We start from the raw sequence: 45,906 nt of genomic DNA on the forward strand, positions 1-45,906 counted from the left end.
GGCGTCTGGGCATGAAAGTAGCCCAAAGTTGACTTGTGGTATTGGCGGCCAAACTCATTTCTTGATGTATACCTATGAGTCTTTTTTCTGGAAGGATTTCAATTCTAGGTGTCATGCTTGGATCAAAATAGCGGATGAATTATGATTTTTTTAACATGCTCTCATAGCATTTAATCCAATCTTCTACAGTTATTTTTTGAGCCAATTTTGCAATTAATGAGAAAGGGATATCATCCATTTTTTTGAATCTGACACAACTTTTTCCCATGTCCAATTTTGATTTGGCATGTTTCGGATATTCATCTTGAAACCATTGAAGTAGCTTTTCGTTGGCATACATGCCCATGTGGTACATTGCAATGAAGTTTTTTTGTGAGGCGATGCTCAAAAAGGGTAGGGGCTCATCGGTTTTACAATGGTATCCAGCAGGGTATATGGATTTGGGTACGACATAGCCAATCATCCCATAACTGATGGTTTCTTCAAATCCTGGAGGAAGATGATCCAATATCGTTTTTCTTAACCTAGCGATGATCACTTTCCGATCATCAGTTAAGAGGTTTTCATATTCATCTGGGCTTAGGGCTTGGTTGGACATGAGAGAGGAGATATAAGATGAATTAGGGTAAATCTAAGGTAATATGTTTTTAGATTGTTTTTATCCCACATGAGCTCAAAAATTGATATGTACTATCATAAAGATCTAACGGTCTTGTCTGATCTAATTGGTCGCCATTGGGAATGAAAATAATTAATCCTTGCCTAGCTCTTGTCATTAATACTCTGTACGAATTTCTTATATAGGATTTATTAATTTCATTTACAATTCCTTTCCATTTTGTTCCTTCGAAAGATTGGTAATTCCATTCACCATTTTTGAAGTAGAAATTAATATCCCAGGCTAAGCAAACGTAATCTATTTCCAACCCTTGTATATCAAATTCTGTGGCAACAAGTTCTAAATACTGGGAAGAACGTACGTCTCTTGCATCGTTCAAGAACCAATCCTCTGCCGTAATCTCATTTTTTACATCAATACCAAGTGGTCTTAATCTTCTTCCACCTGAGCTTCCAATTATTCCAATTCTTTCAGTACCTTTTGCATTTTTTCTTAGCCATCTTTTTGCGACAGAAATATCTCTAGTTAGAAGTATGGGGAATTGATTATTGATTTCAGTTAAAATTGATTTTGCATTATTAGCATTGCCTTCGATTAATTTATGAACAAAACTTGATATTTTTTCCGATCTAAATGAACGAACAGATACAGATAGATGGAGTTCTTTTTCAGAATTCCCAGTTTTATTTAACCAATCTTTCAAAGATTCATTTCCTAAATAGTCTTTATCATCGGTGATCATATTGGAATAATATATTATCCAATTGGGATAATGATTTTTTAAGGCTAAGATCCATTCGGATAAACCTGCTTCCCCAGTATTTATTTCTTGGCCTCCTCCAATGAGACATATAATTGTGCAATAATTTTCATGTCGATTCATTACTTCAATCAAGAATTCAGGTTCAGACATGTGAAAATCCGTACCTTTTGATTTCATGAATGAAGCCGCTTTTTCTCGCGTCCAAGCACGTTGGGCTTCATCAAAGACAACTACTTTTTCATCTGGAGCATGTAGAGATATTAAATTATCATCTCTGAAATGATGAATATTTTGTATGAAGGCATTGGCTTTTATTACGGAACTTTTTTTTGTCAATTTTTTGCCATTTTCTTTGGCTTGCAATACTTCATCTCGAACCAAAGCTTCTCTCAGTACATAAACCAAAGGGCCATTCCCAGAAAGAAAAACAGCATTTTCATCTTCATGAGCTTTTCTTCTTTCGTTTGCAATGTTTAATCCTGCAAGGGTTTTACCAGCTCCAGGTACTCCAGTCAAAAAACAAATTGATTTACTGTGTGATGTTTTTGATTTTTCAATAATACGATTTATACATTCTGTTGTTTTGGTTAGGTTAATTGCACCTGAATCACTTCGTGAAATTTCAGTAACAGAATGACCCCTATATAAGGCTTGTGAGGCTTCAATGATAGTAGGTGTTGGTTTATATGTCGATTTTTCCCACTTAATAGGATCTATTTTCGTGCTATTGCTCAATCGAAGTGTTTGATTAATATTTTCAGTAAGGTTAGATTGATTAGCAAATATTGGGTCTAATAATTGATTTTCAATTTCCCATTTATTTTGAATGTTGGGTGCTTTTGTTGATATCAATAAAGGAACAATTTTTTCATAATGACTTCCCTGATGAAAATTTTGTAAATCTAAACAGTAGTCAACAGTTTGTTCTATGGCATGTTTTTGATATTCAGATTCGCCAACTTTAAATTCCATGACAAATATAAAATCATCAAGAAGTAAAATGTTATCAACACGTTTTCCCATCCTAGGAATAGAAAACTCAAAGTATATAGTACCTCTTTTAAATGGAATTAGCGTAGCCTTGAGGATTTCAATTTGCCTCATCCATGCATTACGCTGTAAATTTTCGGTTGCAAATGAATGATTTCGAATTAATTGTCCAAGTATCTTGTCGTTATCGTCAATCAAGAAGTTGGTAACCGAATTTGAATAGTAGCTTCTTGTCATCTTAGGTTTAGATAATTAGTGAATATTGTAGAATTCTAATTGAATTAGGCAAGCTTGTTTCTAGAAATTATTGAACACTTTGGTTTGAATATTGTAAATGCAATTTAAGCCTTTTGATAATTTAAAATGCAAAACATTGAAAATGAATCCCATGTGAAAGATTTGTCAAATTTTCAAAATTTGACAAATCTAAACCACTTGGAATCCTTTTACACTTTATTTATTGTGGAGGAAAAACAAAGTTTGATAAGGTAGCTGTATCATTCAATGTACCCAATGAAATTTGGATGCTATTGTTACTGTTTGCAGAAATTGATGTGTTCCCATTATCTGAAGAAACAAAAACAAATAATCGGTCAATACCTTGACACAAGACTGAGCCATCTGGTGAAGCGGCTGCACTTTGCCATAATCCATTGTAAATCATAAGGGTATTTCCACCAGGAACGTTGTATGATGTAGACACTCCATCGACAACTGCCACAAAGGTTCCACTTACAATCGTCCAACCTATACAATTAGGATTGTCTATTGTACGTATTGGGTTCGTCAATGGTCCTGTTTGAACATGTAGAACATAGGTGTTTCCTGTTGTAGGAGAAACAAATGTGTATTTTGCTTTTAAATTTGACATTTTAAATAGATTAGTACTCCTACTCTTTGGCTTTTCGGTTTCCGCCTCTCATTGAATTGACTGAATGAGAACAGTCCGTTTTTGTGGTGGTATCTGCTCCACATGTTTGAATTTCTGTCACCCTGGATGGTCAATCCTTTTTGACCCGAATCAATAATTTTTTACCCATCTAAATTTGTTTTTATGGGCCGAGATTTTTTGCCTAATCTACTTTTTCTCTTTAAAAAGTTTAATCTCTTAATCCGCGTGTTACGTATTATTTTGTCAAGAGAAATTTAAATTTTTGAGATTCTATGTAAAATCGCCCTATTAGGTAGGATATAGGGATTATGTTCTGAATTTTAAATGAGGCTTTTGTTTGTCAACAAAAGTTTAAATTCTTCTGATTTACCAGATTTGATGTGATTTTGTCTGAATTATTGACGCTGGACTTGGGTTGAATCCTTAGATTTAGATAAGAGGAATGTCTTTCGAAATGGATTAAGCGAATCCTTGGTGCATCAGAATGATGCGAATTGATGAGGCAATGGTATTCAAGCTGTGTAATGCAGCATTTTATAAAAATTTAGCGTTATCAAATATTCAAAATTTGATAACGCTAAACGATTATGATCAAAACTGCTTGATCAAGGGGAAGTATTCAATGCTTTTTCTCAATGGGTATATGGGTAAGGTCGTCATAAGGATTTCTACTTGCTCTTGGTCTATATTTTTGAATACCAACACTGCTCCATTTTTGCTTTGACGTAGAAAAAAGTTTTCCAAAATACCCTCTTCTTTCCATTGAGCAATTTTGGCTTGCTCGTGTTGAATGATTTCTTGAAAATTGGTCGGGAGATTGTCGATGTCAATGGTCAAAATAGCTTGAATGCAATTCATGATATATATGTTTATTTATTTAAAAATGGATAATCAATATAGCCATAATCTTGACCACCATACATGGTTGCACGGTCAGCTTGGTTCAATTCGGCATTTAATTCAAATCGTTTGGGCAAGTCGGGATTCGCTAAAAAAAGTGTACCAAACGATATAAGTTTCGCAATGCCTTTTTGCAATTCCGCTTCTCCTGTTTCCCTTGTATAACCCAAATTGGCAATCACGGGATGTTGACTGATTTTTCCAAATGTTTCGATGGAATCACTTGGGTAATTGGGAAACTGCTCAAGTGAAAAGGGTACATGCATGATGTGGATGTAGGCCAATGGTAATTTGTTCAATTCTTGAATCAAAAGGCTAAATTGGCCCACTGGATTTTGGTGTGAAATACCATTATACGTGCTAGTTGGTGAGATACGTATGCCTACTTTATCCTCTCCAATGGCTTGGACCAATTCCTGCATGATTTCAACGACAAAACGATTCCTATTTTCATCATTACCTCCATATTCATCCGTTCTTTGATTGACACTGTCAGCTAAAAATTGATTAGGTAAGTATCCAAAGGCAGAATGCAATTCTACTCCATCAAAACCAGCTTCTAGGGCATTGATAGCAGCTTGCTTGTATTCTTGAATGATGTTTTTTACCTCTTCTGTGCTCAATGCTCTCGGCGTCTCATAATCTTTCATACCTTCCATCGTAAAATGTTGTTGACCCTCAATAGCCACCGCGGAGGCAGAAACTGGCAGTTCTCCATTTTTTACTAATGAATGTCCCACACGTCCTGTATGCCATAATTGAGCATAAATGACTCCACCATTTTCATGAACGGATTGAGTCACTTTTTTCCATGCGGCTATTTGTTCGATCGTGTAAATCCCTGGTGTCAAAGGACTTCCCAAGGCTTGCTTGGATATGTTAATCGCTTCAGTGATGATTAAACCAGCACTGGCACGTTGGGAATAATATACTTGTGTGGATTCACCGACAAGTCCATCGACAGTAGCCCGACTCCTAGTCATGGGAGCCATCACCATGCTATTTTTTAGGTCGTGTTGACCTAATTTTATTGCTTCGAGTAATTTCATTTTTTAGCTTTTTGATTATTTTCTTGTAAACATAAAGTCATTACTTTACTTTTGAAAGTAGTTACACGAATGTACAGTAGTAACCCAAGGTAAAGCAATGCTTATAATCAAATAGTTATGGGAGAAAATAATTTAAGTATTTCAGAAAAAACATGTTCCTTGAAGGAAGTGTTGGATATTATTGGCGGTAAATGGTCCATGCCAATCATTTATATTTTATCGAAAGGTAAAATGCGTTTCAAAGAATTAGAACGCTCAGTTGAGGGTATTAATACCCGAATGTTGGTCAAGGAATTGAAAAATATGGAAGTGAATGGCATAATCACTCGGGAGGTTTTTGCGACAGTTCCGCCGACAGTTGAATATACCCTAACCTCGAAAGGAGAAAAACTACTTCCCAGTATTGCTTCTTTGCATCAATGGGGCCAGGAGTTTGCTTCTGGAATGTAGAATGAAGAATATAGAATGAAGAATGTAGAATGGGAAATGTAGAATGAAGATTTAGTTTATAGTGAAGGGGCCTACAGGCATTTGCCATTACTAAATAATTTATAATCCAACATTCCTTCCCATTTCTTGTCGCAAATTTGTAAATTTACCTTTCGTTTCCACCTTTAAAATATTAGTATTTTGGCCTTAATTAAATCAATCTCTGGAATTCGTGGTACTATTGGAGGAAAGCCTGGTGAGGGCTTAAGTCCAATCGATGTAGTTACTTTTGCTGCTGCTTATGGCACTTGGCTGCGTCGCAATAATCATCCATCTAACTCCATTGTATTGGGTCGTGATGCACGTATTTCGGGTGAAATGGTTTCTTCTTTGGTAGCGAATACCTTAATTGGTTTGGGTTGGAATGTACTAGATATTGGTTTGTCAACTACTCCTACGGTTGAACTAGCCGTCCCTTGGACAAAAGCGGCAGGTGGTATCATCATTACTGCCAGTCATAATCCTGCTCAATGGAATGCATTGAAGCTCCTAAATTCAGATGGAGAATTTATTTCAGATGCTGATGGGAAGGCTTTATTGCAAATTGCAGAACAACAAGATTTTCAGTTTTCTGAAGTATTTCAATTGGGGAAAATCACTCAGGACGATACTTTCTTGGATCAACATATTCAACATGTGCTTGATCTTCCTTGGGTGGATGTCAATGCCATTGTTCAATCTAAATTCCGCATTTTAGTGGATGCTGTGAATTCCACAGGTGGCATCGTGGTGCCTCATTTATTAAAAGCCTTGGGTGCCGCCCATGTTGATGTAATTTTCGGTGAACCTACGGGTCATTTTGCCCATAACCCAGAACCTTTACCTGAAAACTTGACAGACATGATTGCCAAAATGAAGTCAGGTAATTATGACTTAGGTATCGTGGTGGACCCAGATGTGGATCGTCTTTGCTTCATTAATGAAGATGGAACACCATTTGGAGAAGAATATACCTTGGTGGCTGTAGCTGATTATGTTTTGTCCAAACAAATTGGAAACACGGTCTCTAACTTGTCGTCCACCCGTGCTTTACGTGATGTGACCGAGTCAAAAGGTGGGCATTATTTTGCGGCCGCTGTGGGTGAAGTGAATGTAGTCAACCAAATGAAGGCTCAAAAGGCCATTATTGGTGGAGAGGGAAATGGGGGAGTGATCTTCCCGGAATCACATTATGGACGTGATGCTTTAGTGGGTATCGGTTTATTTTTAACGCATTTGGCAAATTCTGGGATGAAGATTTCAGCATTGAGGGCATCTTATCCAGCCTATGTGATTTCAAAGAATAAAATTGAGCTTTCTGCCAAACTGAATGTGGATTTAATCCTTGATTCGATTGCCAAAGCCTATCAAGAATACAATGTTAATACGATTGATGGAGTCAAAATTGACTTCCCAGAGGGATGGGTGCATTTGCGCAAATCCAATACTGAACCTATCATTCGAATATATGCGGAAGCTTCTACGGAAGAACAAGCCAACACTTTTGCTCAACAAATTATGAATGCGATTGAAAAAATCGCACAGTCTTAAAATTTATGTCAAATTCTGTCACGCCCATCTATTTGGACAATGCAGCTACCACGCCCATTGACCCTTTAGTTTGGCAAGAAATGCAGCCGTATTTTGAAAATTTCACGGCTAATCCCTCATCGATTCACTCTCATGGCCGACAAGCCAAAGTGGCGATCGAGCGCGCTCGCAAGACCATTGCGACATTACTAAATGCCTCCCCATCCGAGATATTCTTTACTTCAGGTGGTACTGAAGCGGATAATACCGTGATTCAATCTACCGTGTTATACGGTGGGGTAAAGACCATCATTACTTCGCCATTAGAGCATCATGCTGTTTTGCATACGGCAGAGGCTTGGTTGAAACTTGGTTTGGTGAATCTTAAATTAGTTCAATTGCTTCCCGATGGCAGCATTGATTTAGCGGATTTAGAGCGTCTTTTGCAAGAAAATCCTCAGGCTTTAGTTAGTTTGATGCATGGTAATAATGAAATTGCTAACCTACTAGATTTGAATGCAGTAGGTGCTCTTTGTGAGCAATACGGAGCCATATTTCATTCTGATACTGTTCAAACTATGGGACATTATCGACATGATATGTCGCAATTACCCGTACATTTCATTGTAGGTGCAGCACATAAATTTCATGGTCCCAAGGGTGTCGGTTTTTTATATGCCAAAGCTGGTTCGAAATTCCATCCACTGTTACATGGTGGCGCGCAAGAGCGTAATCAACGAGGAGGTACAGAAAATGTCTATGGGGCTATAGGTCTAGCCAAAGCTTTGTCGATTGCCTATGAAGAAATGGATGCCCATGAGGCCTACATCAAAGGCTTAAAGGCTTATTTCATTGAAGGATTGAAACAAGCATTCCCGAATGTGGAATTCAATGGTAAATCAGGTGACGTAGAGAATAGCCTTTACACAGTTCTCAATGTACGATTTCCTCAGGTAGTGGATGGGGATATGCTTTTGTTTCAATTGGATATCGAGAAAATTTCCGCATCAGGAGGAAGTGCTTGTTCGAGTGGAACATCCGTTGGTTCTCACGTCCTTTCAGCTTTGAATCCAAATGCGACAGGTGCAGCCGTTCGATTTTCTTTCTCAAAAAACAATACCCAATCGGAGATCGATCGGGTATTGGAGGTATTAAAGAAATTGATTCCTGCGGCTTAGTAAGCGCGAGCAAAAATAACACGTTGTTTCGATGGGTTTCCAGTAAGGATGCATTTTCCTGCAACTTCCTGGGAATCCAAAGGAATACAACGAATGGTGGCTTTAGTCAATTCCTTGATCTTTTCTTCGGTCTCTGGACTTCCATCCCAATGGGCCGACAAGAATCCACCCTCCTCTATTTTTACCAGAAATTCATCCCAAGTATTCACATCAAAGGTATTGGAAGCTCTGAAATCCAATGCTTTTTGATAGATGCTAGTTTGGATATCGTCTAAGGTATCTACAATCACTTGCTCAATGTCTTCAAATGGCAAACTGGTTTTTACACGGGTATCACGACGAGCCAATTCAATGGTGCCATTTTCAATATCACGGTTACCAATCGCTAAGCGAACAGGTACTCCTTTTAATTCATATTCAGCAAACTTAAAGCCAGGGCTTTGGTTTTCAGATACATCAAATTTTACCGATATGCCTCTTTTCTTCAAAGCGGCAACCAATGGATCAATTTTGGATTTGATATTATTCAATTGCTCTTCACCCTTGTAAATTGGTACAATCACCACTTGGATAGGAGCTAATTTTGGAGGCAATACCAAACCTTGGTCATCTGAATGAGCCATGATTAAAGCTCCCATCAAACGGGTAGAAACACCCCAAGAGGTACCCCACACAAACTCTTGTTGGTTGGCTTTGTTCAAAAACTTCACATCAAATGCCTTAGCAAAATTTTGTCCCAAAAAGTGGGAAGTACCAGCCTGCAAGGCCTTTCCATCTTGCATCATAGCTTCGATGCAATAGGTGTCTTCAGCACCAGCAAAACGCTCATTAGCCGTTTTACGACCTTTAATTACGGGCATCGCCATGAAAGTCTCCGCAAATTCAGCATAGATGTTCAACATCTGTTCTGTTTCATCTACAGCTTCTTCTTTGGTAGCATGGGCCGTATGCCCTTCTTGCCAAAGGAATTCGGCAGTTCTCAAGAACAAACGAGTACGCATTTCCCAGCGCATAACATTAGCCCATTGATTCATCAAAATAGGCAAGTCGCGGTAAGATTGCACCCAGTTTTTATAGGTAGACCAAATTACGGTTTCTGAAGTCGGACGAATGATTAATTCTTCTTCCAATTTCGCATCTGGATCCACAATTACTCCGTGGCCGTTTGGGTCATTTTTTAGTCGGTAATGGGTCACTACAGCACATTCTTTAGCAAAGCCTTCTACGTGGGAAGCTTCTTTGGAAAGGAATGATTTGGGGATCAAAAGGGGAAAATAAGCGTTTACGTGCCCTGTTTCTTTGAACATATCATCCAAGGCTCTTTGCATTTTTTCCCAAATAGAATAGCCATAAGGTTTGATGATCATACAGCCACGAACTGCTGAGTTTTCAGCTAGGTCGGCACGCTTCACCAATTCGTTATACCATTCGGAATAATTTTCAGCTCTGCTGGGTAAGGATTTACTCATAAAAATAGCTTGTCGCGTAATTAATTAAATATTTATTCGTTTTATTTGTGTTAATATTATCACTCAACGAACGATTAGCGACAAAGATACGTTATTGTCCTTAGTTAAGCTTATACTTTTATCTCTAAGACCATGAAAAATCAACTAATTATCTTGTCTTTTCTGGGTATCGCGGCTTTATTTCAGGGCTGTGTGACCATTCAGGTCAGTCCATCAGGAGAAGTTGCCAAGAAGCAATTTGCTTCAGATGATTTGTATGATGCACCCCAGCGTGCGGTGGCTTCAACTAAAAAAGTAAAATCGGATTATTTGAATTTTGATGACAATACGGTTGTCATTGAGGAGGAAGAGGGAATTGCGGAGCAGTCGACATATTTGAATTCTAGAAGTGTTTATAATTACAACAATAGTGTGAATCCTAACACCTATAACCAAGTGTATAATAGTGGTTATAATGCAGGATTTAATACCGCTTCGGCTTGGAATAACTGGTATGTAAATCCCATGATTAGCTTTGGTTATGGCTTCGGATCTCGTTGGTATTCGCCTTTGAGTTCATATAACATGATGATGAACCCTGCTATGGCTGGCTATGGCATGATGTATGATCCATTTTTGTATGGTTCTTCTTTCGGCTTTGGATCCGTTTATGGATTTAATTCTTATCGCTATTATGATCCCTTCTATAATCCATGGTCATTCTACAACCCATACCGTAATTTTGGTGGGGTAGTGAATAATAATTACAATTACTACAACTCATTGGGTTCAAGTGGTTATAATTACAATAATACCACGGTAGATCCTCCACGTAAAGTGAATTATGGACCTCGCGATGCTGCTTCTTCCAATAGAGGTTCCTATGGAGATTCATTCTCCAATACGCCTAGAAGTGGCAATAATTACTACAACAATCAAGGTTCAAATCAGCCAAGTACTTATTCTAACCGTTCGGTAGGAACACAAAGTAGCGAGCGTTCAGCTGCGCCAAGAAGAAATAGTAATGTAGAATACCGCTATGCGGAACCATCTCAATCACGCCAGACGGAAACGTTTTCTAGACCTTCATATAATTCTGGAGGAGGATCTTATGGTGGAGGAGGAAGCACAGGTGGTGGAGGCGGTGGCGGAAGTTCACGTGGACCTAGGTAATTTTTGATCTTATGAAAAAGTATATTTTAACAATCGTCTTAGGATTGTGTTTACCTAGCTTTGTGTTTGGGCAGATTTACACATATGCCAATTTGGCCAAATACTTTTCTTCTAGCTATGGGACAGGTACTGCTCGTATGCAGGCTTTGGGAGGTACATACAGTGTTTTAGGAGCTGATATTAGTTCGATTGCTGGCAATCCTGCTGGTTTAGGATTTTACAATCGCTCAGAGGTACATGTGAGTATGGCCCAACAGAACTCCTCCACTAGTGCGGAGTATTTGGGGAGTACAGCCAAACAAACAGATGCATTATTTCATTTACCCAGTTTGGGTTTAGTCTTGGCAGGAGATCCAACTACCTATAATAAATGGCATGGAGCTTTTGGTATCAGTTTTTCTAGACATGTAGTCTTTACTCAACCAATATATGTGACTGGAACGAATAACCGAAGTTCATTATTGGATTCCTTTATTGAAAAGGCCAATGATAAAAAAGCTACAGGGGCTAGTTTAGATGATGAATATAGTCCAGCAAGCAATTATGCGGATAGTCCAGAAGCCGCAGCTTATCAAGCTTATCTGATTGATCCAAATGCAACTTCAGGAGGTGTTCCTTTTACTCGATATGAGCCAAATTTGCCAACCTCCCAAGTAGGAGAAGTCGTAAATTCAGGAGCTTTGAGCAGTTGGAATTTTAGTTATGGGGCATCCTATATGGACAAATTATACATTGGAGCAGGTTTGCAATTTTCTAAAATAACTTCAACAACTACCAGTAATTGGACAGAAGAATATGTAGGTGGACGCTATGTGGCGGGAATGAATTACCGTGAAAATTTGGTTACCAATGGTTCCGGAATTTCCTTGTCGCTAGGTATGATATATAAATGGACGCCCAATTTAAGGGTGGCATTTAATTTCCAAAGTCCAGCTTATTTTGATCAAATGACTGAGCGTTATGATGCACGCATTAGCCCAACAGTCAATGGAATTCCATCTTATGATTCCAATGGTGTTCCTATCATCATTACCAAGGTTAGACCTGTATATGTAACTCCGAATGAGTTTACTTACCAAATGACATCACCAATGACCTTATCTGGTGGCTTGGCTTATTTCTTTGGGAAAAGGGGCTTTTTGAGCATGGATTTGGCATATGTGAACTATCCTGGTATGCGCGTTTCTTCAGGCGAATTGTCCTCATTGGCCAACCAGCAGTTTCAAGATAAGCACAATGGACAGATCAAACGAAATTTTGATTCTGCATTGAACATTAAAATTGGCACGGAGATTCGGGTAACTTCGAATTGGAATGTGCGAGCAGGAGTTGCTCAGTTTGGAGGCGGATATGCTAGTACTTATGATAGTATTGATCGCAATAGCTTGCAAATTTCGGGTGGTATTGGATACCGCACTTCTTCCTTTTACATTGATTTAACAGCCGTTCAGCGTACTGCAAAGGATGGGTTTACTCCATATAGCTTAAAAAATGCTGCAGATTATTCTTCAGCCATGTTGACCAAAAATAACCTGCAGCTAGTTTTAGGAGCGGGAATTTTATTTTAATTACTGAACAGGTACGTAGGATTCAATCAACCACAATAATTGGTTGACACTAATTTCTCCATCCACTTGAATGTCGGCTTGCTTATAAAATGGAAGTCGCTCTTCAAAAGTTTTTTTGATGGTTGCTATAACGGCTTCCTCGCTTTGGCTTTTGTCCAATAATGGGCGGTTATTTCCTTGAGCCTTATACAATCTTTTGGCTAAGTCATCCAATTCAACATTCAAGAAAATACTGATACCATTCTTTTTCATGTATTCCATGTTATCAAAAAAGCAAGGTACCCCTCCACCTGTGGCGATGACCATGGATTGATCTGGTTGGAAGCCATGTAAAGTTTTGCGTTCTAATTCACGAAAATGCGCTTCTCCCTGGTTCGAAAAAATTTCTGAAATAGTTTTTTGTTCCCTTGTTTCAATCAGCTTGTCCATGTCCGTAAAACTAAATCCTAAGTTTTTCGCTAATTCTTTACCAAGAGTACTTTTACCCGATGAGGGCATACCTATTAAATAAATATTTTTCATTCTTAATCTGTTGTTAATAAACTTTGGTCTATGTCTTCGATACTAGGCAGGTGGTAGGCAGACCATTTACCACGTACAGTTCCTTGGTTGAGTAACCAAAGCCCTGGGCTAGAACGAATGATGGTTTTTAATACTTTAGTATCCACAGACATGGCTGGGAAATTCAATTGATACTCATGTCGGATGGCATTGACCTCTTCATCGGAGGAGGCACTCAATAGCCATACCGTAATTCCTTTTTTGCTGGCTTCGTTGGCCAGTATGCCAATTTGTTTTAAAGCTTCCAAATGAGAATGATGTACATTGGGAATGATGACCATGAGTTTCTTTCCTTTGAAACTCTCTGCGGTATAATCCACTGTATCGTTTTCTACCCAAATTCGGTAATCTGTAATTAAAGGTCTAGCTTCTTTTTCATTCAAGGCTTGCATGGAAACAAAAACGGCTTGGGTATCAGTTGGCATTTCAGTTAAGGTTTCCTCCTTACCATTGATTTTATACACATAGGAAAAGCGCAAAGCTTCTCTGGATTTCATGTTTTGGGGTATATTATCACCTATTGCATAGGGAAGCCCATCGTTTATAGGTAGGTAGAAATAGCAGTAAACACCTAATGTAACGCTGATGACAGCACTAATAATGACCGGACTGAGATTCTTGTTAAATGACTTTACCTTGTCGGTAAATAATAGACTAAGTGCCAAAACAAACAAGAATACATCTTTAAAGAAAGAGGTCCAAGGAGTTAATTTAATTGTTTCACCGAAGCATCCGCAATCAGTAACTTTATTGAAATAGGCTGAATAAAAAGTTAAGAAACCGAAGAAACCTAAAAGGCCTAAAAATGTCCAAAGTACTTGTTTAGTTCGATAATTTGCCCACAAAGCAATACCTAAAACAATTTCTAGACTACTTAATAGGATGGATAATGGTAGAGCAAAGGGAATCCAGAATTTCCAAAAACCTTCCATGGCTGGAAAATCTTGGGAGAACACATCGAAATATTCTTCCAATTTTAATTGGGTGCCAATCGGGTCGTTGAGTTTGATGAGACCTGAAAAGAGGAAGATAAAGACCAATAAAAAAGTAGCGATTCGACTGTATTGCCGCATGTTATTGGTGGATTATTGTTGTTGGATTTGCATTTGCTCTTCCTTGATTTTAATCAAACAGAAGACAGCGTAATTCAGCATGTCTTGGTAATTTGCTTCTACACCTTCTGAAACCAAGGTTACACCAAGGTTGTTTTCGATTTGTTTGGTGCGGAAAATTTTCATTAAAATGAGGTCTGTCATGCTACTCACGCGCATGTCGCGCCATGCCTCACCGTAATCATGGTTTTTATTGCGTAAAAGTTCTAAAGTAGTTTCTACTTGATGGTCGTAAAATTGACTTAATTCTTCAGCTGAAAACTCCATTTGTTCTGAATTTTCAAGCGACTTTTGAATTAAAGCAATAATGCAGTAATTGATGATTCCAATGAATTCACCCTCGATACCATCTTGGATTTTTTGTTCTCCTTTTTCTTGAATGCTGCGTATACGCTGCGCTTTAATAAAAATTTGATCTGTTAAACTGGGCAACCGTAGAATTCGCCAAGAAGTACCGTAATCTTTGTTTTTTTTATCAAACAAGGCTTTGCAGTGTGAAATTACTTGTCGATATTCGATTTCAGTTTGGGAAGGCGCATTGTCCCTGTTCATAGGAGAGGATTAGTTTACAAATCTCTTTTTTTTCAGACTACAAAAATATTTAAATTATCCTAAATTTCAGCTCATTTGGAAGCTCTTTTTCCATCTTTTCAAACAATTCGATATAAGTCGGGATTGATTGATCTTCAGATACCCCAAATCATGGGTATATTGAATGCTACGCCCGATTCTTTTTTCTCGGCAAGTCGAGTGGGCGTTATCGACGATTGTATAGCTTTGGCTGCTCAAATGATAGAGGAGGGAGCTAGTATTTTGGACGTAGGAGGACATTCTACTCGGCCAGATGCGCAAGCTGTTTCTGCTCAAGAGGAGCAGGACCGGGTTCTTCCTGTAATTGAAGAATTGCGCAAAGCCTTTCCAAACATATGTTTATCAGTAGACACCTATCGTTTATCTGTTGCACAAGCCGCCATTCAAACAGGAGCTGATTGGTTTAATGATGTTGGTGGTGGGCAAATGGATGAAGGTATATTTGAATGGGTAGCGGAAAATCAAGTTCCTTATATTTTAACGCATAGTGTTGGGGCTTTTTCTCAAGTACATCAGGTTCCTGATTATACACATGTAGTGGAAGATGTTTGGTTAGATATGGCAAAAAAAATCAATATTTTACACACTTTAGGTGCTAAGGATGTGATATTGGACCCGGGCTTTGGTTTTTCTAAATCTTTGGATCAAAATTATCAATTGATGGCACAGTTGCATCAATTTACTCGTTTAGGTGTGCCTCTTTTAGTGGGGATTTCAAGGAAATCCATGATTCAAAAAGTGCTAGGAACGAAAGCAGATGAGTCATTGAATGGAACAACAGTTTTGCATACGCTTGCATTGCAACAAGGTGCCCAAATCTTGCGGGTACATGATGTGAAAGAAGCTCGTCAAGTGATTCAAATAGTGAAGAAATTACAAGAAAATGGTTTACCCAATTTATCATAATCATCACTGGATAGATCCAGATCAGGTGTACGTTGGCATTCAAGATGTTGGCTTTTTAAGGGGATTTGGCATATTTGACTTTTTTAGAGTCATGCGAGGTAGACCTATTTTTCTATCCGATCACCTAGATCGTTTTTTAGCCTCGGCTGATAAAATGGGAATTGCCCATATTTATAGTAAAGAGCAACTTGCTGGCTTAATTCATGAGATTGCGGCGAAGTCAGAAGTAGAATGCTTAGGCATCAAAATGGTCTTAACGGGTGGTGATTCCTCCAATGGATTTGAACCCCAAGGGAAAAGTCAATTGTTCATCATTCCCAATGAGTTTCAATTCATGGATCCTATCCATGGTATGAAATTGGCTAGTAGGAATTATGTTAGAGAAATGGCAGATATTAAATCCTTGAACTACGCTTATGCCATCCGAAATTGGAGTATCATTAAATCGCAAGGTTTTGATGATTTGATTTACCACACCCAAGAATTTGGTGTTTCAGAATCATCCAGAAGTAATTTGTTTTGTGTGAAGGATGGGGTTTTATATACTCCAGCTCAACATATCTTGGAAGGAATTACTCGAAAACACGTAATCGATTTGGCTTCTTCCTTTATGGAAGTTAAGGTACAAGATGTGAGTTTAGATGCATTTAAGCAGGCAGATGAAGTCTTTACAACTGGGAGTACCAAACGAGTGGTACCTATTCTTCAAATTGATGATAGCATCATCTCCGATGGAAGGAGAGGAAGCCTGACAGCAAAATTGTATGACCTATTAATCCAACACGAAAATTAGGAAGAAGGAGGTCGGAAGGCTTTCATGTTGGCTTCATTGCACACTAAAAATGGGCCTCCAATCAAATCAATGCAATATGGAATTGCTGGGAACACCGCTTCAAGGCATTGACGAATGGCTTTGGGTTTTCCAGGTAAATTAACTATCAAAGATTTACCCCGAATACCAGCAGTTTGGCGACTTAATATAGCCGTAGGAACGTATTGTAAACTCACCTGTCGCATCAATTCTCCAAAACCAGGCATCATCTTTTGGCATACAGCTTCTGTAGCTTCAGGGGTAACATCACGCAGAGCTGGGCCTGTTCCGCCTGTAGTGACAATCAAACAAGCCTCTGCTTCATCGGCCATTTGGCACATGGTTTGTTCCAAAAGTGATTGCTCATCGGGAATGACCGCATAAACAACTTCAAAATCTGAAATCAAGTATTCCTTGAGTAATTCTACGACGGCCTTACCCGGAATATCCTCGTAGATACCCGCACTGGCACGGTCAGAAACATTGATAACTCCTATTTTGATCATTTCTTTTGTTTATTTTTTTGCTCCATTTTAATGAAGGCTTTGGGCTTTTTTTCCATGGGAATAGGCTCATTCAGTAAGTCACGTATCACAACGGATGCACAAACACCACCAAATGCCGCTGGCAAATAGGAAATGGTTCCATATGCCGATTTTTTGAAATTGGACCCATCTGTGAGGATTAGTGATTCATCTTTTACTTTTTCCTGAGAATAAACTGCTTTAATACCTCGAGAAACGCCCATTTTACGGATACGCTTTCTTACCAAAGATGCCAAATAACATTCCCGGGTATCCAACAAATCTGCTGTTTTGAGTTTGGTTGGATCTAATTTTCCTCCCGCTCCCATGGAACTAACGATGTTCAATCCTAAGTCATAGGCCGTTTTTAATAAGGTCAATTTTGGTGTGACCGAATCTATGCAATCCATGACGTAATCGTATTTTGTTTTTTCTAAGATGTCTTTTGCTGCTTCTGGACTTAAAAAAGTCTCATGCTCATGCAAAACTAAATCAGGGTTGATGGCCTTTAAGCGCTCCGCCATGATTTTCACTTTAGCTACACCATGGTTGGTGGCTAAAGCAGGCAATTGTCGGTTTCTATTGGTTGGATCTACCACATCACCATCCACGATGGTCATGGTTCCTACTCCCGCTCTAGCAATAAATTCAGCGGCAAAGGATCCAACTCCCCCTAGTCCTACAATTAATACATGGGCATTTTGTAATTGCTGAATGCCTTGTTCTCCAATGAGAAGTTCCGAGCGACTCAGCCAACGAAGGTCTTTTGTACTCATATTTAGGATATTTCTTCCTTGATTTGATAATCGGTTGTTTTGTCTGAATTGGTCACCATCAGCTCACCAATGAAGCCAGCTAAAAATAATTGAACTCCCAATATGATTGCCACCAATGCCAAAAAGAACAAAGGATTATCCGTCACATTGCGGTATTTTAAATGCTGGGTGATATTGTACAGTTTTTCGCCTATGAGCCACAAGGTGATAATACTTCCAGAAAAGAAGGAAAGAATTCCTAAGCTACCGAATAGGTGCATGGGTCTTTTGCCAAAAGTCTGAACAAATGTGATGGAAAGTAAATCCAAAAAGCCATATAAGAAACGCTCTAAGCCGAATTTGGTCACTCCGTATTTTCTGGCTTGATGCTGTACTACCTTTTCACCAATCTTTGAAAAACCGTTCCATTTGGCCTGAACGGGAATGTAGCGATGCATTTCACCATATAAGCGTAAAGTCTTAATGACTTCTAATTTATAAGCTTTCAATCCACAGTTGAAATCATGTAAATATACCCCTGAAAGCGCTCTGGTAGCGGCATTGTACAATTTGGTAGGGATGGTTTTAGACAAGGGATCAAAACGTTTTTGTTTCCAACCAGACACTAAATCATAACCATCTTGGGTAATCATTTGATATAAAGCAGGAATCTCGTCAGGGGAGTCTTGCATGTCGGCATCCATGGTTATTACAACAGATCCTTGTGCTTTGGAGAAACCTTCATGCAAAGCTGCCGATTTACCGTAATTACGGGCAAAAGAACTAGCTTTTAAACTGGGATATTGCACCGATAGGGATTTCAATACTTCCCAAGATTCATCCCGACTGCCATCGTTGACAAATATCATTTCATAGGAGAAATGATTGGCCCGCATAACCCGATCAACCCAAGCACATAGCTCAGGAAGCGATTCAGCCTCATTGTAGAGGGGGACGACGATGGAAATTTGTAGCGTAGAATCTTGCATGTTGACAAAAATACAAAAAGCTTGGTTATTATTTTAGGGGAAAATTAAATAGTAAGGTTTTAATAATTCTTGAAAATCAAGGTGGTAGTTGCCCATTTCATCCCGAATATGAATTTGCTCCGTAGAAACCACCATTTTTTGTCGAGACCCCAGAAGCATTTGTCGAAGTACCTTAGCCCCTGGTTTGGGAATAATATCAGCTATCTGATTGGCAAATAAACCTCTTTTTTCTAAGGCTTGTAAGAAAATACCCATTTCATAAGGTGGATAAAGTACTGCAAATTGACCAGAATCTGTTAGATGTTGTTGAATGGCAAATGCTAAGTCTTCGGGAGATAAATAATCTGCATGTATGGCAGCTTGCTTGGAGCTATCAGATGCAGCTAAATGTTTGGTAAAAAATGGAGGGTTACACAGAATAAGGTCATATGGATGGTTTGTAGTCCATGATTTAATATCCCCTAGAATTACCTTGATTTGTTTCTTGAAAGGGCCCTGTTCTGCATTTTGTTCAGCTAATTCAGTCACTTCAGGAATGATTTCTAGGGCTTCTATTTGTAAAATAGGTGATTTTTGACATAGCATGTGTGCCAATAATCCACAGCCTGTACCTATATCCAAGCCATGTTGCGCGTTTCCTGGGGATATCCAAGCACCAAAAAGACAGGCTTCCGTACTGATTTTAAGTCCTGGATTTCCGTGGGCTAGTTGAAATTGTTTGAATTGAAAAATGGACCTACTTTCTGCCATAATCCGCTGGATTTTCACCCCAATGTTCTGTTTCCCATTTCAATATTTTTGTTTGGTAGAAATTGCCTTTCAACCATGCAATGGCTTTATCTACTCTTTGGAACAACTCTTCCGTTTCCGCATTACGTTCCAAATTGGTTTTGATGGCCTTATTTCTAACCCAAGCAATGGCCGTTCTAGAATCAGAGTACAATGGAAAAGGGCAGTCGATTTTTTTCAAATATGCCAAACCGTGTACAATGGCTAAAAATTCACCAAGATTGACAGTTCCAATGGGATAAGGCCCTTGTGCAAAAAGTACTTCTTTGGTTTCTGTGTTAACACCTTGGTATTCTAAAACGCCGGGATTACCCGAACATGCTGCATCAACCGAGATACTTGGGGTAATGATGGCTTGGGAATGAATGCTCTTTTTAACACTAGTCTTTTTAGCCGTATCAATACTGGCCCAATAGTTTTTTTTGAAGGCTTCTTCAGCTGCTGCCTTTGTGTCAAATGATTTGTATTGAGCTCCCGGAAAATTCTTAATTAACTTTTCAGCCTTGCCCCAGGAATCAAAAATCCCTGTTTCATGTCCTGCCCAAATGACATAGTATTTTTGCTTTTTACTCATGCTTAGAACAATCGGGTCTTGATGATTTTAATGGCAATGGCAATTAAGATGACCCCAAAAACCTTGCGTAAGATTTGGGTTCCTACGTTACCTAATTTCTTTTCTATCCAAACGCTGCTACGTAATACGAGGTAGATGAAGATTAAGTTTATCAAGATACTGATGATGATATTTTCTTCTTCAAACTGCGATTTTAAGGAAATCAAGGTGGTCATGGTGCCTGCCCCTGCAATAACAGGAAATGCTAGAGGAACAATGGAATGGGTACCCCCTTGTATTTCTTCTGCTTTGAAAATGTTTCTCCCTAAAGTCATTTCTAAACCAATCAAAAAGATGATCAATGCCCCAGCTACAGCAAAGGAGTTGGTATCAACTCCTAACAAATGCAAGATGAATTTACCTGCAAAAAAGAATCCAATCATGATGGCCCCAGACACTAAGGTAGCTTGCTCAGCATGAATGCTTCCATTCTTTTTTCGTAGATCAATAATGATGGGAATGGAGCCCAAGATATCGATCACGGAGAACAGAATTAGGGAAGAAGAAATAATTTCTTTTAAGTTGAAGTGCATGTTAAGCTTGTATAAATTGTATGAGCGAGTGTATATCTTCTAGCGTATGGCTTGGGAAATTGGCAATACGAAAGGTATTATTTTTCCAAGTACCATATCCTTTTCCTAAATCAATTTGATGTTGTTCGGCTAATTGGAAAATACGATTTACCTCAGATGATTCCCCTTGTAAAGCGAGTACAGTGGGTAGTCGGAGTGCCTGATTTTCTACCAAAAAATCAAATTCGAAAGAGCTTTGATGCTTCCAGAAATCTTCCCAAATGGCCATTTTTTGTAAGGTATGTTGGTGTATTTCTTGAATCGGAGGAAGCGATTGGCTTAAGCGATTTAGTAAGTAAATACCCAAAACATTGGGGGTATAATGTGTTTGGAACAATTTTCTATTTTGCTCCATTAAAAGAATGCTATTGTAATGATCTTTTCTGTTCAGCTTTTCAGCTCTTTCCAAGGCTTTGGGAGAACAGATTAATACGCCTAAGCCCGCTGGAATGCCCATGCATTTTTGACAGGACGCTAACCATACATCAGCTTCAGACCATGGAAGTTCAATACCTCCCATAGAGGATGTAGCATCTACAGCAATCAAGCAATCGGATGAAAACCCCAATTCCTTTCGATGAATTACTTGTCCTGTTCCATTGGAGGTCTCACTTTGTACTAAACAAAGCGTGTCCACTTCAGATTTAAGAACAGCTGAAATACTTGTAGCAAACTCCGATAAAGACTCATTTAAGCCAAATTCTAAGCTACTTGAATCCGGTATAATTTGCTCCACATAATGAGCCCATTTTTTACCAAAAGCTCCATTGTACAAATGTAGACTTTTCTTCTCCATCAAAGATTGTGCCACGATTTCCCAGGCTTCTGTAGCAGAAGATATGAAGTAAATGGTGTATTCGGATGGGATATCCCACTTTTGGTGCAGGTTTTCAAGGGTTTCTTTCAACAAGCTTTCAAAGCGGGCACTGCGGTGGTTGATGCTCACAATTCCCTGCTCATACGCTTCTTGGATGAAGCCCAAAGTTTGAGGATAGACTTTGGAAGGACCAGGGTAAAAAGACAGCATGTTAAATAAAGGAGTATAGGCCTAAATCATAACTTCTCAATCCAAAACCAATGATGCTTCCTTTGCATTTTGGACTTAAGTAAGAATGTGCACGGAAAGATTCTCTGGCATGAACGTTGGAAATATGCACCTCTATTACGGGGGTAGAAATAGCTGAAACCGCATCTGCCAAGGCAATGGAAGTATGGGTGTATCCACCTGCATTCAATAAAATGCCATCATAAGAAAAACCTACTTCATGCAATTTGCTTATCATAGCACCCTCACTATTGGATTGAAAATATTCCAATTCCAATTCATTTCCGAATTTATCTTTCAGTACTTCTAGGTATTGTTCAAAGGTCTGATGACCATATATTTCTGGTTCTCTCGTTCCTAATAGGTTCAAATTGGGACCATTAAGAATCAATATTTTTTGTCGTACCATATCAATGGGTTTTGCTTACATCAACGGATTTTAAAACGTCCGTCAAGGTTTAAAATTACGTAATTCTTCTAAATTTACATGTTTGTTTCAATAAAAAGCCCATGTGGGAAAAGGAAATCCGTTCGTTTGGAAACTATTTAAAGATTGAGCGAGGCTTGTCGGGCCATTCGCATGAGGCATACTTACGGGATGTTAGCAAATTAGCCACCTATTTAGCCAGTAGCTTGGGGGAAGATTTGCCGATTGATGAAGTGAGAGAAGTACATTTGCTGGCTTTTTTGAAAGATTTACATGGATTAGGCATCGAAGCAAGTACACAGGCGAGGTGCTTGTCGGGCATCCGTTCTTTCTTTCATTTTCTTCAATTTGAAGGGAGCATACAACAAGATCCCACCTTACATATCAAGAGTCCCCAGCAAGGAAGGAAACTTCCTGATACGCTCTCTTTTGATGAAATCAACCAGATTTTGGAACAGAATGATATGTCGACTCCAGAGGGAGTGCGTAATCGAGCCATGTTAGAAATGTTGTATGGAGCAGGTATGCGGGTTTCGGAATTGACTAATTTAAAGTTGACGGATGTATATGAGGATATAGGTTTCTTAAAAGTGCGGGGAAAAGGAGATAAGGAAAGATTGGTGCCAGCGGGAAAAGATGCTTTCCGTTATTTGAGAATTTATTTGGAGTCGGTACGTTCACAAATTCCAGTCAAGAAAGAAGCCTTGAATGTTGTCTTTTTGAATAGGCGAGGAGGCTCTTTGAGTCGGGTGATGGTCTTTATTATTTGCAAGGATTTAGCTGCTAAAGCTGGGATTGAAAAATCCATTAGTCCTCATACATTCCGACATTCCTTTGCTACCCATTTAATAGAAGGAGGAGCGGATCTTCGTGCTGTGCAAGAAATGCTTGGTCATGAATCCATTCTGACTACAGAAATCTATACCCATTTAGATCGAGCATATTTAAGCCAGATGGTGAGGGATTTTCATCCGCTGAATAAAGAGTGGAGAATGTAGAATGTAGAATGAAGAATGTAGAATAGTTATTAGTTTTTAGTTATCTGTTACTTAGGTTTCTTAATCCCTAATCCCTTATAACAAATAACTAATTTCTACATTTCCTCCGGAAAAGGAATAAACACAAAATTTGTAAACTGGCCGTCGACCACGAATAGGCAGGCGAATTCTTCAATATCCTTATAATTTTGAACAAATAGCTCTTTGTTTTCTTCGGCGACTAAACCTCTTTGAAGAAATTCCTCCAAAGTAGAAGCATGGTAATTCCACTTGTTGCCATTCATTTCGTTCACACCGATCAATTTTTGACCAATTTCAATAGGTCTTTGTGAGGTCACAAAAACAGGAAAATCAGAAAAACCTCTCTTCTTAATTTGGTAGGAAGCCTCCTTCAAGAGTTCAGATACCAAGATGAAATCACTGGAAATTAACCCCAAGTACTTGCCATTCAAGTCAGGAGAGTTGGGTGCGTTGGACAGGGCTTGATAATCTTCAATCATAATGTTAACTCTTACTTAGTAATAATAATTGGATGTCTTTCACCGCTTTATGAAATAGTTTACCGATCATAGGATGCGTGATGTAACCTTTATAGGCATATACGCCCTTCATGAAGGATTTTCCTTGCCAGAGCATTTCTTCTACACCTCCCGTTTTACCTGCTTTCAATAAAAATGAAGTAATCAAATTGCTGATGGCCAAACTTGTGGTTTGACTTACCTGAGAAGGAATATTGGGGACACAATAATGAATTACTCCATGTTTGGTGAAGGTAGGATTTCCCAAATTGGTGGTAAATGATGTTTCGAAACAGCCACCTTGGTCGATGCACACATCCATGATCAAGGTTCCTTCTTTCAGCTTGCTCACCATTTCTTCCGTTACGATGCAGGGTGTAATGCCGTTATCTGAACGCAAGGCACCTACAATGACTTGTGCTTCTTGCAAAGCTTTGGGTAAGTTTTCCGAATCAATCACTTGGGTGATAAGCGGAAAGCCTAAACTTTGCTTCAATCGCTGTAATTTATAGATGTCTTTATCAAATACTTGAACTTGAATGCCAGCGTGCCAGGCTGCTCGAGCTGCTTGTTCCACCACTTGTCCTGATCCTAAAAGTACCATTTTGCATGGGGGTACACCGGTTACATTGCCCAATAAAATACCTGGCTGATGTTCCTTACGTAATATTTCAGAAGCGATAGGTAAAACGAGTTGCCCCGCTATTTCTGCCATGATTTTCACAAATGGGAAACCTCCGCCATTATCTTCGGCATATTCTAAACCTATAGCTAGGATTTTCTTTTGTATGATTTTATCGATGATTTCCACCGACAAATGATGGTAAGAGGCGCAGGAAATCAGGCAGTTACCTAATTTCATTAACTCAATTTCCTTTTCGCTAGGGGGACTTATTTTAATGACCAATGGTGATTGCCATACTTGGGCAATGTCTTCCGTTATTGATGCTCCAGCTAGTAAATAATCGGCATCAGAAAAGCCAGAACGCTCCCCGGCGGATTTTTCCAAGACTACCTCATGGCCATTGGCTACCAATAATTGGACCGCATGTGGGCTAAGTGCGATGCGGTTTTCGAATTTGGCATGTTCTTTGGGTATACCAATCAAAATACTTCGTGCATTTTGTTTGGTCCAAGCCATTGCCTCCATGGGCATGATGCCTTGTTGTGCTAATAATTCTTGAAAAGGATTAGATTCCATCATGCGTGCCAAATTGCTGTAAGATGACGGTGCTTCTCATCTTTTGTACTGATATTTAATTCTATGTGTGGAAAATCCCACAATTCTTCGGCTTGCTCTGGCCATTCAATTAAACAAAGATGACCAGAATCTAGGTATTCTTCAATACCTATGTCTAAAGCTTCTCGAACATTTTTCAATCGGTAGAGGTCAAAGTGATAGATGATATCACCAGCTGCATTTTGGTATTCATTGACCAAAGAAAAAGTAGGACTTTGAACTGACTGTAAAACACTCAATTGTCTACAAAATTCCTTAATCAATGTGGTTTTTCCTGCTCCCATTTGTCCACGAAATAGATAAACGGAAGGGAATTGGGTGCTAATGGCTATCCATTCTTTTACCACGGCGGGTAAATCTTCTAAGCTATAAGTCGCGCTAAATACTTGTTTCATTAGTCTAAGTCAATATCTCCTAATTGTGGACGAATCAATATTTCTTCTAACACGGTAGAAGGAGCCATTTGGTAAGCAGCCCAAATGGTGGAGGCAATATCTTCGGCGGGAATAAATCGACTTGCTGGTAAATTGACTCCATCCCAAGAAGGGGTTAAGGTGGCTCCCGGCAAGATTGCTGTCACTTTAATACCTTGGGTTTTCAATTCCTCTCGTAAAACTTTAGTAAAACCTAAGAGTGCAAATTTACTGATGCAATAAGAGCCTCCTTGAGTGTAGGCTGTGATGGAAGCAGTTGAACATATGGTGAAAATATGTCCTGATTGTTGGCTTTGAAAACTAGGTAATAAGGCCCTGGTTAAATGGTAGGCAGAATATAGATTGGTTTCAATTTGTCGCTCTAACACATTCTCATCCTCATTTTGAATTTGCCCAGGAAGGAAAAATCCAGCATTATTGATCAATACATCTACCTTCGGACTGTGTTCCAACACAAATTGAGCAAAAGCCTGTGTTTGATCTTTTTGACTAACATCGGCTACAAAAGTGTGTAGTAAAGGACTGTTGATTTCCTCACTCAGAGCAGCTAAACTGGCTGCCTTACGGGAACAAGTAAAGGTCTTAAATCCTTCCGAGATGAATTTTTTCACCAAAGCTTTGCCAATTCCCTGACTACCTCCGCTGATTACTACCGTTTTGTTCATTATATTTGAGTCTTATTGCGCTCAATTAATCCAACGCATGTCAAAATTAGGCAAATATTTAATCTTCCTTGGTAAGCTTTTTACAAATCCTGAGAAATTTAGGGTCTATGTATCATTAGTGATTCAGGAATGCATGGATATTGGAATCAACTCTTTGTTGATTGTCACCATCGTAGCTTCTTTTTTAGGGGCGGTTACTTGCGTTCAAACTGCCGCCAATATGGATAATCCTTTTGTTCCGCAGTACATCATCAGTTTGATCGTGCGTGATTCTACCTTATTGGAATTAGGTCCAACTATCACTTGCGTGGTATTGAGTGGAAAAGTGGGCTCTAGTATAGCTGGTCAATTAGGTACCATGCGCATAACAGAACAAATAGATGCCTTAGAAGTAATGGGTATTAACTCTCAGTCGTATTTGGTATTACCTAAAATTTTGGCCTCTGTTATTACTTTTCCTATGCTCGTTACACTTGCTTGTTTCTTGGGTATTTATGGTGGATATATTGCAGGATGGTTAACTGGTGCCATTTCTCCTCAAGAATACATTCATGGAATTCAGTTCCAATTCAAAGGAAATTACATGTTTTTTGCCTTAGTAAAATCTGTGGTTTTTGCCTTTTTAATTGCTTCAATCGCTTCATTTCAGGGTTTTTATACCAAAGGAGGAGCTTATGAAGTAGGAAAGGCAAGTACGGCCGCGGTCACTAATTCATGTATTGCGGTATTAATCGCCGATTATTTATTGGCCCAATTATTAGTCGGCTAGATTCTTTGCATCTTAACTTCCGTTTCCAAACTAGATATAGCGATACCTCGGTAAGTGCCATATACTGGTGTGATTTCTTCTGGAAGACAAGAGGCCGCTAATGGAATATGATTACCTGAGACTACTTCATGTTGGGTAGGGTCATAACCTCGCCAGCCGCCACCAGGTAAATAAACCTCAACCCAAGCATGCAAATGGTGGGTTTGATTTGGGACATCCACTGGTGCAATTCCAATGTAATAACCAGAAACAAAGCGCGTGGCTAGGCCCATGGCACGACATAATGCAGCAAAAAGGACGGCATAGTCTCGACAAGAGCCTCTTCTGTTTTGAAGGGTTATTTCTGGACTGTGCGGAGCACCTTCTTCTCGGATTTCGTAGGCAAAGTTTTGGAATATAAACTCGTTAACCGCTGAAAGAAAGGCGGAAGTGTCCCAAAGAACAGCCTTGGCTAATTGTTGAGCACAGGCATCAATATCAGGACTGATGGCATCTTGCGTCAAATACGGACTTAGAGTTCTTTGGTAACTAGGACTGTATTGAAGCGGGAGCTTTTGACTTTCAAAAGGGAAGTAGACAAAATCAAATGGATTGAATTCGGTCGTTTCCACTACCGCTTCCATGTATATGCTTAAATAATCAGTAGGCTGCTTGAAATATAAAATATTTTGAATGTTCCCTTCTGGATCCAGGTTTTTTGAAATCTGAACCGGCAAAGGTTGGATGTCTAAACTGATGGAGTTGACAGACAACATGGAACTTTTTCTTGGATGCAAATACAAGACATGCGGATCTAGTGTCACGAGTTCACTGTATCGATAATTCAAACGGTGTTGAATGTGCGCGATCATGCAGGCTTGGGGCTAAGAGAAATGAGGTTTTCCATCCATTTTTCATCAATTCCTTCCAAAGATTTTCGCAAGGCAATGTTCCAATCATCCGATATGTTTTGCATATCTTCTTTGCTTAATCGGATTTCTTTGGCATGAAAACTATTCTTTTCATAGACCACCACATCAATTGGATAATCTACGTCGTTGGAACTAACTTGGGTGGCATCAAAGGAAAGAAAACCCATTTTTAGGGCATCTTTTAAGGAGGTTTCTGCGGTCAAGTTACGATTTAGCAAAGGCTTTCCATAGTTAGAATTACCAATGATTTGATATTTCAATCCTTCATTGATTTCGATCCAATTTCCCTCAGGAAAAATCAAAAAGAGCTTATGTTCTTTATCTTGACTCATTTGTCCTCCCACTAAGGCATGAAGATTAAATTGGTAACCTTCTTTTTCTAAGGAGTCCCTATCTTCTGATGCTACTTTTTTCAGCATATTGCCAAAGGCTGTTGCTGCTTCAAACATAAAGTCATAGCTCGCTTCTTCTTTTTCAATCGCTTGATTAAAATAAGTTACCGCTTTATCGCGTACAGAGCGTAAACCGGCTGTCATGATAAATAAACTATGCTTTTGTACTTCGTGAATGGATATTTTTTTATTCGAGTAAACTTCGTTTCCGGCAGTAATACGTGTGTCGGCAATGGCTACTAAACCTTCTTTAACCTTAATTCCTAGGCAAAATGTCATGAGATGCAAATCAAAAATGTGCGCAAAAATACAAATTTTAAACTAAGCTATGGCTTAGTTGACCGGTTTTAGGTCAAAATAGGTATTGAAAATAGTTTCTCCAACCTCATTATTTTTGATTTGAAAATTATCTAAGTATTGGTGTAAACCGGTACTTAAAATATCATCAATTTCAGTGAATTCCACTTCTGAAAGGAGTTTGGATAGTTTCTTTTCGGCTGGATTGGAAAAGCCATTGTCGGATGAAGTACCTGAAATGTCATACAGGGAAGATTGAGCTTCTTTCAAACAATGCACGACTGATCGAGGAAAGTTTTTGTCTAAAATCAAAAACTCTACAATATGCGTTGGATTAACCACTTTATATTGCTGACGAAACATGTTGTATGCTGAAACGGACTTTAACACTGCTGACCAAAGCAATAAGTCCAATGGAGAACCAATCTCATTGACATCTGGTAAAAGCGTAAAGTACTTCACATCTAAAAATCGCGTGGTTTTGTCGGCCCGCTCCAACAACTTGCCTAATTGTCCAAAATGCCAAGCTTCACCTCGGGTAATAGTGGAGTCGACAATGCCATAAAACAATTGACTACCTGATTTGATTTCTTCTAAAAATCCTTGATAACGCGATATTTCCCAGTTTTTACTTCCTTCTACTTTGTCTTTAACTTTCCAATATATTTGATTGACATACTCCCACATCTCTTTAGATATACTTTCGCGGATGGTCCGAGCATTTTCACGGGCGCAATACAGGCAAGATATAATGGAGTTAGGGTTTTTAATGTCAAATGTCATGTAGTGCAATACGTTCTCCCGGCTTGCCTCTGAATAATGCTCAAAGAAATTAAAATGGTCAGCAGTAGCTACAATGAGCGGTTCCCATTGTTCGGGAACATTGGGAGGAAGATCTAAGGCAAGGTTGAAATTAACAGAGATAAAACGGGCATAATTATCCGCTCTTTCAATGTATCGATTCATCCAATAGATGGAATTAGCAACACGACTTAACATAGGCTTTTGTTTTTATTAAATGCTTGATTTTTCGAATGATATTTAAAATTAGCCTTTTTTTTAAGAGTAGCCATTGAGGCGGGCAGAAAATTGAATATGAAGACAAAATTTGGATTTTATGGGGAAGAGTTTCCTCTTTCCAGCCCAATTTTTGTATTTTTGAGGTAAATTAAATTTAATCTATGTTGTACCAATCCATCATTAAGCCCCTGCTATTTAAGTTGAGTCCAGAAAAAGCTCATTATGTAGTGGCAGACAGTTTACGCTGGATGATGAAGATTCCAGGAGTGAAATCCATTTTCAGCTCTTTGTTTCAGTTGGAAGATCCTCGCTTAACACGTACGGTGTTTGGTATACAATTTCCGAATCCTGTAGGTTTGGCAGCTGGATTTGATAAAAATGCTTCCTTGGTGGATGAGTTTTCCAATTTAGGTTTTGGGTTCATTGAAGTAGGAACGGTTACACCCAAGGCTCAGGATGGAAATCCACAACCAAGATTATTTCGTTTACCAGCTGATCATGCATTGATTAATCGCATGGGATTTAATAATGAAGGGTTGGATGCTATGAAAGCCCGATTGGCGAAGCGAACTTCCAAAGTGATAGTGGGAGGGAATTTGGGAAAGAATAAAGTGACGCCCAATGAATTGGCAGAAGAAGATTATTGCTTGGGTTTTGAAGCTTTGTTTGATGTAGTGGATTATTTTGTTGTCAATGTAAGTTCTCCCAATACGCCCAATTTGCGCGATTTACAAGAAAAAGAACCACTCAAGAAATTATTGAGTCGATTACAAGCTTTGAATGCACTTAAACCCAGTCCAAAACCCATCTTACTGAAAATTGCACCGGATTTGTCGAATGCGCAATTGGATGATGTATTGGAAATAGTACAGGAAACAAATTTGGCAGGAATCATAGCGACTAATACAACACTTTCTAGAGAAGGATTGCAGTCGGATGCAAGCCTATGCCAAGAAACAGGGGGCTTGAGTGGCAAGCCATTAACCCAGCGTTCCACAGAAGTGATTGCTTATTTATACCAACATTCCCAGGGTAAAATACCGATTATCGGAGTAGGAGGGATACATTCTGCTGAGGATGCTTTAGATAAGTTGAGAGCAGGAGCTAGCTTGGTTCAAGTATACACGGGTTTCGTTTATGAGGGCCCTTGTTTAATTAAAAAAATCAATCAGGGAATCATTCAATCCGGACTGTAAAAATGATTTTGTAAATCGAATCAAAAAAGCGAAATTTACACAAAGCATTCACCCTACACCTTTATGGCCAAAAAGATTACTAGTCCTAGCAATACCCTCCAACTGAATTTTGAGAAGGATAGCAATAAGGAATCTGTAAAGAGGAGTGAATTGTCGGGCCGTATTCGCCTTATTATCGCCAGCTTTTTATTTTTAACGGGTTTTTTATTAGCCGTAGCCTTTGCTTCTAGTTTCTTCATGGGAGTTGCAGATCAAAGTGAAGTTGAGCGTAGTACACTCGATGTCATTGAAGGTTCGGATATTCCGGTGAAAAATTTGGCAGGACTGTTAGGAGCAAAAATCGCCCATTTCTTCTTGTTTAGGACATTCGGTTGGTCATCAATTTTATTGATACCCTTATTCTTATTATCAGGTTTAAAAGTAGGTTTTAGAAAAGAAATATATTCTGTGGACCGCCTATCTTGGCAGGTTCTTTTTTATGTGATTTGGGGTAGTTTGGTGGCTGGATTTTTATCCTATCAATTGGATTTGCCGCATTCTTTAGGTGGAGGTGTTGGTTTTTTCTTGAATGAGAAATTGCATCAGTTGATTGGTTACATGTCCATTTTTGTCATCCTGTTTGCTGGCTTGGTTTTCATGATTTTATTCTATCAGTTAAACCCTAAGCCTAAGGCTCAATCCCTAGCTGATGTGCCAGGTGCAGATGATTCAGCTCAAATGCCTTTGGTTCCCAATGGTGAAGATGCTTTATTTGAAGAAGACTTGTTTGATGAAGATCCAAGCATTCATGTCGATAATGATGATTTAGAGAAATTCAGGCCGATAGTCCCTCCTTTAAAAGTGAATTCAGATGTAGAGGAATTGGATGAGGAGTTGTCCACTGAGGATGTTCCTGAGGTACCTGTGGAAGAAGATTTAACTTTTACCTACAAAGTAGCAGAAGTGGACCCAAATGCTCCTGTGGAGGAAGTGGAAGAACTCACTACTGAAACCAAAGCTAATGATCTAGTAGCTCAGTTTGGTTTATATGATCCTACGGCTGATTTACCAAAATACCAATATCCAACTTTGGATTTACTCAAGGAGTATGATGTAAAAAATCAGACGACCCAAGTAACCATGGATGAGCTAAAGGAGAACAAGGAGAAAATCGTGGAGACACTTCAGTATTATGGCATTGGAATATCCAAGATTGAGGCGACGATTGGACCAACGGTAACCTTGTATGAGATTGTTCCCAAAGCAGGAGTTCGTGTCAGTAAAATTACTTCTTTGGAAGATGATTTATCCCTTTCTTTAGCAGCTATGGGGGTTCGTATTATTGGTCAAATGCCAGGAAAGAATACCATTGGTATTGAGGTAGCGAATAAGAACCGAGAAATGGTTCCTGTACGTGCGGTGATTGGTTCAGAGAAATTCCAAAAGTCGAACTTCGACTTACCTGTCACCTTAGGTAAAACCATTTCTAACGAGATTTTTGTAGCTGATTTAGCCAAAATGCCTCACTTATTGATGGCCGGAGCTACAGGTCAGGGTAAGTCGGTGGGTTTAAATATGCTTTTGACTTCGCTTATTTATAAGAAGCATCCAGCTACTTTGAAGTTTGTGTTGGTTGATCCCAAAAAAGTGGAATTGTCTTTATTCAATAAGTTGGAAAGACACTTCTTAGCATGTCTGCCTGATTCTGAGGAGGCCATTATTACCGATACAAAAAAAGTGGTAAGTACTTTGAATTCCTTGTGTAAGGAAATGGACTTGCGGTATGATAAGTTGAAAGATGCGGGATGTCGTAATATCAAAGAATACAACCAAAAGTTTATCAATCGACGTTTGAACCCGAATGATCATGATTTCATGCCATACATCGTGTTGGTGATTGATGAGTTGGCCGACTTGATGTTGACCGCAGGAAAAGAGGTAGAGCATCCGATTGCCCGCTTGGCTCAATTAGCACGTGCCATTGGTATTCACTTGGTTGTTGCAACCCAGCGTCCATCGGTGAACGTTATTACAGGTACTATTAAGGCCAACTTCCCTGCACGTTTATCCTTTAAGGTAATGTCGAAAATCGACTCCAGAACGATTTTAGATGCAGGCGGAGCGGATCAATTGGTTGGACAAGGAGATATGTTGTTATCCATGGGTTCTGAAGTGATACGTTTGCAATGTGCCTTTGTGGATACACCTGAGGTGGAAGAGATATGTGAATTTATTGGAAATCAGCAAGGATATGCCTCGGCGTATTTATTGCCTGAACCGGATTCGGAGGAAACTGGTGGACAAGAAAGAGGTGATATGGATTTGAGTAATCGAGATTCCTTTTTTGATGAAGCTGCACGGTTGGTGGTGATGCATCAACAAGGGTCTACCTCTTTGATTCAACGAAAACTAAAATTGGGTTACAACCGGGCTGGAAGATTGATAGATCAATTGGAAGCTGCGGGAATAGTTGGTTCTTTTGGCGGTTCTAAGGCCCGCGATGTATTAGTGAAAAGTGAAACAGAATTGGAAGAGATTTTGAGAAATTTATAACATAACCATGAAGAAAATTATAGCTATTATTGCCGGAGTATGTATTAGTACCATCAGTTTTGCTCAGGCTTCTAAAGCCATCAGTTACATTGACGGGATGCAAAAAAAGTACAAAGCGATGTCCTCTTTTGCGGCGAGTTTTTCTTATGCCACTGAGGGCGGTGCTTCGATGAATGGATCTATTTCTGTGAAAGGAACCAAGTTTCGTTTAAAGACCGCTGGACAAGAGATTTTTAATAATGGTAAGGAAGTATCCACTTACATTAAAGAAATCAATGAGGTTAACGTTTCGGCCTTTGATCCGGCAGATAATGATTTGAATCCGGCTAAGATTTATTCATTTGATAAAAAAGCCTATAAAATTTCCTTGGCGAGTGATGCTGGTTCGATAGCAACTGTTGAAATGATGCCAACTTCCAAAACCGCACAAATGCAAAAAATTAGCATTAAAATAAACAAAGCCGATCATGCAGTAAAGGAATGGACGATTATCAATAAAGCAGGTAAGAAGCAGAATTTCAAAGTATTGAAAATAGAATCTAAATCCTTGGATGATAAGTTTTTTACATTTGATAAAAAGCAATACCCTGGTGTGGAGGTGAATGACCTCAGGTAAATTGTAAATTATGAATTATAAATGGAGGATGATTTCGAATAGATAATCCCCTATACCGTAAAGTAAAAAAGCCCTGAATTTCAGGGCTTTTCATTTATAATTTATCTTTTACCATTCACCATTTATAAGACCAATTGTTTCAAAATCTCCAAGCCATCAATATTCGCTAAATCTGGATCTGCCGCACGCTCCGGGTGAGGCATCATACCGATCACATTGCGGCCAGCATTGCAAATACCTGCGATATTGAATAAACTGCCGTTAGGGTTAGCCGCATCGTTTACTTGACCATTTTCATCACAATAGTAAAATAGGATTTGATCATTGGCTTTTAAATCTTCCAATGTCTTTTCATCTGCGAAATAACGTCCTTCCGCATGCGCGATAGGTATTTTATACGCGTTGTTTAAATCCAAAGACTGTGTAATCAAAGACTGATTTGTGGCTGCCTTTAGATAAATGTTCTTTGAGATGAATTTTTGAGAATTGTTTCTCAATAAAACTCCTGGCAACAAGTGTGCCTCTACTAATACTTGAAACCCGTTGCAAATACCCATCAAATATCCACCATCATTAGCATGTTTAATCACATTGTCCATGATGGGAGAAAAGCGGGCAATGGCACCCGAACGTAGGTAGTCGCCATACGAGAATCCACCCGGTAAAATGATGAAATCACAGTTCTGAAGACTAGTTTCTTTATGCCAAAGCTTCACAGCTTGATGACCTAAACTTTCAATGACCCCAACGGTATCATCATCGCAATTGGAACCAGGAAATACTACTACGCCAAATTTCATAAGATGCTATTAAATATTGACCGCAAAAATAGCGGTTTTTGTTCAGAATTCCCCGATTAAATTTGCTTTTCTACTTGGAATAAAAAATGCTCAAAGTCCCATTCGGGTGCTTCGGTCAACTTTATTTGTTGCCAGGTGTCAGTAGGATGTATTCTTTCTCCCAATCCCTCTTTATGTTTTATTTCAATGGGTAAGTCAATTTCTCCAGCTACATTTTTCCATTTGTAGCGCAATGTATACACTCCGTTAGCTTCTTTCAGTTGATATACCAACATAGGAATATCTGCCCGATTCAGGTATTGAGACATGATGGACTTTACGTTTCGTTTCAACTTCTTTTCAAAGAAATTAAGCACTTCCTCGGCATTCGTATTTTTATGGTAGAAGGTCAAACAAAAATCTTTGATGGTGCTGAACCAAAGCTTATCATCTGCCACGATGGACCGCAGCGTATGAAACATCCAAGTACCCTTGAAATACATATCAGAATCTGGACTTTGGTAATTGACACCATAAGGGCCAATGATGGGAAAGCGATTTTTAATATTGTTTTTTTGTCCGTTCAAATAGGACTGAGCCTGCTCTTTACCTGATTTTTCTTCCAAATAAATGGCTTCCGCATAAGTTCCCAAGGCTTCATGTATCCACAAGTCGGCATGATCCGTGCAGGAGATGGAATTTCCAAACCACTCATGGGCTGACTCATGTACGATGATGAAATCAAAGCCATAGGCGTTGTTTTTGTAATGATTGCCATAGGCCACGGCACTTTGATGTTCCATTCCCCAATAATCTGTTTCTACAAGCGCATAGCCATCTATGGGGAAAGGGTAGGGGCCAAAGTATTTTTCAAAGATGCGTAGCATTTCTTGACTCTGCTGGAAATGTTTTTTAGCTATTTCAGCATTGCTTTGTAAAACATAAAAATCCAAATCCAAGGGCTTGCCATTCAATTGAATCATCTTTTCTGACCAATGGGCATAGTCGGCAATATTGACGGAAACATTGTAGGTATTGATGGGGTATTGTACTTTCCAATGGTATTCTGTACCGAATGGAGTAGGTGTGCTGGCTACTAAATTACCATTAGAAACTGCCATTAGGCCTTTGGGGGCCTCGATACGAATATCCATGGATTCAGGTTCATCTCCTGGATGATCCTTGCAAGGCCACCAAGCTGATGCACCTAGACCTTCACAAGATACAGTTACCCAAGGTTTGCCTACCGGGTCTTTGGTCCAAGAAAAACCACCATCCCAAGGTGGACGAACAGCCTTGCGCGGTTGTCCTTGGTAAGAAATTTGAATCTGGTGCTTTTGTTTTACTAGGAGGGTTCTAGGGAAGTCAATGAAAATAGCATTGCCATCTCGACGGTATGTTAGGGTTTTGTTTTCAAAAATAATTTGGTCAATGGTCAAGTTGGAGAACAGATCCACTTGGATTTGTTTTGTCTTCTCTTTCACCACAAACTGGATGATATTAGAGCCCGTGATGTAGGTTTTCTCGGGGTCGACCTTCACTTTCAAATCATAGTGGAGCACATCATAGGAAGTACGCGCAGGCCTTAAACTGCCCCTTAGACTATCCGCATGACTGAATTTTTGGGCGGAGAGGGTATAGGAAAATAGTAATAGAAAGGAAAGTTTCTTTAGCATGTTGAATTTTAAAATTTAGATGTCAAATTCTATATATTAAAGTTTACGGGTCCAGTAATTATAGTTAAATATTAGTCTATCAATGACACAATAGCCTGATTCTGTTTCATAATTTGATATTTTACATGTTGTAGGATAAGAATCTTTATATTCCCAAATACGGATAGCCTCTCTATTGGTATTCATTAATGTAATCTTGAGCGTTTTAACGTGTATTTTTTTGTCTAAACCTCCACTGAAATTCGACAATATCAAGCTTTCAAATAAACTATTATTGGGGCAAAGGCCTTTACTTAGTTCAATTGTAGAACCTTTCTTGCCATTTGATGTAGCATCTAAACCATTAATCTCCAGAAAAGACATCTCAAGTTTTCCATACTCCACTTTAAAATAATAGTCTGGATTGGGATATTCAGTCATTGGTCATGGGAAGTTTAAAAGTAAAAGTAGCCCAAGAATCACTTGAAAGCAAAAAAGCCACCCTCTGGCGAAGGTGGCTTTTGAAATATAATCTCAAAAAAGACTAGTAACGGTAATGCTCTGGCTTGAATGGACCATTTTGTGGTACACCAATGTATTCCGCTTGATCTTTCTCTAATTTCTCCAATTTAGCACCAATGTGTGCCAAGTGTAAGAAAGCTACTTTCTCATCCAAATGCTTAGGAAGGATGTATACTTTGTTCTCGTAATTCGCTGAATTAGCCCATAGCTCTAATTGAGCTAAAGTTTGATTACAGAATGAGTTCGACATCACAAAAGATGGGTGACCCATAGCGCAACCTAAGTTTACTAAACGTCCTTCTGCTAAAACGATGATGTTTTTGCCATCAATGGTATACATATCCACCTGTGGTTTGATTTGGTCTTTTGATGCACCGTAGTTATCATTTAACCAAGCCATGTCGATTTCATTGTCAAAGTGTCCGATGTTACAAACAATAGCCTTGTCTTTCATCGCTTTGAAGTGACGATCACGAATGATTTTCACGTTACCTGTTGCTGTTACAAAGATGTTAGCACGACTAGCTGCTTCATCCATAGTCACAACCTCAAAACCATCCATAGCAGCTTGTAATGCACAGATTGGGTCAATTTCAGTTACCAATACACGGCAACCAGCACCACGTAATGATTCAGCACTACCTTTTCCTACGTCACCATATCCTGCTACAACAGCCACTTTACCAGCTAACATTAAGTCAGTAGCACGACGAATCGCATCCACCAATGACTCTTTACAGCCGTATTTGTTATCAAATTTAGATTTTGTTACGGAGTCGTTTACGTTGATCGCTGGTAAAAATAAAGTACCATTTTTCATACGCTCATACAAACGGTGAACTCCCGTTGTAGTTTCCTCAGATAGTCCTTTGATGTTAGGAATCAATTCTGGATACTCATCAAATACCATGTTGGTTAAATCACCACCATCATCCAAAATCATGTTCAAGGGTTGTTTTTCTTCTCCGAAAAACAAAGTTTGCTCAATACACCAGTTGAACTCTTCCTCATTCATGCCTTTCCAAGCATAAACTGGAATTCCAGCTGCTGCAATAGCCGCTGCTGCGTGATCTTGTGTAGAGAAAATGTTACAAGAAGACCAAGTAACTTCTGCTCCTAAAGCAGTTAGTGTTTCAATCAAAACCGCTGTTTGGATAGTCATGTGCAAACATCCTGCGATGCGTGCTCCTTTTAAAGGTTGAGCTTTTCCAAATTCAGCACGTAAAGCCATTAATCCTGGCATTTCTGCTTCTGCTAATTGAATCTCTTTACGACCCCAGTCGGCCAATGCAATGTCTTTAACTTTAAATGGTACGTAAGTACCGGATTGTGATGCCATTGTGTATGATGTTGAATTGAATTTTCTTAATAAAGTGCAAAATTAGTTCTTTTTTTGATAAAGAGGAAATCTTAATTATTTAATGGAAATAAGGTTTGAATCATCAGCATTTCTATGCAAATATTCAGCTGTCAATTATTCCAAAAAAGGCAGCACACTTTCCAGTGAAATACCCCGCGAGCCTTTCACTAATAAATAACTGTTTTTGATAGGATGGTCCTGTAGCCAATTGTGTAAGCCAAATTTATCAGGAAAATAATAAGCCTTTGGTAAATGAACCAGAGCATGTTGCATGTGCTGACCTACCAATAAAACTTTATCAAATCCTTGATGGGCAATCAACGCACCTAATGCTGCATGTTCTTCCGCAGAAGCATCTCCCAATTCGAACATATCACCCAAAATGACAATTTTTGGATTGATTTCTGTCTCGGCAAAATGTTGGATTGCGGCAGCCATCGACGATGGATTAGCATTGTATGCATCCATTAAAACTTGATTGCTACCAATATGAATATACTGAGAACGGTGATTGGTTGGGATATAAGTCCGAATACCCTCATGACATTGCTCATCTGTAAGGCCAAAATGTTTGCCCACGGCCAATGCCATTTGTATGTTTTCAAAATTATAAATACCAGGTAGATGACTTCGAACTTGTAGGCCTTCCTTAGTCTGGTAAACCACAGTAGGTTTAGCCTCCACCAATTCAGTATACAAGGCTTCATTGGCAATGATGGTACTTTTAAATAGTCGTTCGGCATGCATATCATGCACTACGTTTTTGTCATAAGGCAAAAACACCGTTCCTTCATGATGTGCTAAGAAATCAAACAATTCGCCTTTTCCCTTCTTGATTCCTTCTATTCCACCGAAACCCTCTAAATGTGCTTTCCCAATGTTGGTAATCAATCCATGGGTCGGCTGGGCTATGTTCACCAATTCCTGAATATCCCCTTGCTTATTGGCTCCCATTTCAATCACCGCTATTTCGTGGCTGGCTTGAATGGCTAAAATGGAGAGCGGTACACCAATGTGATTATTTAAATTACCACTGGTGGCAAAACAATGAAACTTCTGAGATAGAACTGAAAATAAAAGTTCTTTGGTTGTCGTTTTACCATTTGACCCCGTTAATCCGATGATTGGAATGGCTAAGGTTTGTCGGTAAAGTCTAGCCAAATCTTGCAATGCTCGTAATCCATCATCCACTAAAAGTGTGTTTGGGATATGAGCATAAGCCTCATCATCTATCACAGCATAAGCAGCACCTTTGGATAATGCTTCTTCTGCCAATTGGTTGGCATTAAAATTGGGACCTTTTAGAGCAAAGAATAGATTACCTGGAGCTATCTTGCGTGTGTCCGTAGATACACCGCTAGCTTGTAAAAATCTTTCTAAAAGTGTTACATTAGAGGTCTTCATCATAATTTAGATTACCAGAGCTTTTGGCTTACAAATATCGAATGAAAATTTTAGTATTCTTATTTTTTGGATTTCTAAGCTCGGAAATTATTGCCCAAGCCCCATCTTGGAAGCAAAGTTCGCAAATCCCCGTTAAAGTCAATCAATCGTTTTTAGCAAATCCATGGGCTGGAGGCTTTAATTCTGTCCAAGTGGAAAGCATGGATTTAAATGCTGACGGACTGGAAGATTGGGTGATTTTTGATCGTAGTACCCAAAAATTGAGTACATTTTTACGAGTAAAGAATGCTGCGGGACAAATCTCCCAGGTGTATAGCCCTCAGTTTGAAACCAATTTTCCCAAGATAGAAAACTGGTTTCATCTGGTGGATTATAACGGAGATGGAAGGAAAGATCTATTTTGTTCCGCTCCTGAAGGCATGAAAATTTACCAGCAAATACCTGGGTCAAACATCTCTTTTCAAATCTTGGCTGATCCTGTTTACTCCGAAGGATTTTCTGGGAAAATCAATTTGTATGTAGCAGCTTCAGATATTCCTGCCATAGGTGATGTCGACGGCGATGGGGATATCGACGTATTGGCCTTTGAACCAGCAGGACATTATGTAGAATTTCATGAAAATGTAGCGGCCAAAGGTTCAGGTCTGATTCAATTCAAGAAAACTGTGGATTGTTGGGGCGACTTTATTCACAATGATTGTGATGATGTGGTTTTAGGCAAATCATGCAGCACGACCTACATCCCTTTTCAAATAAAAGGCCCTAATCAAGTAATGCATTCCGGGAATAGTTTGGCATTATTACCCAACAAAAATGGCTTGCCTGATCTCTTATTTGGTCATGTTTCTTGTCAAAATCTCATTCATTTAATCAATACGGGAAGTTTATCTAAACCTCAATTCAGCCAGTTGAATTACCATTTTCCAACAGGCAACCCCGTTCAAGTAGGTGCTTTTGCCTCTGCTTTTCCCCAAGATGTGAATGGCGACGGGAAATTGGACTTGTTGGTTTCTAGCAATACCTATGATAATGCTTTGTTTAGCCAAAACTTCCAACAATCATTAGCTTATTATCAATTGGAAGGTTCTTCTTGGATAGAAAAGAATTCAACCTTTCTGCAAGATCAAATGATGGATGTTGGAGAAAATGCGGCACCTCTTTGGTGGGATGCCGATGGAGATGGAGATTTGGACTTGCTTGTCGGGAATAGCGGTATTCGAGGAGTAAGGGGTGTACGAGCTAGTTTGACATATTATGAAAATGTAGGTACAGCCCAACAAGCCTCTTTGCTCTTGAAGAGTTCGGATTTTGGAGCTTTTAGTCTAGGAATTCAAGCTACGGATATTATTCCCCAAGCAGTGGATTGGGATGGGAATGGGAAGAAAGAACTTTTGGTTTCCTATCAGACCTTTGTGGGAGCTAAATTAGCTTTATTTACTTATGATAGTAAGTGGCAAGAAATACCCCTGTCCGTTCTTCAAGTAGGAGAGACACCCATGTTGGTGGATTGGAATCAGGATGGAATGTTGGATTTATTGGTTTTGGAAAAGTCGGGGAGGATACGTTCTTATCAATTCCAAGCAGATAAATCTTTGATTTTGAATAATTCCAATTGGGCGAATTTGCTTCAAGATTTAAATTTCATTCCCAAAAGCCTCAGTCTATTGGATGTGGATGGGGATGGAAAAACGGAATGTATTGTATTTGATCGTGTAGGTAAAGCGCAAATAATCCAATATAGTTTGGATGGGAAAAGTGCTACCAGGTCGCAAGCATTTAAATGGACTGCTGATTTTGGAGAACGTGTTTGGCCCATGGCTGCTGACTGGAATGGAGATGGGAAGATGGATCTTAGTATAGGTCTAGGGGCAGGTGGTGTCCAATTATTGGAAAATATAGGTACTAATGCTGTTACCGAACAACTAAATCAAGATGGTTTACAAGTTTGGCCTAATCCAGGCAAAGGCCCCATTTTTGTAATGAGTGCTGCTGCAGGAGAATTATCTTTCTTGGACATACATGGAAGAGTCATGTTAAATTCTTTGATTATTCAAGCCAAAGAAACCAAGACCATTCAATTACCCAAAGGATTGCAAGGGACATTATTTGTCCGCTGGCAAAATCAGGCAGGTCAAAGTATTGTTAAGCGTTTGTTAATCGACTAAAAGAATTTATCGGCACCCAAGATAATTTGACGAAGGCTAACGATGATAATCACCAAACCTACTAAAATCATCATGGATTTGATGGGAAGTTTATTGGCCAACCTCGCTGCGATAGGTGCAGCGACTACACCACCTAAGATAAGGCCAATGATAACCTGCCAATAACCTAAGCCAATGACCGTAAAGAAGGTCAACGAAGATGCTAAGGATACAAAAAACTCAGTTAGGTTCACACTACCAATGGTGTATTTGGGATGACGACCTGAAGCAATCAAGGTAGAAGATACTATAGGCCCCCAGCCTCCACCACCAATGGAATCTAAGTAACCACCAAATAAAGCTAAAAGACCTACTTTTTTCAACTGACGTTTTTCTTGTCTTTTAATCAATGCCTTACGAATGATGATGGCGCCTAGAAATAAGGTATAAATAGATACAATAGGTTTAATAAAGCCCGCATATTCTTCTAAGCTAGAAATAACATAAGCACCCAAAATTGCTCCAATGATGCCTGGAATCACCAAGGTTTTAAAAAGTTTGGAATTGACATTGCCGAATTTCAAGTGCATATATCCTGAAACACCTGATGTGAATACTTCAGAAGCATGTACACTGGCAGAGGCCGCTGCAGGTGAAATACCCACAGATAACAAAAAGGTAGTAGCTGTTACTCCATAGGCCATACCTAAAGCTCCATCAATCATTTGAGCAATAAAGCCTCCTAAGATGTAATAAAGTATTTCCGAATTGACAGAAGAAAAAACCACTTCCATTTTTTCAAATGTCACATAGGTAAACAATAAATGACCCACAATCATCAATGCCAGGGCATTACTAATGTGTATAATGACTTCAGTAATACTTCTTTCACGCTTCCAAATGGTTTGCACCGCTTTGAAAATGCTTGGAAAATTTCTCTTTGTTTCTGGACTAGGAGGAGTATTTGGGGACATATTGTTTACTCGTAAGGTAAAATCGCCTACAAAAATAGTAGACTTTATCTAATCTACCAATAAAGTAGAGTAAATATTTTTTCATAAAAAAGCCGTAATTTGCATTCCTTTTTTAAAATGATAAAAATTTATGCGTACAGAGTATCAGTTTCGAGAAATCGAAAAGCAATGGCAGTCTTTTTGGGAGGCAAATAATACCTTTCAAGCAAATGTTAATCCAAACAAACCCAAATATTATGTGTTGGATATGTTTCCATACCCATCCGGGGCAGGATTACACGTCGGACATCCGCTAGGCTACATTGCATCTGATATCATCTCGCGCTACAAGCGTTTGCAGGGATTTGAAGTATTACACCCGATGGGTTTTGATTCCTTTGGCCTTCCTGCTGAGCAATATGCTATTCAAACAGGTCAGCATCCTGCATTAACAACCGAGCAAAATATTGCTAGATACATTGAGCAATTGAAAAACATGGGTTTTTCTTTTGATTGGACTAGAGAGGTAAGAACTTCGGATCCATCATATTACAAATGGACCCAATGGATTTTCATGCAATTGTTCAATTCTTGGTACAACCATGCTTCGGATAAAGCGGAGTCAATCGATTCTTTGATTCAAATTTTTGAAAAATCAGGCTCTATCGGAGTACAAGCCGTTTGTGATGAAGAGGTAAAGCGAATTAGCGCAGAAGAGTGGAACGCCTATTCTGAAGAAGAGAAATATGCCTATTTATTAGCTTTTCGTTTAGCTTTCTTGGATGATTCCGTTGTAAACTGGTGCCCTGCTTTAGGGACCGTTTTAGCGAATGATGAAGTCAAAGACGGTGTTTCTGAACGAGGAGGCCATCCGGTAGAACAAAAGAAAATGCGTCAGTGGTCGATGCGTATTACGGCTTATGCCGACCGACTATTGCGTGGATTGGAAGAGGTAGATTGGTCAGATTCATTGAAAGAACAGCAGCGCAATTGGATTGGAAAATCCATCGGGGCTGAGGTTGATTTTGATATTGATAATCCTGCTCTTTCTCATAAAAAAATCAAAGTGTTTACTACTCGGGTAGATACCATATATGGAGTTTCCTTCATGGTTTTGGCACCAGAGCATGAGTGGGTAGAGGAATTGACTACCCCAGATCAAAAAGAAGCTGTAGAGGCTTATGTGACTTGGGCGAAATCTCGTTCTGAGTTAGACCGTGTCTCTGAAGTAAAGCAAGTGAGCGGAGTGTTTACGGGCTCATTTGTGATTAATCCCTTCAATGGTGAGCGTGTACCCATTTATTTGGCTGATTATGTATTAGCAGGATATGGAACTGGAGCCGTGATGGGTGTGCCTTCGGGTGATCAGCGCGACTGGAACTTTGCGACGCATTTTAACCTTCCTATCATTCCAATTTTGGATGCACAGAAGGATATAGAGAAACAAGCTGATGCGACTAAGGAAGGGAAATACATTAATTCTGAATTGATTAATGGTAAGACCTATCAAGAGGCTATTCCTATTTTAACTGCATGGTTAGAGGAGAAAGGTATTGGTAAAGGAAAGATTCAGTACCGTATGCGTAATGCGGTATTTTCTCGTCAGCGTTATTGGGGAGAACCCGTTCCAGTATATTTCAAACCAAATTCTAAAGGAGATTTATTGCCTTATTTGATTCAGGAAAGTGAACTACCATTAGAGCTTCCTAAAATTGATAAATACCTACCCACAGAAACTGGTGAGCCGCCATTAGGTCGGGCAGCAGATGTTTGGAAATACCAAGGGCAGTACGATTATGAATGGTCTACTATGCCAGGTTGGGCAGGTTCTTCTTGGTACTGGTACCGTTACATGGATGCCAAAAATGACCAGGAATTTGCTTCTCAAGAGGCTGTGAATTATTGGAAAGCAGTGGATTTATACATTGGAGGTTCAGAGCATGCAACAGGACATTTATTGTATTCTCGCTTTTGGAATAAATTCTTGAAAGACTTGGGATATGTGAAGGAAGAAGAGTTTGCCAAGAAATTGATCAACCAAGGAATGATTCAAGGTAGATCTAATTTCGTATATCGGGTGAAAAATGTGAGTCCAGCTACCTTTGTTTCTCATGGATTAAAAGATCAATATGATGTAGCAGCTTTGCATGTGGATGTCAATATTGTGGAGAATGACATATTGAACGTAGAGGCTTTCAAATCTTCAAGAAACGATGTTCCTTCGGATGCTGTTTTTGTGTTAGAAGATGGTAAATATGTTTGTGGTTGGGAAGTGGAAAAAATGTCCAAATCCAAGTACAATGTGGTGAATCCAGATGATTTGATTGCTAAATATGGAGCTGATACCTTGCGTGTATATGAGATGTTTTTGGGACCCTTGGAGCAATTTAAACCTTGGAATACCAACAGCATTTCAGGTTCACACAATTTCTTAAGAAAAGTGTGGCGTTTGTTTTTTGATGAAACAACTCAAAAAATTAAATTGGAAGATGCTCCAGTGAAGCCAGAGGAATTGAAGGTTTTACATACGGCCATCCGAAAAGTTCATGAAGATTTAGAGCGTTATTCATTCAACACGGTAGTTTCTACCTTGATGATTTGTGTCAATGATTTGACTCAATTGAAATGTCATAAAAAGGCCATTTTAAAGGATTTAGTACTATTATTATCTCCTTATGCCCCTCACATGGCAGAAGAGTTATGGCTAGCCTTGGGTGAGGAGGCAGGAAGTATTTCCCAAGCTAAATTCCCAGAATTCAATGCAGCCTATTTGGTAGAAGATGAATTTAATTACCCAATCTCATTCAATGGAAAAGTGAAATTAACCTTGTCTTTCTCAGCAACTGCCAGTCCAGCTGAAGTAGAAGCGGGCGTTTTAGCTCATGCTCAAGTTCAAAAAGTATTGGATGGTCAAACACCAAGTAAGATCATTGTGGTGCCAAAGCGGATTGTGAATATTGTGTTGGCAAAATAGAAGTTAGTTATTAGTGTTTAGTTATTAGGGATTAGGGATTAGTGTCTTGTCCTGATATAGGTTGACAGTTGGGTTTATTAATAACTCATTGTAAATATAGTTTAAGCTGCATATAAATCAACTGGCTTTTTCATTTTTAAAGCTAAATGCGGTCTTACTTCATTGTAGGTTTTAATGGCTTGTGAAACCGCTTTTTGAGCGGTTTTCAGGTTTTTATACGTAGCATCTAAATTGAATTCATTTTTCAAGATTCC

At 39.1% G+C, this 45,906-nt stretch carries 46 protein-coding genes (1 of these 46 only partly in view); 14 read left to right on the plus strand and 32 right to left on the minus strand.

The annotated features are described in order from the left end of the window. From G9H60_RS03420 to G9H60_RS03445, 6 genes are all read right to left on the minus strand, one after another. Positions 1-115: the beginning of a GyrI-like domain-containing protein gene (locus tag G9H60_RS03420; RefSeq protein ID WP_223142698.1), read on the minus strand. 368 nt of this gene lie to the left of the window's left edge; 115 of the gene's 483 nt are visible here — the first part of the coding sequence; its start codon is at positions 113-115; the stop codon falls past the left edge of the window. A 24-nt stretch (positions 116-139) separates the two neighbouring features. Next, the gene (locus G9H60_RS03425; protein WP_223142699.1) at positions 140-598 is read right to left on the minus strand and encodes a DUF1801 domain-containing protein; all 459 of its coding nucleotides are present in this window, start codon (positions 596-598) and stop codon (positions 140-142) included. Positions 599-647: 49 nt separating this feature from the next. Continuing rightward, positions 648-2,609, minus strand: a complete 1,962-nt coding sequence (locus G9H60_RS03430) for a DUF2075 domain-containing protein (RefSeq protein WP_223142700.1) — start codon at positions 2,607-2,609, stop codon at positions 648-650. A gap of 220 nt (positions 2,610-2,829) precedes the next feature. After that, positions 2,830-3,243: a hypothetical protein gene (locus tag G9H60_RS03435; protein WP_223142701.1), complete on the minus strand. Its 414-nt coding sequence runs from the start codon at positions 3,241-3,243 to the stop codon at positions 2,830-2,832. A gap of 612 nt (positions 3,244-3,855) precedes the next feature. Beyond that, the gene (locus G9H60_RS03440) at positions 3,856-4,122 is read right to left on the minus strand and encodes a hypothetical protein (protein WP_223142702.1); all 267 of its coding nucleotides are present in this window, start codon (positions 4,120-4,122) and stop codon (positions 3,856-3,858) included. Positions 4,123-4,133: 11 nt separating this feature from the next. Then, positions 4,134-5,213 carry an alkene reductase gene (locus G9H60_RS03445; protein ID WP_223142703.1) on the minus strand — a complete coding sequence of 360 codons (1,080 nt, stop codon included), beginning with the start codon at positions 5,211-5,213 and terminating at the stop codon, positions 4,134-4,136. Positions 5,214-5,330: 117 nt separating this feature from the next. On the opposite strand from G9H60_RS03445, the gene G9H60_RS03450 reads away from it, so the two are divergent. The 3 genes from G9H60_RS03450 (at position 5,331) to G9H60_RS03460 (ending at position 8,389) form a co-directional block, all read left to right on the plus strand. Further along, the gene (locus G9H60_RS03450; protein ID WP_223142704.1) at positions 5,331-5,663 is read left to right on the plus strand and encodes a winged helix-turn-helix transcriptional regulator; all 333 of its coding nucleotides are present in this window, start codon (positions 5,331-5,333) and stop codon (positions 5,661-5,663) included. A gap of 180 nt (positions 5,664-5,843) precedes the next feature. Beyond that, positions 5,844-7,232 (plus strand): phosphoglucosamine mutase, encoded by a 1,389-nt coding sequence (gene glmM / locus G9H60_RS03455; RefSeq protein ID WP_223142705.1) that lies wholly within the window; start codon positions 5,844-5,846, stop codon positions 7,230-7,232. Positions 7,233-7,237: 5 nt separating this feature from the next. Beyond that, entirely contained in the window at positions 7,238-8,389 is a 1,152-nt protein-coding gene (locus G9H60_RS03460; protein WP_223142706.1) for a cysteine desulfurase family protein, read from the plus strand. On the opposite strand, the gene proS is transcribed toward G9H60_RS03460, so the two are convergent. Continuing rightward, positions 8,386-9,858 carry a proline--tRNA ligase gene (gene proS, locus G9H60_RS03465; protein ID WP_223142707.1) on the minus strand — a complete coding sequence of 491 codons (1,473 nt, stop codon included), beginning with the start codon at positions 9,856-9,858 and terminating at the stop codon, positions 8,386-8,388. The genes G9H60_RS03460 and proS overlap by 4 nt on opposite strands. Before the next feature lie 132 nt (positions 9,859-9,990). On the opposite strand from proS, the gene G9H60_RS03470 reads away from it, so the two are divergent. Together G9H60_RS03470 and G9H60_RS03475 are read left to right on the plus strand one after the other, a co-directional pair. Beyond that, on the plus strand, positions 9,991-11,010 hold the full coding sequence (locus G9H60_RS03470) for a hypothetical protein (protein ID WP_223142708.1): 1,020 nt from the start codon (positions 9,991-9,993) through the stop codon (positions 11,008-11,010). 11 nt (positions 11,011-11,021) lie between these two features. Beyond that, positions 11,022-12,578 (plus strand): hypothetical protein, encoded by a 1,557-nt coding sequence (locus G9H60_RS03475; RefSeq protein ID WP_223142709.1) that lies wholly within the window; start codon positions 11,022-11,024, stop codon positions 12,576-12,578. Here the strand turns inward: G9H60_RS03475 and G9H60_RS03480 are convergent, their stop codons facing one another. Genes G9H60_RS03480 through G9H60_RS03490 form a run of 3 tightly spaced genes read right to left on the minus strand, consistent with a single transcriptional unit; the run spans position 12,579 to position 14,803 of the window. Then, a complete protein-coding gene (locus G9H60_RS03480) occupies positions 12,579-13,100 on the minus strand; it encodes a shikimate kinase (protein ID WP_223142710.1) in 522 nt (173 codons plus the stop codon). It lies immediately after the preceding gene. 2 nt (positions 13,101-13,102) lie between these two features. Beyond that, entirely contained in the window at positions 13,103-14,212 is a 1,110-nt protein-coding gene (locus G9H60_RS03485; RefSeq protein ID WP_223142711.1) for a BT_3928 family protein, read from the minus strand. A 12-nt stretch (positions 14,213-14,224) separates the two neighbouring features. Continuing rightward, a complete protein-coding gene (locus G9H60_RS03490; protein ID WP_223142712.1) occupies positions 14,225-14,803 on the minus strand; it encodes a DUF1599 domain-containing protein in 579 nt (192 codons plus the stop codon). A 75-nt stretch (positions 14,804-14,878) separates the two neighbouring features. On the opposite strand from G9H60_RS03490, the gene folP reads away from it, so the two are divergent. Further along, a complete protein-coding gene (gene folP / locus G9H60_RS03495) occupies positions 14,879-15,748 on the plus strand; it encodes a dihydropteroate synthase (protein WP_262899934.1) in 870 nt (289 codons plus the stop codon). After that, positions 15,726-16,541: an aminotransferase class IV gene (locus G9H60_RS03500; RefSeq protein WP_223142713.1), complete on the plus strand. Its 816-nt coding sequence runs from the start codon at positions 15,726-15,728 to the stop codon at positions 16,539-16,541. Before folP ends, G9H60_RS03500 begins: the two co-directional genes overlap by 23 nt. Here the strand turns inward: G9H60_RS03500 and mog are convergent. From mog to aroQ, 8 genes are read right to left on the minus strand one after another with little or no spacing between them, the layout of a single operon-like run. Continuing rightward, complete coding sequence (gene mog / locus G9H60_RS03505) at positions 16,538-17,065, minus strand: molybdopterin adenylyltransferase (protein WP_223142714.1); 528 nt, start codon at positions 17,063-17,065, stop codon at positions 16,538-16,540. The two genes, G9H60_RS03500 and mog, sit on opposite strands and share 4 nt — an antisense overlap. Beyond that, positions 17,062-17,859 (minus strand): tRNA threonylcarbamoyladenosine dehydratase, encoded by a 798-nt coding sequence (locus G9H60_RS03510; RefSeq protein WP_223142715.1) that lies wholly within the window; start codon positions 17,857-17,859, stop codon positions 17,062-17,064. The genes mog and G9H60_RS03510 overlap by 4 nt, the downstream gene beginning before the upstream one ends. A gap of 2 nt (positions 17,860-17,861) precedes the next feature. Beyond that, positions 17,862-18,827: a glycosyltransferase family 2 protein gene (locus G9H60_RS03515; RefSeq protein ID WP_223142716.1), complete on the minus strand. Its 966-nt coding sequence runs from the start codon at positions 18,825-18,827 to the stop codon at positions 17,862-17,864. A gap of 33 nt (positions 18,828-18,860) precedes the next feature. Continuing rightward, on the minus strand, positions 18,861-19,577 hold the full coding sequence (locus tag G9H60_RS03520) for a tRNA1(Val) (adenine(37)-N6)-methyltransferase (RefSeq protein ID WP_223142717.1): 717 nt from the start codon (positions 19,575-19,577) through the stop codon (positions 18,861-18,863). Beyond that, entirely contained in the window at positions 19,564-20,190 is a 627-nt protein-coding gene (locus tag G9H60_RS03525) for a ribonuclease H1 domain-containing protein (RefSeq protein ID WP_223142718.1), read from the minus strand. The genes G9H60_RS03520 and G9H60_RS03525 overlap by 14 nt, the downstream gene beginning before the upstream one ends. A 2-nt stretch (positions 20,191-20,192) precedes the next feature. Continuing rightward, positions 20,193-20,762: a MarC family protein gene (locus G9H60_RS03530; RefSeq protein WP_223142719.1), complete on the minus strand. Its 570-nt coding sequence runs from the start codon at positions 20,760-20,762 to the stop codon at positions 20,193-20,195. Position 20,763: 1 nt separating this feature from the next. Beyond that, the gene (locus tag G9H60_RS03535; RefSeq protein WP_223142720.1) at positions 20,764-21,828 is read right to left on the minus strand and encodes an aminotransferase class V-fold PLP-dependent enzyme; all 1,065 of its coding nucleotides are present in this window, start codon (positions 21,826-21,828) and stop codon (positions 20,764-20,766) included. Position 21,829: 1 nt separating this feature from the next. Continuing rightward, positions 21,830-22,255, minus strand: a complete 426-nt coding sequence (aroQ, locus tag G9H60_RS03540) for a type II 3-dehydroquinate dehydratase (RefSeq protein ID WP_223142721.1) — start codon at positions 22,253-22,255, stop codon at positions 21,830-21,832. Between the two features lie 101 nt (positions 22,256-22,356). Here aroQ and xerD point away from each other — a divergent pair, with 101 nt between their 5' ends. Next, positions 22,357-23,271: a site-specific tyrosine recombinase XerD gene (gene xerD, locus G9H60_RS03545; protein WP_223142722.1), complete on the plus strand. Its 915-nt coding sequence runs from the start codon at positions 22,357-22,359 to the stop codon at positions 23,269-23,271. Between the two features lie 95 nt (positions 23,272-23,366). Here xerD and G9H60_RS03550 read toward each other — a convergent pair whose 3' ends face one another. From G9H60_RS03550 to G9H60_RS03565, 4 genes are read right to left on the minus strand one after another with little or no spacing between them, the layout of a single operon-like run. After that, positions 23,367-23,771 (minus strand): hypothetical protein, encoded by a 405-nt coding sequence (locus G9H60_RS03550; RefSeq protein WP_223142723.1) that lies wholly within the window; start codon positions 23,769-23,771, stop codon positions 23,367-23,369. Positions 23,772-23,775: 4 nt separating this feature from the next. After that, entirely contained in the window at positions 23,776-24,993 is a 1,218-nt protein-coding gene (locus G9H60_RS03555; protein ID WP_223142724.1) for an alanine dehydrogenase, read from the minus strand. Next, positions 24,990-25,424 carry a tRNA (adenosine(37)-N6)-threonylcarbamoyltransferase complex ATPase subunit type 1 TsaE gene (gene tsaE / locus G9H60_RS03560; RefSeq protein ID WP_223142725.1) on the minus strand — a complete coding sequence of 145 codons (435 nt, stop codon included), beginning with the start codon at positions 25,422-25,424 and terminating at the stop codon, positions 24,990-24,992. The genes G9H60_RS03555 and tsaE overlap by 4 nt, the downstream gene beginning before the upstream one ends. Next, entirely contained in the window at positions 25,424-26,128 is a 705-nt protein-coding gene (locus G9H60_RS03565; RefSeq protein ID WP_223142726.1) for an SDR family oxidoreductase, read from the minus strand. Before G9H60_RS03565 ends, tsaE begins: the two co-directional genes overlap by 1 nt. Before the next feature lie 37 nt (positions 26,129-26,165). Between G9H60_RS03565 and G9H60_RS03570 the strand changes: the two genes are divergently transcribed. Further along, positions 26,166-26,897 carry an MlaE family ABC transporter permease gene (locus tag G9H60_RS03570; protein ID WP_109322535.1) on the plus strand — a complete coding sequence of 244 codons (732 nt, stop codon included), beginning with the start codon at positions 26,166-26,168 and terminating at the stop codon, positions 26,895-26,897. Here G9H60_RS03570 and G9H60_RS03575 read toward each other — a convergent pair. The 3 genes from G9H60_RS03575 to G9H60_RS03585 are packed head-to-tail and all read right to left on the minus strand — an operon-like array spanning position 26,894 to position 29,496. Beyond that, positions 26,894-27,748, minus strand: coding sequence for a transglutaminase family protein (locus G9H60_RS03575; RefSeq protein ID WP_223142727.1), 855 nt, complete (start codon positions 27,746-27,748; stop codon positions 26,894-26,896). The two genes, G9H60_RS03570 and G9H60_RS03575, sit on opposite strands and share 4 nt — an antisense overlap. Continuing rightward, positions 27,745-28,479: a peptidase gene (locus G9H60_RS03580; protein ID WP_223142728.1), complete on the minus strand. Its 735-nt coding sequence runs from the start codon at positions 28,477-28,479 to the stop codon at positions 27,745-27,747. Before G9H60_RS03580 ends, G9H60_RS03575 begins: the two co-directional genes overlap by 4 nt. A 54-nt stretch (positions 28,480-28,533) precedes the next feature. Further along, a complete protein-coding gene (locus G9H60_RS03585; RefSeq protein WP_223142729.1) occupies positions 28,534-29,496 on the minus strand; it encodes an alpha-E domain-containing protein in 963 nt (320 codons plus the stop codon). Positions 29,497-29,681: 185 nt separating this feature from the next. Between G9H60_RS03585 and G9H60_RS03590 the strand changes: the two genes are divergently transcribed. From G9H60_RS03590 to G9H60_RS03600, 3 genes are all read left to right on the plus strand, one after another. Beyond that, positions 29,682-30,713, plus strand: coding sequence for a quinone-dependent dihydroorotate dehydrogenase (locus tag G9H60_RS03590; protein WP_223142763.1), 1,032 nt, complete (start codon positions 29,682-29,684; stop codon positions 30,711-30,713). 63 nt (positions 30,714-30,776) lie between these two features. After that, positions 30,777-33,245 (plus strand): FtsK/SpoIIIE family DNA translocase, encoded by a 2,469-nt coding sequence (locus G9H60_RS03595; protein WP_223142730.1) that lies wholly within the window; start codon positions 30,777-30,779, stop codon positions 33,243-33,245. A 7-nt stretch (positions 33,246-33,252) separates the two neighbouring features. Further along, complete coding sequence (locus G9H60_RS03600; protein WP_223142731.1) at positions 33,253-33,861, plus strand: LolA family protein; 609 nt, start codon at positions 33,253-33,255, stop codon at positions 33,859-33,861. A gap of 122 nt (positions 33,862-33,983) precedes the next feature. Here G9H60_RS03600 and purQ read toward each other — a convergent pair whose 3' ends face one another. The 5 genes from purQ to G9H60_RS03625 form a co-directional block, all read right to left on the minus strand. After that, positions 33,984-34,661 (minus strand): phosphoribosylformylglycinamidine synthase I, encoded by a 678-nt coding sequence (gene purQ / locus G9H60_RS03605; protein ID WP_223142732.1) that lies wholly within the window; start codon positions 34,659-34,661, stop codon positions 33,984-33,986. A 56-nt stretch (positions 34,662-34,717) separates the two neighbouring features. Beyond that, positions 34,718-36,316: a M1 family metallopeptidase gene (locus G9H60_RS03610; protein ID WP_223142733.1), complete on the minus strand. Its 1,599-nt coding sequence runs from the start codon at positions 36,314-36,316 to the stop codon at positions 34,718-34,720. A gap of 36 nt (positions 36,317-36,352) precedes the next feature. Beyond that, positions 36,353-36,736: a hypothetical protein gene (locus G9H60_RS03615; RefSeq protein ID WP_223142734.1), complete on the minus strand. Its 384-nt coding sequence runs from the start codon at positions 36,734-36,736 to the stop codon at positions 36,353-36,355. 103 nt (positions 36,737-36,839) lie between these two features. Then, complete coding sequence (ahcY, locus tag G9H60_RS03620) at positions 36,840-38,156, minus strand: adenosylhomocysteinase (RefSeq protein WP_223142735.1); 1,317 nt, start codon at positions 38,154-38,156, stop codon at positions 36,840-36,842. Between the two features lie 135 nt (positions 38,157-38,291). After that, positions 38,292-39,584 carry a UDP-N-acetylmuramoyl-tripeptide--D-alanyl-D-alanine ligase gene (locus G9H60_RS03625; RefSeq protein WP_317197217.1) on the minus strand — a complete coding sequence of 431 codons (1,293 nt, stop codon included), beginning with the start codon at positions 39,582-39,584 and terminating at the stop codon, positions 38,292-38,294. A 38-nt stretch (positions 39,585-39,622) separates the two neighbouring features. Between G9H60_RS03625 and G9H60_RS03630 the strand changes: the two genes are divergently transcribed. Next, on the plus strand, positions 39,623-41,746 hold the full coding sequence (locus G9H60_RS03630; protein WP_223142736.1) for an FG-GAP repeat domain-containing protein: 2,124 nt from the start codon (positions 39,623-39,625) through the stop codon (positions 41,744-41,746). Here G9H60_RS03630 and G9H60_RS03635 read toward each other — a convergent pair. Beyond that, positions 41,743-42,699 carry a sulfite exporter TauE/SafE family protein gene (locus G9H60_RS03635; RefSeq protein WP_223142737.1) on the minus strand — a complete coding sequence of 319 codons (957 nt, stop codon included), beginning with the start codon at positions 42,697-42,699 and terminating at the stop codon, positions 41,743-41,745. The two genes, G9H60_RS03630 and G9H60_RS03635, sit on opposite strands and share 4 nt — an antisense overlap. A gap of 130 nt (positions 42,700-42,829) precedes the next feature. Between G9H60_RS03635 and leuS the strand changes: the two genes are divergently transcribed. Continuing rightward, complete coding sequence (gene leuS, locus G9H60_RS03640; protein WP_223142738.1) at positions 42,830-45,652, plus strand: leucine--tRNA ligase; 2,823 nt, start codon at positions 42,830-42,832, stop codon at positions 45,650-45,652. Between the two features lie 101 nt (positions 45,653-45,753). Here the strand turns inward: leuS and G9H60_RS13615 are convergent, their stop codons facing one another. After that, complete coding sequence (locus G9H60_RS13615; RefSeq protein WP_394369770.1) at positions 45,754-45,900, minus strand: integrase core domain-containing protein; 147 nt, start codon at positions 45,898-45,900, stop codon at positions 45,754-45,756. Positions 45,901-45,906 lie beyond the last annotated feature (6 nt).

It is taken from the genome of Aquirufa aurantiipilula, assembly GCF_019923745.1.
Lineage (GTDB): Bacteria > Bacteroidota > Bacteroidia > Cytophagales > Spirosomataceae > Aquirufa > Aquirufa aurantiipilula.

Bases quoted from the DNA above. Each gene is read 5' to 3' on its own strand.
- G9H60_RS03425 (WP_223142699.1), bottom strand. From the start codon at position 598: ATGTCCAACCAAGCCCTAAGCCCAGATGAATATGAAAACCTCTTAACT.
- G9H60_RS03430 (WP_223142700.1), bottom strand. From the start codon at position 2,609: ATGACAAGAAGCTACTATTCAAATTCGGTTACCAACTTCTTGATTGAC.
- G9H60_RS03435 (WP_223142701.1), bottom strand. From the start codon at position 3,243: ATGTCAAATTTAAAAGCAAAATACACATTTGTTTCTCCTACAACAGGA.
- G9H60_RS03440 (WP_223142702.1), bottom strand. From the start codon at position 4,122: ATGAATTGCATTCAAGCTATTTTGACCATTGACATCGACAATCTCCCG.
- G9H60_RS03445 (WP_223142703.1), bottom strand. From the start codon at position 5,213: ATGAAATTACTCGAAGCAATAAAATTAGGTCAACACGACCTAAAAAAT.
- G9H60_RS03450 (WP_223142704.1), top strand. From the start codon at position 5,331: ATGGGAGAAAATAATTTAAGTATTTCAGAAAAAACATGTTCCTTGAAG.
- G9H60_RS03460 (WP_223142706.1), top strand. From the start codon at position 7,238: ATGTCAAATTCTGTCACGCCCATCTATTTGGACAATGCAGCTACCACG.
- proS (WP_223142707.1), bottom strand. From the start codon at position 9,858: ATGAGTAAATCCTTACCCAGCAGAGCTGAAAATTATTCCGAATGGTAT.
- G9H60_RS03470 (WP_223142708.1), top strand. From the start codon at position 9,991: ATGAAAAATCAACTAATTATCTTGTCTTTTCTGGGTATCGCGGCTTTA.
- G9H60_RS03475 (WP_223142709.1), top strand. From the start codon at position 11,022: ATGAAAAAGTATATTTTAACAATCGTCTTAGGATTGTGTTTACCTAGC.
- G9H60_RS03480 (WP_223142710.1), bottom strand. From the start codon at position 13,100: ATGAAAAATATTTATTTAATAGGTATGCCCTCATCGGGTAAAAGTACT.
- G9H60_RS03485 (WP_223142711.1), bottom strand. From the start codon at position 14,212: ATGCGGCAATACAGTCGAATCGCTACTTTTTTATTGGTCTTTATCTTC.
- G9H60_RS03490 (WP_223142712.1), bottom strand. From the start codon at position 14,803: ATGAACAGGGACAATGCGCCTTCCCAAACTGAAATCGAATATCGACAA.
- G9H60_RS03500 (WP_223142713.1), top strand. From the start codon at position 15,726: ATGGTTTACCCAATTTATCATAATCATCACTGGATAGATCCAGATCAG.
- mog (WP_223142714.1), bottom strand. From the start codon at position 17,065: ATGATCAAAATAGGAGTTATCAATGTTTCTGACCGTGCCAGTGCGGGT.
- G9H60_RS03510 (WP_223142715.1), bottom strand. From the start codon at position 17,859: ATGAGTACAAAAGACCTTCGTTGGCTGAGTCGCTCGGAACTTCTCATT.
- G9H60_RS03515 (WP_223142716.1), bottom strand. From the start codon at position 18,827: ATGCAAGATTCTACGCTACAAATTTCCATCGTCGTCCCCCTCTACAAT.
- G9H60_RS03520 (WP_223142717.1), bottom strand. From the start codon at position 19,577: ATGGCAGAAAGTAGGTCCATTTTTCAATTCAAACAATTTCAACTAGCC.
- G9H60_RS03525 (WP_223142718.1), bottom strand. From the start codon at position 20,190: ATGAGTAAAAAGCAAAAATACTATGTCATTTGGGCAGGACATGAAACA.
- G9H60_RS03530 (WP_223142719.1), bottom strand. From the start codon at position 20,762: ATGCACTTCAACTTAAAAGAAATTATTTCTTCTTCCCTAATTCTGTTC.
- G9H60_RS03535 (WP_223142720.1), bottom strand. From the start codon at position 21,828: ATGCTGTCTTTTTACCCTGGTCCTTCCAAAGTCTATCCTCAAACTTTG.
- aroQ (WP_223142721.1), bottom strand. From the start codon at position 22,255: ATGGTACGACAAAAAATATTGATTCTTAATGGTCCCAATTTGAACCTA.
- xerD (WP_223142722.1), top strand. From the start codon at position 22,357: ATGTGGGAAAAGGAAATCCGTTCGTTTGGAAACTATTTAAAGATTGAG.
- G9H60_RS03550 (WP_223142723.1), bottom strand. From the start codon at position 23,771: ATGATTGAAGATTATCAAGCCCTGTCCAACGCACCCAACTCTCCTGAC.
- G9H60_RS03555 (WP_223142724.1), bottom strand. From the start codon at position 24,993: ATGATGGAATCTAATCCTTTTCAAGAATTATTAGCACAACAAGGCATC.
- tsaE (WP_223142725.1), bottom strand. From the start codon at position 25,424: ATGAAACAAGTATTTAGCGCGACTTATAGCTTAGAAGATTTACCCGCC.
- G9H60_RS03565 (WP_223142726.1), bottom strand. From the start codon at position 26,128: ATGAACAAAACGGTAGTAATCAGCGGAGGTAGTCAGGGAATTGGCAAA.
- G9H60_RS03570 (WP_109322535.1), top strand. From the start codon at position 26,166: ATGTCAAAATTAGGCAAATATTTAATCTTCCTTGGTAAGCTTTTTACA.
- G9H60_RS03575 (WP_223142727.1), bottom strand. From the start codon at position 27,748: ATGATCGCGCACATTCAACACCGTTTGAATTATCGATACAGTGAACTC.
- G9H60_RS03580 (WP_223142728.1), bottom strand. From the start codon at position 28,479: ATGACATTTTGCCTAGGAATTAAGGTTAAAGAAGGTTTAGTAGCCATT.
- G9H60_RS03585 (WP_223142729.1), bottom strand. From the start codon at position 29,496: ATGTTAAGTCGTGTTGCTAATTCCATCTATTGGATGAATCGATACATT.
- G9H60_RS03595 (WP_223142730.1), top strand. From the start codon at position 30,777: ATGGCCAAAAAGATTACTAGTCCTAGCAATACCCTCCAACTGAATTTT.
- G9H60_RS03600 (WP_223142731.1), top strand. From the start codon at position 33,253: ATGAAGAAAATTATAGCTATTATTGCCGGAGTATGTATTAGTACCATC.
- purQ (WP_223142732.1), bottom strand. From the start codon at position 34,661: ATGAAATTTGGCGTAGTAGTATTTCCTGGTTCCAATTGCGATGATGAT.
- G9H60_RS03610 (WP_223142733.1), bottom strand. From the start codon at position 36,316: ATGCTAAAGAAACTTTCCTTTCTATTACTATTTTCCTATACCCTCTCC.
- G9H60_RS03615 (WP_223142734.1), bottom strand. From the start codon at position 36,736: ATGACTGAATATCCCAATCCAGACTATTATTTTAAAGTGGAGTATGGA.
- ahcY (WP_223142735.1), bottom strand. From the start codon at position 38,156: ATGGCATCACAATCCGGTACTTACGTACCATTTAAAGTTAAAGACATT.
- G9H60_RS03625 (WP_317197217.1), bottom strand. From the start codon at position 39,584: ATGATGAAGACCTCTAATGTAACACTTTTAGAAAGATTTTTACAAGCT.
- G9H60_RS03630 (WP_223142736.1), top strand. From the start codon at position 39,623: ATGAAAATTTTAGTATTCTTATTTTTTGGATTTCTAAGCTCGGAAATT.
- G9H60_RS03635 (WP_223142737.1), bottom strand. From the start codon at position 42,699: ATGTCCCCAAATACTCCTCCTAGTCCAGAAACAAAGAGAAATTTTCCA.
- leuS (WP_223142738.1), top strand. From the start codon at position 42,830: ATGCGTACAGAGTATCAGTTTCGAGAAATCGAAAAGCAATGGCAGTCT.